The sequence below is a fragment of the Bacillus sp. FH genome (assembly GCF_052216825.1).
GTDB classification, from domain to species: domain Bacteria; phylum Bacillota; class Bacilli; order Bacillales; family Bacillaceae_G; genus Bacillus_A; species Bacillus_A paranthracis.
The window spans coordinates 2,198,865-2,256,535 of the sequence record NZ_JBQOUU010000001.1; the positions used below are offsets into that span (position 1 = coordinate 2,198,865).

At 35.4% G+C, this 57,671-nt stretch carries 57 protein-coding genes, 1 pseudogene, 1 riboswitch and 2 other annotated features (2 of these 61 cut by a window edge); of the genes and pseudogenes, 23 read left to right on the forward strand and 35 right to left on the reverse strand.

Going from position 1 to position 57,671, the window contains the following annotated elements; all coding sequences use genetic code 11:
- The 3 genes from ACTT1L_RS11765 to ACTT1L_RS11775 form a co-directional block, all read right to left on the reverse strand.
- Positions 1 to 154 carry the beginning of a DUF3169 family protein gene (locus tag ACTT1L_RS11765; RefSeq protein ID WP_061131953.1) on the reverse strand. 554 nt of this gene lie to the left of the window's left edge, so the window shows 154 of its 708 coding nt (coding positions 1-154); the start codon lies at positions 152 to 154; the stop codon falls past the left edge of the window.
- A complete protein-coding gene (locus tag ACTT1L_RS11770; RefSeq protein ID WP_000776168.1) occupies positions 144 to 365 on the reverse strand; it encodes a helix-turn-helix transcriptional regulator in 222 nt (73 codons plus the stop codon). The genes ACTT1L_RS11765 and ACTT1L_RS11770 overlap by 11 nt, the downstream gene beginning before the upstream one ends.
- Positions 366 to 563: 198 nt before the next feature.
- A complete protein-coding gene (locus tag ACTT1L_RS11775; RefSeq protein ID WP_000454757.1) occupies positions 564 to 1,178 on the reverse strand; it encodes a DedA family protein in 615 nt (204 codons plus the stop codon).
- Between the two features lie 404 nt (positions 1,179 to 1,582).
- On the opposite strand from ACTT1L_RS11775, the gene ACTT1L_RS11780 reads away from it, so the two are divergent.
- From ACTT1L_RS11780 to ACTT1L_RS11805, 6 genes and pseudogenes are all read left to right on the forward strand, one after another.
- Complete coding sequence (locus ACTT1L_RS11780) at positions 1,583 to 2,026, forward strand: DUF3978 domain-containing protein (RefSeq protein WP_000388752.1); 444 nt, start codon at positions 1,583 to 1,585, stop codon at positions 2,024 to 2,026.
- 30 nt (positions 2,027 to 2,056) lie between these two features.
- Positions 2,057 to 2,518 (forward strand): L,D-transpeptidase, encoded by a 462-nt coding sequence (locus ACTT1L_RS11785; RefSeq protein WP_000734937.1) that lies wholly within the window; start codon positions 2,057 to 2,059, stop codon positions 2,516 to 2,518.
- A gap of 364 nt (positions 2,519 to 2,882) precedes the next feature.
- Positions 2,883 to 3,548: a response regulator transcription factor gene (locus ACTT1L_RS11790; RefSeq protein ID WP_000148833.1), complete on the forward strand. Its 666-nt coding sequence runs from the start codon at positions 2,883 to 2,885 to the stop codon at positions 3,546 to 3,548.
- A pseudogene (locus ACTT1L_RS11795) lies at positions 3,526 to 4,967 on the forward strand (sensor histidine kinase). The gene ACTT1L_RS11790 and the pseudogene ACTT1L_RS11795 overlap by 23 nt, the downstream one beginning before the upstream one ends.
- A 139-nt stretch (positions 4,968 to 5,106) precedes the next feature.
- Positions 5,107 to 6,009, forward strand: a complete 903-nt coding sequence (locus tag ACTT1L_RS11800) for an EamA family transporter (protein ID WP_000410516.1) — start codon at positions 5,107 to 5,109, stop codon at positions 6,007 to 6,009.
- Between the two features lie 72 nt (positions 6,010 to 6,081).
- Positions 6,082 to 6,336: a hypothetical protein gene (locus ACTT1L_RS11805; protein ID WP_000154156.1), complete on the forward strand. Its 255-nt coding sequence runs from the start codon at positions 6,082 to 6,084 to the stop codon at positions 6,334 to 6,336.
- Positions 6,337 to 6,377: 41 nt separating this feature from the next.
- On the opposite strand, the gene metG is transcribed toward ACTT1L_RS11805, so the two are convergent.
- The gene (gene metG, locus ACTT1L_RS11810; protein WP_442821921.1) at positions 6,378 to 8,012 is read right to left on the reverse strand and encodes a methionine--tRNA ligase; all 1,635 of its coding nucleotides are present in this window, start codon (positions 8,010 to 8,012) and stop codon (positions 6,378 to 6,380) included.
- Positions 8,013 to 8,062: 50 nt separating this feature from the next.
- Positions 8,063 to 8,333: a binding site (T-box leader), on the reverse strand.
- A gap of 114 nt (positions 8,334 to 8,447) precedes the next feature.
- Here metG and ACTT1L_RS11815 point away from each other — a divergent pair.
- The 4 genes from ACTT1L_RS11815 to ACTT1L_RS11830 all read left to right on the forward strand — a co-directional run bounded on the left by ACTT1L_RS11815 (position 8,448) and on the right by ACTT1L_RS11830 (position 13,726).
- The gene (locus tag ACTT1L_RS11815) at positions 8,448 to 9,266 is read left to right on the forward strand and encodes a class I SAM-dependent methyltransferase (protein WP_309422176.1); all 819 of its coding nucleotides are present in this window, start codon (positions 8,448 to 8,450) and stop codon (positions 9,264 to 9,266) included.
- Between the two features lie 413 nt (positions 9,267 to 9,679).
- Positions 9,680 to 11,374, forward strand: a complete 1,695-nt coding sequence (locus ACTT1L_RS11820; RefSeq protein ID WP_071742134.1) for a methyl-accepting chemotaxis protein — start codon at positions 9,680 to 9,682, stop codon at positions 11,372 to 11,374.
- Positions 11,375 to 11,598: 224 nt separating this feature from the next.
- On the forward strand, positions 11,599 to 13,290 hold the full coding sequence (locus ACTT1L_RS11825; RefSeq protein ID WP_061131780.1) for a methyl-accepting chemotaxis protein: 1,692 nt from the start codon (positions 11,599 to 11,601) through the stop codon (positions 13,288 to 13,290).
- 118 nt (positions 13,291 to 13,408) lie between these two features.
- Positions 13,409 to 13,726, forward strand: a complete 318-nt coding sequence (locus ACTT1L_RS11830; RefSeq protein WP_000082521.1) for a metal-sulfur cluster assembly factor — start codon at positions 13,409 to 13,411, stop codon at positions 13,724 to 13,726.
- A gap of 41 nt (positions 13,727 to 13,767) precedes the next feature.
- Here the strand turns inward: ACTT1L_RS11830 and nprB are convergent, their stop codons facing one another.
- The 6 genes from nprB to ACTT1L_RS11860 form a co-directional block, all read right to left on the reverse strand.
- Positions 13,768 to 15,417, reverse strand: a complete 1,650-nt coding sequence (gene nprB / locus ACTT1L_RS11835) for a neutral protease NprB (protein ID WP_048557413.1) — start codon at positions 15,415 to 15,417, stop codon at positions 13,768 to 13,770.
- Positions 15,418 to 15,573: 156 nt separating this feature from the next.
- The gene (locus tag ACTT1L_RS11840) at positions 15,574 to 16,272 is read right to left on the reverse strand and encodes a pirin family protein (RefSeq protein ID WP_000488945.1); all 699 of its coding nucleotides are present in this window, start codon (positions 16,270 to 16,272) and stop codon (positions 15,574 to 15,576) included.
- Between the two features lie 50 nt (positions 16,273 to 16,322).
- Positions 16,323 to 16,733: a MarR family winged helix-turn-helix transcriptional regulator gene (locus tag ACTT1L_RS11845; protein WP_000845457.1), complete on the reverse strand. Its 411-nt coding sequence runs from the start codon at positions 16,731 to 16,733 to the stop codon at positions 16,323 to 16,325.
- A gap of 112 nt (positions 16,734 to 16,845) precedes the next feature.
- A complete protein-coding gene (locus tag ACTT1L_RS11850; protein WP_000422825.1) occupies positions 16,846 to 17,280 on the reverse strand; it encodes a DUF3920 family protein in 435 nt (144 codons plus the stop codon).
- Positions 17,281 to 17,457: 177 nt separating this feature from the next.
- The gene (locus tag ACTT1L_RS11855) at positions 17,458 to 18,657 is read right to left on the reverse strand and encodes a cation:proton antiporter (protein WP_000380208.1); all 1,200 of its coding nucleotides are present in this window, start codon (positions 18,655 to 18,657) and stop codon (positions 17,458 to 17,460) included.
- A complete protein-coding gene (locus tag ACTT1L_RS11860) occupies positions 18,658 to 19,155 on the reverse strand; it encodes a cation:proton antiporter regulatory subunit (protein WP_001026068.1) in 498 nt (165 codons plus the stop codon).
- Between the two features lie 407 nt (positions 19,156 to 19,562).
- On the opposite strand from ACTT1L_RS11860, the gene ACTT1L_RS11865 reads away from it, so the two are divergent.
- From ACTT1L_RS11865 to ACTT1L_RS11880, 4 genes are all read left to right on the forward strand, one after another.
- Positions 19,563 to 20,996 (forward strand): alanine/glycine:cation symporter family protein, encoded by a 1,434-nt coding sequence (locus tag ACTT1L_RS11865; protein ID WP_000227570.1) that lies wholly within the window; start codon positions 19,563 to 19,565, stop codon positions 20,994 to 20,996.
- 212 nt (positions 20,997 to 21,208) lie between these two features.
- Positions 21,209 to 21,649, forward strand: coding sequence for a Dps family protein (locus ACTT1L_RS11870; RefSeq protein ID WP_001041890.1), 441 nt, complete (start codon positions 21,209 to 21,211; stop codon positions 21,647 to 21,649).
- A gap of 91 nt (positions 21,650 to 21,740) precedes the next feature.
- Positions 21,741 to 22,310, forward strand: coding sequence for a hypothetical protein (locus ACTT1L_RS11875; protein ID WP_442821922.1), 570 nt, complete (start codon positions 21,741 to 21,743; stop codon positions 22,308 to 22,310).
- A gap of 58 nt (positions 22,311 to 22,368) precedes the next feature.
- A complete protein-coding gene (locus ACTT1L_RS11880) occupies positions 22,369 to 22,566 on the forward strand; it encodes a hypothetical protein (RefSeq protein ID WP_000656322.1) in 198 nt (65 codons plus the stop codon).
- 17 nt (positions 22,567 to 22,583) lie between these two features.
- Here the strand turns inward: ACTT1L_RS11880 and ACTT1L_RS11885 are convergent, their stop codons facing one another.
- Both ACTT1L_RS11885 and ACTT1L_RS11890 read right to left on the reverse strand, forming a co-directional pair.
- Complete coding sequence (locus ACTT1L_RS11885; protein WP_103102640.1) at positions 22,584 to 22,865, reverse strand: hypothetical protein; 282 nt, start codon at positions 22,863 to 22,865, stop codon at positions 22,584 to 22,586.
- 118 nt (positions 22,866 to 22,983) lie between these two features.
- Positions 22,984 to 23,547 carry a TIGR00730 family Rossman fold protein gene (locus tag ACTT1L_RS11890; protein ID WP_002163472.1) on the reverse strand — a complete coding sequence of 188 codons (564 nt, stop codon included), beginning with the start codon at positions 23,545 to 23,547 and terminating at the stop codon, positions 22,984 to 22,986.
- A gap of 88 nt (positions 23,548 to 23,635) precedes the next feature.
- Between ACTT1L_RS11890 and ACTT1L_RS11895 the strand changes: the two genes are divergently transcribed.
- Both ACTT1L_RS11895 and ACTT1L_RS11900 read left to right on the forward strand, forming a co-directional pair.
- Complete coding sequence (locus tag ACTT1L_RS11895) at positions 23,636 to 23,959, forward strand: MazG nucleotide pyrophosphohydrolase domain-containing protein (protein WP_000355737.1); 324 nt, start codon at positions 23,636 to 23,638, stop codon at positions 23,957 to 23,959.
- A gap of 53 nt (positions 23,960 to 24,012) precedes the next feature.
- The gene (locus ACTT1L_RS11900) at positions 24,013 to 24,519 is read left to right on the forward strand and encodes a ferritin (protein WP_000949389.1); all 507 of its coding nucleotides are present in this window, start codon (positions 24,013 to 24,015) and stop codon (positions 24,517 to 24,519) included.
- A gap of 25 nt (positions 24,520 to 24,544) precedes the next feature.
- Here ACTT1L_RS11900 and ACTT1L_RS11905 read toward each other — a convergent pair whose 3' ends face one another.
- The 5 genes from ACTT1L_RS11905 to ACTT1L_RS11925 all read right to left on the reverse strand — a co-directional run bounded on the left by ACTT1L_RS11905 (position 24,545) and on the right by ACTT1L_RS11925 (position 31,087).
- Positions 24,545 to 24,778, reverse strand: a complete 234-nt coding sequence (locus tag ACTT1L_RS11905; protein WP_000664136.1) for a hypothetical protein — start codon at positions 24,776 to 24,778, stop codon at positions 24,545 to 24,547.
- Positions 24,779 to 24,870: 92 nt separating this feature from the next.
- Entirely contained in the window at positions 24,871 to 26,052 is a 1,182-nt protein-coding gene (locus ACTT1L_RS11910) for a NupC/NupG family nucleoside CNT transporter (protein WP_000706846.1), read from the reverse strand.
- Positions 26,053 to 26,404: 352 nt separating this feature from the next.
- Positions 26,405 to 27,586 carry a NupC/NupG family nucleoside CNT transporter gene (locus tag ACTT1L_RS11915; RefSeq protein WP_048557410.1) on the reverse strand — a complete coding sequence of 394 codons (1,182 nt, stop codon included), beginning with the start codon at positions 27,584 to 27,586 and terminating at the stop codon, positions 26,405 to 26,407.
- Positions 27,587 to 27,881: 295 nt separating this feature from the next.
- A complete protein-coding gene (locus ACTT1L_RS11920) occupies positions 27,882 to 29,321 on the reverse strand; it encodes an alanine/glycine:cation symporter family protein (RefSeq protein ID WP_000346386.1) in 1,440 nt (479 codons plus the stop codon).
- Between the two features lie 335 nt (positions 29,322 to 29,656).
- Positions 29,657 to 31,087: an alanine/glycine:cation symporter family protein gene (locus ACTT1L_RS11925; RefSeq protein WP_001022943.1), complete on the reverse strand. Its 1,431-nt coding sequence runs from the start codon at positions 31,085 to 31,087 to the stop codon at positions 29,657 to 29,659.
- Positions 31,088 to 31,369: 282 nt separating this feature from the next.
- Here ACTT1L_RS11925 and ACTT1L_RS11930 point away from each other — a divergent pair, with 282 nt between their 5' ends.
- Positions 31,370 to 32,008 (forward strand): NAD(P)-dependent oxidoreductase, encoded by a 639-nt coding sequence (locus ACTT1L_RS11930; protein WP_442821923.1) that lies wholly within the window; start codon positions 31,370 to 31,372, stop codon positions 32,006 to 32,008.
- A gap of 42 nt (positions 32,009 to 32,050) precedes the next feature.
- On the opposite strand, the gene ACTT1L_RS11935 is transcribed toward ACTT1L_RS11930, so the two are convergent.
- From ACTT1L_RS11935 to ACTT1L_RS11950, 4 genes are all read right to left on the reverse strand, one after another.
- Positions 32,051 to 35,263, reverse strand: a complete 3,213-nt coding sequence (locus ACTT1L_RS11935) for a M60 family metallopeptidase (protein WP_442821924.1) — start codon at positions 35,261 to 35,263, stop codon at positions 32,051 to 32,053.
- Between the two features lie 563 nt (positions 35,264 to 35,826).
- Entirely contained in the window at positions 35,827 to 36,747 is a 921-nt protein-coding gene (locus ACTT1L_RS11940) for a thioester domain-containing protein (protein WP_001022550.1), read from the reverse strand.
- Between the two features lie 108 nt (positions 36,748 to 36,855).
- Positions 36,856 to 37,695 carry an aldo/keto reductase gene (locus ACTT1L_RS11945; RefSeq protein ID WP_000793541.1) on the reverse strand — a complete coding sequence of 280 codons (840 nt, stop codon included), beginning with the start codon at positions 37,693 to 37,695 and terminating at the stop codon, positions 36,856 to 36,858.
- A 16-nt stretch (positions 37,696 to 37,711) separates the two neighbouring features.
- Positions 37,712 to 38,875 (reverse strand): MFS transporter, encoded by a 1,164-nt coding sequence (locus ACTT1L_RS11950; RefSeq protein ID WP_163262942.1) that lies wholly within the window; start codon positions 38,873 to 38,875, stop codon positions 37,712 to 37,714.
- 373 nt (positions 38,876 to 39,248) lie between these two features.
- Here ACTT1L_RS11950 and ACTT1L_RS11955 point away from each other — a divergent pair, with 373 nt between their 5' ends.
- From ACTT1L_RS11955 to ACTT1L_RS11965, 3 genes are all read left to right on the forward strand, one after another.
- Positions 39,249 to 39,593: a winged helix-turn-helix transcriptional regulator gene (locus ACTT1L_RS11955; RefSeq protein WP_000816344.1), complete on the forward strand. Its 345-nt coding sequence runs from the start codon at positions 39,249 to 39,251 to the stop codon at positions 39,591 to 39,593.
- Between the two features lie 434 nt (positions 39,594 to 40,027).
- Entirely contained in the window at positions 40,028 to 40,468 is a 441-nt protein-coding gene (locus ACTT1L_RS11960; RefSeq protein WP_001115309.1) for a DUF1641 domain-containing protein, read from the forward strand.
- Between the two features lie 44 nt (positions 40,469 to 40,512).
- Entirely contained in the window at positions 40,513 to 41,691 is a 1,179-nt protein-coding gene (locus ACTT1L_RS11965; RefSeq protein WP_000043204.1) for an NAD(P)/FAD-dependent oxidoreductase, read from the forward strand.
- A 459-nt stretch (positions 41,692 to 42,150) separates the two neighbouring features.
- On the opposite strand, the gene tyrS is transcribed toward ACTT1L_RS11965, so the two are convergent.
- The 5 genes from tyrS to ACTT1L_RS11990 all read right to left on the reverse strand — a co-directional run bounded on the left by tyrS (position 42,151) and on the right by ACTT1L_RS11990 (position 48,228).
- Positions 42,151 to 43,410 carry a tyrosine--tRNA ligase gene (gene tyrS, locus ACTT1L_RS11970; protein WP_001021076.1) on the reverse strand — a complete coding sequence of 420 codons (1,260 nt, stop codon included), beginning with the start codon at positions 43,408 to 43,410 and terminating at the stop codon, positions 42,151 to 42,153.
- 51 nt (positions 43,411 to 43,461) lie between these two features.
- Positions 43,462 to 43,677, reverse strand: a binding site (T-box leader).
- Positions 43,678 to 43,773: 96 nt separating this feature from the next.
- On the reverse strand, positions 43,774 to 44,691 hold the full coding sequence (gene murB / locus ACTT1L_RS11975) for a UDP-N-acetylmuramate dehydrogenase (RefSeq protein ID WP_061131789.1): 918 nt from the start codon (positions 44,689 to 44,691) through the stop codon (positions 43,774 to 43,776).
- Between the two features lie 388 nt (positions 44,692 to 45,079).
- Positions 45,080 to 45,475, reverse strand: a complete 396-nt coding sequence (locus ACTT1L_RS11980) for an SET domain-containing protein (RefSeq protein ID WP_000573649.1) — start codon at positions 45,473 to 45,475, stop codon at positions 45,080 to 45,082.
- A gap of 166 nt (positions 45,476 to 45,641) precedes the next feature.
- Complete coding sequence (locus tag ACTT1L_RS11985) at positions 45,642 to 47,144, reverse strand: DUF4077 domain-containing protein (protein ID WP_000455055.1); 1,503 nt, start codon at positions 47,142 to 47,144, stop codon at positions 45,642 to 45,644.
- A gap of 25 nt (positions 47,145 to 47,169) precedes the next feature.
- Positions 47,170 to 48,228: an endonuclease/exonuclease/phosphatase family protein gene (locus tag ACTT1L_RS11990; protein WP_071742129.1), complete on the reverse strand. Its 1,059-nt coding sequence runs from the start codon at positions 48,226 to 48,228 to the stop codon at positions 47,170 to 47,172.
- Positions 48,229 to 48,445: 217 nt separating this feature from the next.
- A riboswitch (Fluoride riboswitch) is annotated at positions 48,446 to 48,505 on the forward strand.
- A gap of 54 nt (positions 48,506 to 48,559) precedes the next feature.
- On the opposite strand from ACTT1L_RS11990, the gene crcB (ACTT1L_RS11995) reads away from it, so the two are divergent.
- On the forward strand, positions 48,560 to 48,964 hold the full coding sequence (gene crcB, locus ACTT1L_RS11995) for a fluoride efflux transporter CrcB (protein WP_000639336.1): 405 nt from the start codon (positions 48,560 to 48,562) through the stop codon (positions 48,962 to 48,964).
- A complete protein-coding gene (gene crcB, locus ACTT1L_RS12000; protein WP_061131791.1) occupies positions 48,961 to 49,317 on the forward strand; it encodes a fluoride efflux transporter CrcB in 357 nt (118 codons plus the stop codon). Before crcB (ACTT1L_RS11995) ends, crcB (ACTT1L_RS12000) begins: the two co-directional genes overlap by 4 nt.
- 32 nt (positions 49,318 to 49,349) lie before the next feature.
- Here the strand turns inward: crcB (ACTT1L_RS12000) and ACTT1L_RS12005 are convergent, their stop codons facing one another.
- The 4 genes from ACTT1L_RS12005 to ACTT1L_RS12020 all read right to left on the reverse strand — a co-directional run bounded on the left by ACTT1L_RS12005 (position 49,350) and on the right by ACTT1L_RS12020 (position 51,761).
- A complete protein-coding gene (locus ACTT1L_RS12005) occupies positions 49,350 to 49,589 on the reverse strand; it encodes a DUF3947 family protein (protein WP_033671843.1) in 240 nt (79 codons plus the stop codon).
- Between the two features lie 103 nt (positions 49,590 to 49,692).
- Positions 49,693 to 50,208 (reverse strand): spermidine N1-acetyltransferase, encoded by a 516-nt coding sequence (gene speG / locus ACTT1L_RS12010; RefSeq protein ID WP_001071086.1) that lies wholly within the window; start codon positions 50,206 to 50,208, stop codon positions 49,693 to 49,695.
- 142 nt (positions 50,209 to 50,350) lie between these two features.
- The gene (gene psiE / locus ACTT1L_RS12015) at positions 50,351 to 50,752 is read right to left on the reverse strand and encodes a phosphate-starvation-inducible protein PsiE (RefSeq protein ID WP_071742128.1); all 402 of its coding nucleotides are present in this window, start codon (positions 50,750 to 50,752) and stop codon (positions 50,351 to 50,353) included.
- Between the two features lie 49 nt (positions 50,753 to 50,801).
- On the reverse strand, positions 50,802 to 51,761 hold the full coding sequence (locus ACTT1L_RS12020; RefSeq protein WP_071742127.1) for a nuclease-related domain-containing protein: 960 nt from the start codon (positions 51,759 to 51,761) through the stop codon (positions 50,802 to 50,804).
- Between the two features lie 422 nt (positions 51,762 to 52,183).
- Between ACTT1L_RS12020 and ACTT1L_RS12025 the strand changes: the two genes are divergently transcribed.
- Positions 52,184 to 53,149, forward strand: coding sequence for a DUF4822 domain-containing protein (locus tag ACTT1L_RS12025; RefSeq protein ID WP_163072317.1), 966 nt, complete (start codon positions 52,184 to 52,186; stop codon positions 53,147 to 53,149).
- Positions 53,150 to 53,366: 217 nt separating this feature from the next.
- On the opposite strand, the gene ACTT1L_RS12030 is transcribed toward ACTT1L_RS12025, so the two are convergent.
- From ACTT1L_RS12030 to ACTT1L_RS12050, 5 genes are all read right to left on the reverse strand, one after another.
- Positions 53,367 to 54,119, reverse strand: a complete 753-nt coding sequence (locus ACTT1L_RS12030; protein WP_000590068.1) for a siderophore ABC transporter ATP-binding protein — start codon at positions 54,117 to 54,119, stop codon at positions 53,367 to 53,369.
- Complete coding sequence (locus ACTT1L_RS12035) at positions 54,116 to 55,180, reverse strand: iron chelate uptake ABC transporter family permease subunit (RefSeq protein WP_086707175.1); 1,065 nt, start codon at positions 55,178 to 55,180, stop codon at positions 54,116 to 54,118. Before ACTT1L_RS12035 ends, ACTT1L_RS12030 begins: the two co-directional genes overlap by 4 nt.
- Positions 55,177 to 56,193, reverse strand: a complete 1,017-nt coding sequence (locus ACTT1L_RS12040; RefSeq protein WP_086707177.1) for an ABC transporter permease — start codon at positions 56,191 to 56,193, stop codon at positions 55,177 to 55,179. Before ACTT1L_RS12040 ends, ACTT1L_RS12035 begins: the two co-directional genes overlap by 4 nt.
- Before the next feature lie 19 nt (positions 56,194 to 56,212).
- Positions 56,213 to 57,226 carry a siderophore ABC transporter substrate-binding protein gene (locus ACTT1L_RS12045; RefSeq protein ID WP_000753431.1) on the reverse strand — a complete coding sequence of 338 codons (1,014 nt, stop codon included), beginning with the start codon at positions 57,224 to 57,226 and terminating at the stop codon, positions 56,213 to 56,215.
- Between the two features lie 346 nt (positions 57,227 to 57,572).
- Positions 57,573 to 57,671: the final stretch of a response regulator transcription factor gene (locus ACTT1L_RS12050; protein WP_001250243.1), read on the reverse strand. 579 nt of this gene lie beyond the right edge of the window; 99 of the gene's 678 nt are visible here — the last part of the coding sequence; its start codon lies beyond the right edge, outside the window — the gene reads right to left on this strand; its stop codon occupies positions 57,573 to 57,575.

Below are 57,671 nucleotides of genomic sequence, written 5' to 3' on the forward strand. Positions count from 1 at the left end.
AAATGGTGCATATACCTATAAATGTATTGGATGATAATTTTCTCGGTTCATCCGAGAGTAAATCTAAAGCTATATAAGATGTTAAAAAACCACCCATCATACTTAATGCCATTTTCCCCACAAAATCAAATTGTTTTTTTCGTTTACTCTTCATCATCCTCTTCCCCCTCCACTAACGTAAATATTTCCTCCACCGGTACATTGAAAATTTGTGCGATTTTTAACGACAATACGATAGATGGTGCATAATCCCCGCGCTCAATTAAACTAATCGTTTGCCGCGATGATCCAATCGCTTTCCCTAAATCCCCTTGTGATAAACGATGCTTTGCTCGCAATTCCCTCACTCGATTTTGAAGCTTCATGTCTTCCCTCTTTTTCATTTATTTAAATAAAATTGTAAATAATATCCTTATTATTGTCAATTATAATTGTCATTTTGACGTTAATAATTGACAAGATAATCTATAAATTTTTAAACAGGTAAACAAAAACTTATTAAAATAAAAAAGGCAGTGCATCTGCACTGCCTTCCTAAATTCTGACATAGAATGGATTCCATATTAACTTGCGTTTTGTAATAATGCTCGTTTTAACTGTTTACGGAAACGAACTCCTAACGTAATTGCTACAATCGCAATCACTCCAAAAATAATTTTACCGATATGACCTTCTAGCGCTCCAAAAATATCATGTAAATTGCCACCTAGCCAGTAACCACCGATTAAGAAGAATGATACCCAAAATAGAGCACCTGAGTAAATTGTAATTGCAAAACGGCGGAACGGTAAGTTAATAATTCCCGCAAAGTATCCTGTAAAGTGACGTACACCAGGAATAAAGAAACCGATAAAAATCAAGAAGTATCCATACTTATCAAACCACATTCTTGTTAAGTCGATTTTTCTTTGTGTTAAAAATACGTATTTCCCATACTTTTGAACAAAGGGCATTCCTAATTTATTTCCTAAAAAGTATTGGATCGTCATTCCTACACTTGTCCCAATGAAGGATAGGATAATTAAAATCGGTAAACTTAAATCACCCTTATGTGCTAAAAATCCCGCATATGCTAACGTTGGCTCTCCCGGAAACGGAAGTGCAATATATTCTAACAGCAAGCCGACAAGTACAACATAGTACCCGTATTGCTGAAATAATTCATGAATCCATTCCATGTCATCTCTCCTTTCAATCACGTGCAACTTCTTACTAATATTGTATAAAAAAATTGTCGAAATAACTATCACAATAGCTTACATTTTTATTACATTTTTGTAAGGCTCTCACTAAACTTTTCCGTTCTTTATTTACTTTCATTTTCAGACAACTTAACAAGTATATAACGTGAGAAACCAGGGCCTTAATATGCATTTTTTATCCATTTTTTAACACTTAAAAATCGTTATATTTTGTTCTTAATAAAAAACCACTACAAACTCATACGAACTTCATATTAGCTTCATATACGTATTGTAAGATTATATCGGAATTTGTTTAAAAATTTAACCAATATATGACTAAACATTAATTTGAATAAATATTAATCGCTTTTCGAAATTGAAAAAAGGGTGAATACGAAATGGAAGCTTATAAAATGCACGATTTTATTAATACAAATGTTGAATCTCACCAAAATGAAACCGTTTTTAATTTACACATATGTGAAACAAATGAATTTGACGTAAGTTTAACAAAGTCTACAACACTGTCTTTTATCGTTTCAAAAAAGAACATTAAGATTGTTACGAAAAAATGGATTAATTCAAATCAAGAAAGCATGATTGGCAAAAGCTACATCATTCCAACGAAAGCTTTTCACTACTTCTTACCAATTATTTCTGAAACGGAAGATGAATTAAATATTCAAGTTCAAAGTTTTGGACTACATGGCGAACTTTTATTAAATGAAAGATTACTTATTGATAAAAACAACAAACACAATGCCAAAATTACTACTTTCTTTGAAACATTAGATGAAAATGTAAATAAAGTATTACGAGGATTGCAAATTCATTGTATGTAAGACTATTACAATAGTAAAAAGGAGAATATAATGAAAAAACTATTATTAGGCGCACTATTATCATTAGGATTTTTAACTATTCCATTCACAAATGCTGAGGCAGCTACAACGAAAGATCAACTGATTGTAAACACACAGTTAAATAAAATGGATTATTATCAAAACGGAAAATTCATAAAAAGTTTTACTGTCGCTACTGGAAAAGCATCTACTCCTACACCTAAAGGTACTTTCCAAATCGTAAATAAAATTAAAAATCGTCCTTATTACACAGGCAAAATTAAAGGCGGCGATCCACGTAATCCGCTTGGTGACCGTTGGCTCGGACTAAACATGGCAGGAACTTACGGAACAACTTATGCGATTCATGGTACGAACAATAATCAGGCAATTGGTAAGTGGACAACACTAGGTTGTATTCGTATGTATAACAATGATATACACTGGTTATTTGAGCGTATTCCCCAGCAAGCTACTGTCACTGTAAAATAACCTCAAAGCGCGATTTACATGTAGCCAAGAATTTTATGTCTTGGCTTATTTTATTTCTTCATTTACAGTAGCAAAACAACTGTATTTACATATATAATAGGAATAGATTGTGTTAGGTAACATCCAAACATTGATAAACATGGATATTAAAATTATACAGTTATAATATTTTATAAATTTTACAATACATACTATAATAGAATTACTGTAATTCTTAAATATTCAGTTTCACTAAACAACTCCCCTTGCTACTTTCATGATTATTCTATGGCGGGGGCTTATTATATGTATAAACAATCTGAGTCATCGAAAAAATGATGAATTCGAATATTGCAGTAAAAAGCGTTATTTAGGAGGTGTTACTATGACGCATATACTGGTGATTGAAGACAACCCAGATATACAAGAACTAATTCGTGAATTTCTAATGGCACAAAACTTTACTGTTGATGTCGTTGGTGCTGGGACAGAAGGTATACTTCTTTTCCAAAAAAATTCATACGATCTTGTCCTCCTTGATGTGATGTTACCAGATATAGATGGCTATAGTATTTGTAAAATTATGCGAGGACAATCTGATGTACCAATCATTATGTTAACAGGCTTACATAATGAAGAAAGTGAAATTAAAGGATTTGAATTAGGTATTGATGACTATATTACGAAACCGTTCCATTACACCGTATTTATTAAACGTGTAGAAGCTGTATTAAGAAGGGCAGCAACGAAGGAAGCCGAAGCTGCGACTATACTACAATTCCATGAATTGATGTTAAATTCTACAGCATACGCCGCTTATGTTCATGGTAATCAAATTGAATTGACAACAAAAGAATTTGAAATTATTTATACTTTACTGCAAAATCGAGGAAAAGTATTATCAAGAAGTGATTTGTTGAATAAGGTATGGGGCTATGAACATTATGGTGATGTAAGAGTTATAGATACACATATTAAAAACTTACGAAAAAAATTAGGAATTCCTTATATTAAAACGGTGAAAGGCATTGGCTACAAAATCGAATCGTAGCAAAGACAACATCACCAAAAATATTTTCATCAAAACCTTATTATTTTGTATTCTTTTATCACTTTGTCTTTATCAAGTTATTTACTTCTTAGCTTCAAACTACGATAAAGAACGTTTTGCGAAAGAAAATGGAACGCATACTACAGAACAAGCGGATTCAGATAAACAAAACGACCAAAGTAAAATGAATCAAAATAAAGCTGTATCACAGGGGGACATGTTTAATTTCCAATCTGCTATTATAGATTATAATTTCTCTCTACAGCTATCAATCACCTTTTGCAGCCTAGCCAAACTGCAAAAGCAAAAGAACATACTCAAAATATTTCGGGGAAAAATAGCGCTTCTGCTCCATCTACAGAAATGGAAAAGCAAGTCGCTACTAATGATGCCTTACATAAACAAAATGCAGCAAGTAAAGCAAATGATGCACAAGATAATCCAAAATTAACAGATGTACTGCAGCAATTAGCTCCACATATCGGCGCAACAATGCTTGCATTATCTCTGCTCGGATCTTTAATTTATGCAAAACTAATTGCTAAACCTTTTCAATATATGAGTGATGCTTTAAAAGATATTATGAATCTTGATTTCTCAGATAAAAAGCTACTCAACAAAAATACGGATCAAACAGATTTTAATTTACAAGTAGCTGCTTCACAAGTACCAAATATAGTGAAGAATTTACATGCAAGCAATCAAGATTTAAGAAATGAACTCAAAAAGGAACAACAATTAGAACAATCTCGTAAAGAATTTATGTCTATGGTTTCCCATGAATTAAAAACACCAATCGCAGCCGTTATGGGACAACTAGATGGCATGATTCACGGAATTGGAGCTTATAAAGATAGAGATAAATATTTAAAACGTTCCTATGAAATGATGCAAGACATTAACATATTAACGGAAAAAATGTCGGAATTATCCAAAATACAAAACCCTCAATTTAAACCTGATTTAAAAGTTATCTCATTAACTAATATTATTGAGGATGTTATGAAGAAAGTAGATTATTTCGTATCTGTAAAGCAGTTAAATGTTCAATCTAACATTAAACAAGATGTACAAGTTTTAGCTGATCCTAAATTTATTCAAACTGCCATTTTTAACATTATTTCAAATGCAATTCATTATACAATTGACCATCAGCATGTATATATAAAGCTTTATGAAAAGCCAAACGGTTACGCATTAGAAGTATTAAATACAGGTTCACAAATAGATGAGGATAAACTTGCTCATTTATTTGAGCCATTCTATCGCGCAAACCCTGACAAACACGGCTTAGTACAAGGTAGTGGTCTTGGGTTATACATTGTAAAACAAATACTAGATAAACATCAATTTCCTTATGGTATACAAAACACGCCTCAAGGTGTAAAATGTTCTATTGTATTCCCAAAAGCAATGTAAAAACCTACTACAATTGCATATCCCAAATTCATACTTCGTATGAGTGGCGGAATTTTGTAGAGTATATGACTCTGTTTCGTTCGCCCGTTATCCTTATTTGGATAGCGGGCGTTTTTTATTATGTAAAAGGAGGATTTTCATGGAGAAATTTAAGTATTCATTACTCGTTTTATTCGGAGCTTGTAGCTACGGCGTACTTTCAACTATTTTCAAACTCGGATTCATTAATGGATTTTCAGCACATCAACTATTAGGAGGACAATATGTCTTCGGATGGATTGGTCTTCTTCTGCTCGTTCTTTTCGTTTCACGTCATAAAGTAACAAAAAAGCAATTCTTTTCCTTACTAACAGTTGGCACAACGATGAGTATGACCGGTATCTTCTACGCTATTTCTGTAGAAGAACTACCAGCATCTATCGCTGTCGTCCTACTTTTCCAGTTCACATGGATTGGTGTCGTTATTGAAGCAATTGCAAACCGAACATTTCCAAGCCGTGAGAAAGTTATATCTATCATTATTTTATTTGCTGGAACATTGTTTGCAGGCGGTGTCTTTGAAGGTCTCGGACAAAACTTTTCCACGAAAGGTATGATCTTTGGTCTATTAGCCGCTGTCTCTTTTTCATTCTATGTTTTCGCCAGTGGGCGTGTTGCTACAGAAGTTCCGCCTTATACGAAAAGCTTTCTTATGACAACAAGCGCTACGCTTATCGTATGCCTATTCTTCCCGCCAACCTTTTTAACAGATGGTGCCCTGCAAGCTGGCCTATGGAAATATGCTTTCTTCCTCGGATTATTCGGCGTTGTCGTACCTGTCATTTGTTTTTCGATTGGCGTACCGAAAGTAGGAACAGGACTTGGTACAATACTAGGTGCAGCTGAATTACCAACAGCCATTATTGCTTCTATTACACTTGTACATGAAGTCGTAACGTTCATGCAGTGGATTGGGATTATCGTTATATTACTTGGGATTTTCACTCCTCAACTTCTTACAGCTAGGAAAGAAAAAAAACGTAATCGCGTGTATAGTGCTTAAAAATATTAACTTGCTTATAAATGGAAATAAAGTTACAATGTGGTATAATTTCAAATCTATTTGGAGGTATAAATGACTATTTTAAGCGTAGCCTTTTTTGCCATTATGTGTATCTTCTTCCTAATAAGATATATGAAAGAAAAGAAATTTTACGATGTGCTCGTCATTCCTATTTGCATATATTCTGGAGCAGTCAAAACCCCTTTGGTGGAGTACTTAAACTTTAATACCACATTCAAAATAACATATGATATTGCAGCTATTATTCTCGTAATCCTTGCTGTGCTGTTCTTCTTAAAGGATAAGAAGGAGAATCCTACTGCATAACAAAAGACCTTTCATTTACTTGAAAGGTCTTTTTCTCTATCTCACTTTACCGCTCCATATAATTTCTCTACCTCATGCTCAATTTGTTTCACATCAATCCGTTCAAATAGTGGCTGCACGCTATCAATTCTACTTGGCAACGTATGTTGAGGCTCCCAATTCCGGTTCACAATCGATAATGTGTTTCTAACTCTTTCACTTGAAAATGGTAAAAATGGTTCAAGAAGATTTACAAAATTAGCGATGAGATACACACAATTATAAATCGTTTCTTCGCATGAAACTGGATCATCCTCCCTTTGTTTCCAAGGCTGCCTCTCATCAAAGTATTTATTTGCAAAACGTACTGCATCAAATATTGATTCTAGCGCCACCTTGAATTTAGTTTGCTCAATCCCCTCTCCTACATGTTTATATAATCCTTCTACTTTATCTTTCAGCTCTACATCAATACTTCCTTTCGGCACGATACCACCATAATATTTTTCAATAAACTTTAATGTCCGGTTCACAAAGTTCCCGTATGCACCTAATAATTCACTATTATGACTGTAAATAAATTCACGCCATGAAAAATCAGTATCGCGATTTTCTGGTGCGTTGACGGTTAAAAAGTAACGAATAGAATCTGGATCATAGCGTTCTAATATGTCAGGCACCCATACCGCCCAGTTTTTACTTGTAGATAATTTTCTTTTTTCCACTGTTAAATATTCATTCGAAACGATATGACGCGGGATTGCTCCTTCCCCTATTCCAAGTAATACCGCTGGCCAAATGACGGAATGAAACGGAATATTATCCTTTCCGTGCACATAATATGTTTTCGCTTCGCTATCCCAAAACTCTTGATCATCTTCCCCTGTTTTTTCAGCCCAATGTTTACTCGCTGAATAATAGCCTGTCACTGCTTCAATCCATACGTAAATTTTCTTATCTTCATACCCTTCTACTGGAATTGGTACCCCAATTGGTAAATCACGTGATACAGCCCTATCTAGTAATCCTTCCTTTACATATCTCTCTGTTAGTTGAATCGCATTGTCGCGCCATCTTTCTGTTTGTTTGGCGTTTTCTACAGCCGTTTTGATTTGCTCCTGAAATGTATGCAATGCAAAATAGAAATGCTCTGTTTCCTGTACGGATGGTGTACTACCACATAACTTACATTTCTTTTCTAACAAATCGAGTGGATCTAAAATAGCTGAACACGCATCGCATTGATCTCCTCTTGCTGCTTCATGGCAATGCGGACATATCCCTTCCACATAACGATCAGGTAAAAATTGTGTACACGTTTCGCAATATGCTTGTTCCACTGTTTTTTTATAAATATGTCCCTCTTCTAATAAACGTAAAAAAACATTTTGAACCGTTTCATGATGGTGCTCACTATCTGTACGTGTATAGCAATCATACGTAAAACCAAGGCTACGGAAACATCGCTGAAACTCTTCATGATACTGATCAGCAATTTCCTTCGCCGTCACACCTTCTTGTTTTGCCCGAATTGCAATTGGTGTTCCATTACAATCACTTCCCGAAACATACAACACATTCTCACCTTTTGCCCGATAATAACGTGCTAAAATATCTCCAGGTAACAAACTCGCAATATGTCCAAGATGTAACGAACCATTTGCATACGGCCAAGCGCCTCCAATAAAAATACTCATCTTACATTCCTCCTTTAAAATATAAAAAGCCCCGCCCTTATCTAAAAAAAGATAAGGGCGGGGCTGTATAAACAGTCGCGGTACCACCTTATTTCGCCAATTACTCACATAATTAGCCTTAACAAGTACGGAGCTATATGCTCTTATACTGTGGTTTTGATAACGAGTACCAACTCTCGTCGCCGCCTACTATTATCATTTGATAAGTTCAGGACGAAGCTCAAAGGCCATTGTTCAAATGAATATTCTTGCTTCTTCTCAGCTACCGAAGCTCTCTGGAAAGAATGTGTTCATCCTACTTTTCCTTTTCAACGCTTTTACGTATAACAAGTATTGTACGACTTAATTACAGAAAAATCAAACTTTTATCTAGAAAGAAAAGGAAATTCCATCCCCCTGCCGAATACCTATACGTTCACAAAAGGAGTGATATAATTGAATCAAAAACAACTAAGCACACGTAATGAAAAAAGCTGGAATGCAGCTGCTTATGAAGCTTGGACGAATCGTCACGGGGCACCAGCTGATTATGCGAAAAAAATCATAGAAGACCCTATGCGTGAGGTAGATCACTATTTACCTTACATACAATCTCCGAAAGGAAAACGTATTATTAATTTACTCGGGTCAAAAGGAAATAAAGCTGTTGCTCTCGCTCTTTTAGGAGCTGACGTAACAGTTGTTGATATTTCAGCAAGTAATGCAAAATATGCAAATGAACTTGCGGACGCAGCCGGTGTCTCTATCGAATATGTCGTTTCTGATGTATTACATGTGCAGCTCTCCGAATCATTTGATATCGTATTGCTGGAACTCGGTGTACTCCATTATTTTTTAGATTTAAAACCGCTCTTTCAAAAAATTGCTACTTTACTTAAAGAAGATGGAATGCTGATCCTTCGTGACTATCACCCTGTTTATACTAAATTATTAGGAGTCGACCACCCATCATTTCAGGCCAATGGAAATTATTTTGATAAAGAATTAATTGAAGAGGATGTTGCTTATAGCATCCTTCTTACAGAAGCGCAGAAAGAATCGTTACCTAAAACAACCATCCGCCGCTGGACGCTAGGAGAAATTGTTACAACACTTGCAGAAGAACATTTTAAAATTGAAAAACTAGTTGAAGAACACGGGCCTCATCAAAGATGGGTCTTCCCTTCTACTGCACCGGAAGGAATGGAAGAGCGTGTACCGGGTCTCTATACATTAATTGCGACATCATGCAAAAAAGGATCCCTTCACGGATAGGATCCTTTTTGCATGCTCACGCATATAAGTTGAGGTTGGAGATTACCATAATTCTGTAGAATAGGACACAAGATATTTCAACATTTCGTCTCTGACTTACGTCGTCAAAAAGGGGTATGACCAACATAACGAAGAGTAATGTCTTTAGTTGATACTGATAATCGTTATCAACTAATTAGAAGTATACATGATGTTATTTCAAATTACAATAGCATTTCTTATTTTTATTTATGAATTTTTTGATATGCAAATGTATACATTTTAAGAACATTTACTTATATGAATCTGCCATATTCCATTATCTGCTATAATTTTTATTGAACAGATTAATAACTTCATAATGATGTTTTTATTAATTCTGCTCTAAATATTTATAAATTATAATAAACAGTTTTTAAAAGGCAGGGGTAACGATGAAATATGTTAGTATTCGAAAAAAACTACTGTTCACACTCTTAAGCATTTCTTCTTTATTTAGCATTGCTCTTATTGTTATTCTTTCATTCGCTATGAGCCAAGCGAGCGAAATTGAAACGTTAAAAAATGATGTTTCCAAAAGAGCAACCATTTTAAAAGAACGTGGCGATTGGTTCCAAGCACAAGTTGCTGGTTTACAAGAATATTTACTATCACATGATCAAAAAGGATTGGATAAATTCAACCGAGAAGGAAAAAAACTAGCTGATACGAGAGAAAAAGTAACCAGTGATAAAAAACTTTCGGAAGGAATGAAAGAAGCCATTTTAATGGGCGGAAAATGGCGAAGCGTCATAGATAATGAAGTCCTCCCTCTCGCTCGCGAAGGAAAATGGGACGAAGCATCTAAAATCGCTTTAGCTCAAACTGATTACGTAAACGACCTTTTAAGTCGTTTTACGAAATATGCAAATGAAGAAAATGATAAACGTGACGCATTAATTGCCGACGTGGAGTCTTCTTCATCGCTTATTCAATATATTATTTTCTTCTCACTTATTACATGTACAGTAACGTCTATTTTATTAGCATGGTGGTTCTCTGGTAAGCTCGTTAAACCGATACGACAAATTGATGAGAAATTAAAAGAATTAGCTTCGCAAGATGGTGATTTAACTGCTAGATTGCATGTAACGAGTAAAGATGAAATTGGTGATATCGCCAATTCCTTTAATCAAATGCTCGCTAATTTACAACGTATAATAAAACAAGTGCAACAAACATCAACAAGTGTAAAAGAAGCATCTGAAAATGTGTTTATCGAAACAACTGCTTCTATGGAAAATACCGCCAAAACTGAAGAGACTATGAATGCTCTTGAGCATAATATTCGTTCACAAGTTTCCAGCATCGAAGAAAGTTCAACTGCAATGGACGATATGGCAACAAGTGTTCAGCGTATTGCAGAATCCGCCTCTTCTGTTGCTAGCCTAGCTGTTACTACTTCAGAAAAAGCTGATAGTGGGAATAAAGTCATTGAGAAATCTATTACACAAATGCATACCATTAATGAAGCTGTGAACGCTACATCACAAGTAGTAGAACGACTTATTACACATACAAATCATATTGATACTGCACTTCAATCTATTTCTAATATCGCGGAACAAACGAATTTACTCGCTTTAAATGCTTCCATTGAAGCGGCTCGTGCTGGTGAACATGGAAAAGGCTTCGCTGTTGTTGCCGATGAAGTACGAAAGCTTGCTGAACAATCTCAGCTAGCAGCAACTGATATTAACCATTTACTTCATCAAATTCAAGCAGATACAAAAATAGCAAATGAAATGATGACGCAAGGTCAATCAGAGGCTTCTGAAGGCATTACAGTCATTCGTACTGCTGGATCTTCATTCTCAGAAATTGTTAACCACATTAACAAAGTTTCTACACAAATGCAGGAGGTGTCTGCAACTGCTGAAGAAATGGCCGCAAGTTCTGAAGAAATGAACGCAGCTTTAAATAACATCGCTTCTATTTCAAATGAGGTTGCCGCCGAAACATCACAAACAGCAACTTCAGCTGGTGACCAAGTAAACAAAATGAGTGTCGTTGCTAAAAAAGCATCTGAAATGAAAACGACTGTGCAAGAACTTGAAGTTCTCGTTTCTCATTTCAAGACAAACGTTTAAAGCAAAATTTTCATTTATACTTCTATGAGCTCCAAGGTTTTAAAAAGAGAGATTTACAGTCTCTCTTTTTCACTTTAAAACATTTCTTTCTATCTCCCATTCCGTCTGCTATAATTCCTAAAGGAAAGAAGAAAGCTTTGTTCCATCTGGAGTAAAGCTTTCTTTCAATTTTTTAAATTTATTAATTCTAATACTAAGATTTCACAAAGGAGGCTTTTTATCATATGAATTTTATTAGCATTCGAAAAAAACTAATGTTTATGATGGGAACGATTTGCGCTTTATTTGGCATCGCCTTAGCTTTTATTTTATTTTTTACCATGGATCAATCTCGTCAAACTGAAGCATTACAAAAAGAAATCTCTCCTCTTGCAACACAATTAAAAGAGCGCGGAGATGCTTATCAAGTACAGCTCTCTGCTTTAAGAGGTTATTTATTACAACATGATCAGGTCGAATTAGACAAATTTAACTCGATGAGTAAACTTCTTGAAGATAAGAAAGAGCAACTTCTTTCAAATCCTAACCTTTCTGAATCTGTAAAAAATACAATGGAATCAGGATCCACTTGGAGAAAATTCATTGAAGAGAAAGTTTTCCCTCTTGCAAAAGAACAAAAGTGGGAAGAGGCACTACAAGTAGCTTATGCAGAAAATAATACTGTATATAAAGTAATTGGTGACTTCACAAATTACAGTAATGAACAGGCTAAATTACGTGATCAATCTATTAAAAAAATTGATCAATCTTCACTACAAATTGAATATGTTGTCTTCTTATCACTTATTATTTGCATTATCGTAGCTATCACTCTTGCATGGTGGTTCTCTGGTAAACTTGTAAAACCAATTCAACAAATTGATAGTAAACTAAAAGAATTATCATCTCAAGAAGGTGACTTAACAGCCCGCCTACAAGTAAACAGTAATGATGAAATTGGTACGATCGCAACATCATTTAATAAAATGTTAGAAAACCTACAACATATCATTAATCGTGTTCAAAAAACATCTGTAGAAGTACAAAACGCTTCTGAAAACATGCTAGAAAAGACGAATATATCACGCGAGGCAACGATAAAAGTTCAAAGCACAATGTCCAACTTAAATGAGAGTATTCAATCACAAGCCGCTAGCATGGAAGAAAGCTCAACTGCAATGGACGATATGGCAGTAAGTGTTCAGCGCATTGCTGAATCTGCCACATCTGTAACTGAACTTGCTGTAGCTACATCTGAACAAGCTAACGATGGAAATACTGTTATTCAAAAATCTGTTTCACAAATGACAACGATACACGACGCTGTAAATGCTACGTCAGAAGTGGTCGAACGTCTAATCACCCACACGAAGTATATTGATACAGCTGTACAATCTATTTCTAATATCGCGGAACAAACAAACTTACTTGCTTTAAATGCATCTATCGAAGCAGCTCGTGCTGGCGAACAAGGAAAAGGCTTCGCTGTCGTAGCTGACGAAGTTAGAAAACTTGCTGAACAATCTAAAACTGCTGCAACAGATATTAACCAATTACTACATCAAATTCAACAAGACACTGAAACTGCGAGCTCTATGATGTCACAAGGCCGTTCGGAAGCATCTGAAGGCATTCATGTCATTCGTGAAGCTGGAAATTCCTTCACAACAATTGTAGAACAAGTAAACAAAGTATCTACTCAAATGCAAGACATCTCAGCAACTGCTGAAGAAATGGCTGCAAGTGCTGAAGAAATGAACGCTTCACTGAATAACATCGCTTCTATTTCGACTGAAGTATCTAGTGAAACAGCGGCAACAGCACAATCTGCTGAGAAAAAAGTCGTTACGATGAATGAGATGACACAAACAGCTAAACAAATGAAACAAACAGTTGAAGAATTAGATCAACTCGTATCACATTTTAAAACTGAATAGCCATTCCAAAAATATTCCTCTTCCAAGAGGAATATTTTTTTGAGCTCATTTCCTGCACTTTATACATATATCCGTTATAATGAGAATCGATATCATTAATATGTAGGGGGTGCTACACATGTCACAACAAGCATTTGAAGAAAAGTTATATGCAAACTTAGAAGCTGTTATTGACCCTGAACTCGGTGTTGATATTATTAATCTTGGATTAGTTTATGACGTTACAGCAGATGAAAATAATAATGCTGTCATTACGATGACTATGACTTCTATCGGTTGTCCAATGGCTGGGCAAATTGTATCAGACGTAAAAAAAGTATTATCAACGAACGTACCTGAAGTCAATGAAATAGAAGTAAATGTCGTATGGAATCCGCCCTGGTCTAAAGAACGCATGTCACGTATGGCGAAAATCGCATTAGGTATTCGCGACTAAATACAGAAAGACCTGACATCCTAGTCAGGTCTTTTCTCTTATTATTTTACGCCTACTGCATCATAAGCTTTCGTTACAGCTTGTACAGCTTTAGAGTTTTTACCATATAAATCTTCAGCTGACTGAAGTGCTGCTTGGCGCATCATCTTAAAGTCAGAGTTTGCAGTTAAATATTTCGTAAGAGCACGGTAATAAATTTTTTCTGTCGCTTCACGGCCTACTCCTGTTACTTTCACGCCGTAATGCTCCCCGCCTTCAGATACTAAGTATGCAGCTTTATTGTTAATACTACTGTTAATATGAACGCCGCCGTTATCAGCTGTTCCAGTGTAGCGTTTATTATAATGATCTGGGTAACCTTCACCTGGTTTTAATGGATTTGGAATAGACGCTGGATCTTTCAGAGAACGAAGTGCATCACCAGGTTTTCCAGGTGTATAAATGTCAGCACCTAAATCCCAGCTCTTCTTCTCAACCATGACACCCATAATATCAGATAACGATTCATTTAACGCACCTGACTCATTTTTATAAACAAGATTTGCTGTATGTTCCGTTACAGCATGCGTTAATTCGTGACCGATAACATCTAGTCCAGCAGATAATGGAATGAATGTTTTTCCATCGCCATCACCATACATCATTTGTACACCATTCCAAGCTGCGTTATTCCAGCTTTCTCCAACGTGAACAGTCGAAATAAGCTTCGCGCCTTTATCATCGAAAGAGTTACGATTAAATGTCTTTTTGTAGTAATCATATACTTTTCCTGCGTTTACATGCGCATCAACTGCAGCTTTATCTTCGAAGAACTTAGATTTACTTTCAACTTCTTCTCCTGTATATCCAAGCCATTGTGAGAATAAATTAAACAAGTTTTCATCCATATTTTCTGCATCAAACGTATGGATACCTTGTCCTCGTTTACCATCAAACAAGTTGAATTGTCCTGTTTTCTCATCTTGAGCAATTTCAAATGATTGTCTAGCTCCTAGTACTCCGTAACCAAATCCTGTAATGTGATCTACAGCGTTATATTTCTCAATCACATTTCCATTCGTTGCATCAACAAAGTAATGCCAATACCCTGGAGCTGGCTTTGAAATCGACGCTTTCACTAAGTATGCAAGATAGTAATTCCCATCTTTTTCATACACATATAAATCTTTTTTCACACCGTCATAATTCTTTACTTTACCAACTTCTTTTTCAATATCTGCCTTTGCAATTGTTTCTGCTTGCTCTGCACTAATCTTTGCAAACTCAGGAATATTTTTATCCTCTAAATTCGGAATAACTTGTCCGAAGAATGCTTTTACATTATTTTCTTTATCTAGTGTAACTGTTTGATCTGAACCGTACACAGGAATGTTATTATGTTTCTCAACTAGCTTCACGTGTGTTGTACCGGATTCAGCATCTTTTTCTTCCCCAACGACATTAAAGTGCTTATCAATATTTCCTGCTAATTTGAACATATCTTTCTTACTCTCTAAATATTGAAAGACCGTTTCTTTTTTATCTAGTCCTTCCGGTGCTTTCCATTCTTCACCTATGTATGCAGGCGTTTTAAATTCTTGATGGTATTGAATTTTTTGTTCTTCCGCTTTCGTTGTCGTTGCTCCAAATGTTCCAAATCCCCCGGCGATAACAGTTAACGCTAATGCTGATGAAATGACTTGCTTTTTCACTATAACATTCCCCATTCCCTAAAGATTTTTGACACTTTTATACAGTTCTTGGTTTTCAAGTGGATACCTTTACCTAAAATTTGAGAAAGTTTTTTCTGACAATTCTACTCAAAAAAAGAGGACACCCTATCGGACGTCCTCTTTTTTATAAACATTTTATTGCTTTTTCAATTCAATTGCTAAATAGTGTGATTGCTCTTTCGCTTCAATATGAATATCTTCTTCAATCGCTTCTGCTGCATCACGCATAACAAGTGTCTCACCATTGATTACACTACTACCTTCAATTTGTACAACATACAATTGACGGCCTTCTTTCACTGGAAAATGAATTTCTTTTCCTGCTTCTAACGATAAAGAATATAAATTCGCATCTTGATGAATTTGAATTGGTGCCCCGCCTTCTACTTGAGATACCATATGAAACCATTCATTTTCACGCTTGCTCCAATCAAATGTAAACTCACCATAGTTTGGCTTATGATCCTCACGGTCTGGTAAAATCCAAATTTGTAATAAACGTAATGTTTCATTTCCTAAATTATGCTCACTATGAAATACACCTGTGCCAGCACTCATATATTGAACATGTCCACGCTCAATTGTTCCGCGGTTCCCCATGCTATCTTCATGTGTTAAAGCACCGTCTACAACGTACGAAATGATTTCCATATCGCGGTGTGGATGCATATCAAAACCAGTTTGCGGTGCTACTAAGTCATCATTAATTACACGTAATGCACCAAAGTTCATGTTATTAGGATTATAATAATTGGCAAAGGAAAAATGAAAATGTGTATTTAACCAACCGTGATTTGCTCTTCCCATATTTTTATGATCAACTTTTCTAAACATACCGTTCACCTCATATTATCTCGAATTCAAGATTTATTTTAAAATTTTTCTCACTGTAACTTTTTTAGTAATTGTAATAATTGATGTTGTTCTTCTACATTTAAATTTTGAAACTGCTCCGCTTGGAATGTTTCTTGAGGCGGGACGATTTCTTCATATAAAGCTCTTCCCTTTTCTGTTAATGAAATATATTTTGTAGTACCTTCTTGTTCACGACGAATCCACTCAAGCTGCTCCATTTTATTTAAAAGCTGCGTAATATTTCCTTTCGTAACAAATAGCTTATTTCCAAGCTCTTGCTGCGTTAAACGATCATGCCCTCCAACTTGAGCTAGTACGTCAAACTGAGCGGCAGATACATTCCATTCTTTCAAATGCTGATTCGTCTCACGAATACTTTTGTTATAAAAACGTGATAAACGAAACCATAGGAGTAAACCTAGTCTATCTTCTGTTTTCATTTCATCACCTCGCTCGTTTCATACCATTAGTTTAGAACTAAACTTCATAAAAGTCAATTACTTATTTTTAGTAAGAAACAAAGAAAGCACAGCGTCATTTCTCCACTATGCTTTACATTAGCTTTCTATTTTTATATTCATCTAACTTCCTCTCCGCGAACTTTCTCGCATCTTTCTCAATCCATCTATCTTCGTACAATTCACTTCCCACATATAATACTTCACTCTTATGCTGCATTGCATGACGAAATTCATGCAGTAGTGTTTTAAGGACTTGCTCATACTCTTCCCACATACAAACAAAAATTAATTGTTTTTCTTTATGATAAAAACCACCTACCGGGAATAAAAATTCCTCTTCTTCTTCTCCTAATGATAAAAGGACATGATTCGCATCACACGTATCACAAAAAATAACCGGTGTTTTACATACTTCAATCAGTGAAAATAAATCGTCTCTAAGCCTTTTGACATCCCAAGGAAGCTCCGAATCCAACACATACCAATTCTCCACCTGTTGATATACATTTTGAAACTGGAGTTCCATTTCTCTTTATTCCCCTTTCCAAGCATCCTTTTTCTATATGTATGCCACAATATGGTAAATATTAAACGTATTCTTTCATCCTTGAAAAAATGCCAATTAAAAAGGAATCTATATCGACATAGATTCCTTTTCCGCAATCAATTTTTCATACATATCTTTTACTTTTATTTTTTTAATTTAGTTAGTCTTCGTATCCCACTTAAAGACTTTATTTAAAAATTTATATACATTCTTTGACTCTTTCGTCAGAAGTGGACCTAAGATAGATAGTATAAGCACGTATAGTGCTGAAAATGGCTTCAAGACTGACATTAAACCACCGGCGATACCGATATTGGCCATAATGATGGAGAATTCTCCTCTTGAAACAATTGTTAATCCAATATTTGTTGACGCTTTATGAGATAATCCAGCTTGTCGTCCTGCAATCATCCCTGCTATAAAGTTTCCTATGATTGTAAGAAGGACAGCACCTAACGTTAACCATATCGCTCCGCCCAGTGAGAACGGATCAATGCTTAATCCGAAACTGAAGAAGAAAATAGCTCCGAAAAAGTCTCTAAATGGAACAACGAGATGTTCAATTCTGTCACTATGCTCTGTCTCAGAGAAAACTAATCCTAAAAGAAGTGCTCCAATTGCTTCAGCAACGTGAATTGTTTCCGAGAATCCTGCAATAAAGAATAATGAAGCAAATACTACAATAATGAAAATTTCATCTGAACTAATATTGAGCAATTTATTTAATAACGGCGTCGCCTTTCTAGCTACAATAAAGAATAGAAGCATATATCCTAAAGCAATTCCAATTGAAGTAAGGGCACCTAAGAATGAAGCGTGATCCCCTAGAACTAATCCAGAAACGACTGATAAATATACAGCCAGGAATATATCTTCGAACATGATAATTCCTAAAATTAATTCGGTCTCATTATTACCAGTTCTTCTTAAATCCACTAACACCTTTGCAACGATAGCGCTAGAAGAAATCGTAATAATCCCCGCAATAATTAAGATTTCTAGTAAAGGGAATCCCATTATAAATCCGTATAATAACCCAAGTGAAAAGTTAATTAAAATATAGATCGTTCCACCAATCGCAATAGAACGTCCAGATTTAATTAGTTTTTTCATTGAAAACTCTAGTCCTAGATAGAACAGAAGAAACAGAACGCCAATCCGTCCAAGGAAGGAAATGACATTTGCACTTTCAATAAATTTGAAATCGATCACACCTATTGTCGGCGCATGTGGTCCCACTAGCATCCCAAGAACAATTAGAAACGGAATGACTGAGAATTTAAACTTTCCAGCAATTACTGCCGCAATTGCAACTAATACTAACGCTGTACCAACTTCAAAAATTAACGTATCCATCTAGTCAGTCCCCCTATTCGAAAGTAACTCATTAATAATTTTTTTAATTTCTTCTCTCTCGCCTGAAACTACAAGCATATCGCCTTCTTCAATTACCGTGTCTGGTCCTGGATTAAATAGCTTTTTCATATTCTTTTTCATAACTGCAATAATCGTTACGCTATATGTTTTTCTTATTTCCAGATCGCCGATTGTTTTTCCGATTGCTGGCGCAGCATTCTCTACTTTAAACCACTCAATCGCTAAACCTTCAAAGACCATTTCAACATTTTCTAATGCTCTAGGTTTATACACCATTCCACCTAATATTGCTGCAATTTGTCTTGCCTCTGAGTCGCGTAATGAAATACTTGAGATACTTTCTTCATGGTCTGAATCAAAATGATACATTTCTCTACGTCCGTCATCATGAATAACAATTACCATCTTTTCATTACCTTTCGTAACGATTTGAAATTTATAGCCAATACCCGGAAGTTCACTTTCTCTAATATTCATCTTTAGCTCCTCCTCGAATTTTATTTAAATTTTCTGTTTTTCTATCTTTTGTTCATCCAATCCATTTTAGAAATTCTAACCATTCAGGATACCTGTGATTTGGAAATCTTTTATTGTAATAATAAGTGGCTCCTAAAAAGATACTAAAAGATGTAATGATAAAACATATATTACTTCTCATTTTCAAACTCTCAAGGCTTACTTTCCATAAAGATTCTTCTTTCAAATCATCCCCTCTTTCTCGCTTTACATTTAGTTTTTTAAAATGTAAATAATTCTAAAAATATTATCATGTAACATAATCATAACACAAAATATATTTAAGTAACATGATTTTTTAGAAAAATTGATTCTCGTATATTTTTTGCATATAATTTTCTTATTACGGAAAAAAGGAAGTGTATTATATGGTTGATATCTTTAGCAGATTCCTTGAGGTAACGAATAATATTTTATGGTCATATATTCTTATTGCAATGCTAATCGGCTTCGGTCTTTATTTCTCTTTTAAATTAAAATTTGTCCAAATTACTCATTTCGGTGAGATGGTCGGTTTAATTAGTAAAGGATTTAATCGAAAAGAAAAAAAGAAAGATAGCATCTCCCCGTTCCAAGCATTTTGCTTAAGTGCAGCTGCACGTATCGGTATCGGAAACTTAGCTGGTGTAGCATTAGCTATCTCAATGGGCGGACCTGGCGCAGTATTTTGGATGTGGTTTATCGCTATCCTTGGAGCAGCTACTAGTTTCGTAGAATGTACGCTCGCGCAAATTTATAAAGTAAAAGATGGAAGCAGATTCCGTGGTGGCCCAGCATATTATATGGAAAAAGGATTAAACAAACGCTGGATGGGTGTTTGGTTCTCACTTCTTATTACAGTTGCGTACGGATTAATTTTCAACTCTGTACAAGCAAACACAGTAACAATAGCATTTGAAAATGCTTTTGGACTAGAGCGAACGATCGTAGGAGCTCTATTAGCTTTATTAGTTGCAGTTATTATTTTCGGTGGTATTAAGAGCATTTCACGTATTACGGAAATGATTGTTCCGCCAATGGCAATCATTTATATTGGTGTGGCTATTTTTGTTGTTATTAACAACTTTACTATGTTACCAAGCATTTTTATGGAAATATTTAATGGCGCATTCGGTTTAGACCAAGCCATCGCTGGTGGTATTGGAGCAGCAATTAAGTTCGGAATTCAGCGCGGTCTATTCGCAACAGAAGCAGGTATGGGTAGCTCCCCTAACGCAGCCGCAACATCAGATGTATCTCACCCTGTCAAACAAGGACTTGTTCAAGCGTTAGGTGTTTTCGTAGACACATTCTTAGTATGTACATCAACAGCATTTATCGTATTATGCTCTGGACTTTACAAAGGAACAAATTTACAGGGTATTGAATTAACACAAAATGCATTAAGTTCACAAATCGGACCATGGGCAAGCACTTTCTTAGCAATTATTATTTTCCTATTCGCGTTCAGTTCTTTACTAGGAAACTACTATTATGGTGAAACAAACATCGCATTTATTAAAGAAAGCAAAACTTGGTTAATGATTTATCGCGTTGCAGTTGTCGGAATGGTATTCTTCGGATCAATCGCTGCCCTTCAAACAGTTTGGAGCTTAGCTGATTTATTCATGGGACTAATGGTATTGACAAACTTAATTGCCATCTCATTCCTAAGCAAATTCGCCTACGCAGCATTAGTAGACTATATGAAGCAAAAGAAACAAGGAAAAGATCCTGTTTTCGTTGCAAGCTCTATCCCTGGCTTACAAAATACAGAGTGCTGGGATGGACAGGATGTAGAAGAGAATAAAAAAGCTGTATAACAACTAAACGGTGAAGCGGCTCGTTCAGAACAAGAGCTATATATCAAACAAAATCCCTATTACTCTACAGTAATAGGGATTTTTATTTACACAGTTCATAATTTGTTCAAATTAATTCCAGCAAAAGGGTTGATTTATATGAATTCCTAGATTATAATAATTATAAATTAGTAATTGATATCACATAACAACTCAAAAGGAGATTGATCATAATGAACAAACAAGTAATCGAAGTATTAAACAAACAAGTAGCAGACTGGAGTGTTTTATTCACAAAACTACACAACTTCCATTGGTACGTAAAAGGACCTCAATTCTTCACATTACATGAGAAATTCGAAGAACTTTACACAGAATCAGCTACTCACATCGATGAAATTGCAGAACGTATTTTAGCAATTGGCGGCAAACCAGTAGCAACAATGAAAGAGTACCTAGAAATATCTTCTATTCAAGAAGCAGCATACGGAGAAACTGCAGAAGGGATGGTCGAAGCAATCATGAAAGACTACGAAATGATGCTAGTCGAACTGAAAAAAGGCATGGAAATCGCTCAAAACTCTGACGACGAAATGACATCTGACCTACTACTAGGCATCTACACAGAACTAGAAAAACACGCTTGGATGCTACGTGCATTCTTGAATCAATAATAGACTTTAAAGCGGAGGTGACTTGCTCAGAACAGGAGGGCATTGGAGCTCCTGACGAAGAGGCGTTTTTTGCCTCACAGGAAGGCGCGAAATGACCGACTGTTCTAGTCACCGGAGCTGGATATCATTAAAAGCGGAAGCGGCTCGTTCAGAACAGGAAGGTGTTGGAACTCCTGATTACGAGGCGCTTTTTGCCTCGAATGAAGGCGTGAAACAACCGACTGTTCTAGCCGCTGGAGCTGGATATCACCTAAAAGCGGAAGCGGCTCGTTCAGAACAGGAGGGTGTTGGAACTCCTGATTACGAGGCGCTTTTTGCCTCGAATGAAGGCGTGAAACAACCGACTGTTCTAGCCGCTGGAGCTGGATATCACCTAAAAGCGGAAGCGGCTCGTTCAGAGTCGCTTTTTTCTATGGAATGGTCGCTTTTGTTGGTACATGAAATTTATATCAACGATTTTCTAATTATATCGGCGATTCCATTCAATATATCAGCGATTTTCCAATTATATCGGCGATTCCATCCAATATATCAGCGATTTTCTCAATATATCGACTTACCGACAAATCACGACAATATCAGCGCTCCTCTCCCCTACTTTCATCAATATATTACAATCTCTTTTATGTTAAGATATAGGAAACACCCTTTAGTAAACTAGATCCAAAAAAGCTTTTCCATATTCATCATTTACTACTTAAATGGCGGGAGTGGTTCAGTTGAAAGACTACTTAATTAGAGCATTTTTTGCATTAATAACAGTTGGGATTGTCTTACTTATAGCTAATATTTTCAACATACGTATCGAGGTGAAAGACTACGCTTTCCTCGTTGTAGTAGCAATTGGTGGCGGCTGGGGTGGCTGGTACTTGTATAAAAAACAAAGTAATCAAAATGATAAAGGCATTCCAAAGTAATACGGAATGCCTCCTTTTTATTTCCGCCTATAATAAATAATGAAATTCAAACCGCTAATACAAACTATCCCAATAAACATATCAAACGAAACCGAATCTCCACCTAAATTATACTCATCAACAATAAACCCAGACATAAACAACGCGATCGCGGAAACACCGATACATAGTATCGAAATAAACCAAAGCGAAAACTCATTAATCAGCTCTTTCTTCTGTATTGAAACAATTAGCATAACAAGAATAGATGCTGCTAAAATACTTTTAAAAACAGGACGTAAATACACAAACTCCTCCATCTATTTCTCCTTTTCCCAAAACATTATACCTCAAAATTAACATATTTAACCAAATTAAAAACACATGTCTTTTGAAGATAAAATGACATGTGTTTCCAAAAATCTCTATACAATTGTATTATAATAGTTGCTTCCACTTCGTTCCTAAAACAGGACGCTCGTAATTCTGTATTTCATGAATTAATTTATCGGCTGTCTCAGCTGAAACGATTAACTCTTTATTTGATGGATTCATGAATCCTTCTTCTGCTGCACGTTCAACCATTTGCAGAATTGGTCCATAAAAATCTTTTATGTTCAATAAACCAACTGGCTTATTATGTATACCAATTTGTGACCAACATACTGCTTCAAATAGCTCTTCAAACGTTCCATATCCGCCTGGTAGTGCAATAAAAGCATCCGCAAGCTCTGCCATTTTCGCTTTACGTTCATGCATCGTTTCTACTTCAATTAATTCTGTTAACCCTGTATGAACGATCTCTCCTCGGAATAGACCGCGCGGCATAACACCTGTTACACGACCACCTAAGCGAAGAACTTCGTTTGCTACTTCTCCCATTAATCCAACGCAAGAACCACCGTATACAAGCTCATAATCATTCTCAACAAACATTTTACCTAATTCAATTGCCTGCTCTTTGAACTCTGGTCTCTCCCCTAAATTGGAACCTGCAAACACACAAATCTTTCTCATCCTTACACCCCAAAACTATATATTGTTATGATACAATGAACATTGTACAACATATTGAGGGGATGAGAAAGAAATGGATATTGTCGCATTTGAAAGATGGGTTGAGGAATTTTACGAAAAACGAAGCTGGTCACAGTATAATGCCTTTATTCGGTTAAATTTCTTAACAGAGGAAGTTGGGGAAGTTTCACGCGTTGTTCGCGCAATCGAAATCGGTCGGGATCGTCCTGATGAAAACGTGAAAACAGAAGAAGAGCTAAAACAAGAACTAAAAGAAGAACTTGGTGATGTACTATCTAATCTTATTATTCTTTCGCAAAAATATGATTTGGACTTACAAGACATTATGGACGCACACGTCACAAAGCTTTCGAAAAGGTTCGAGACATCTAAATGAGAATATTATCAATTATGGTATAATATTCTTGTCACAATACTAAGGGGGATTTTATGTTATCAAAAAAATTGCACGACGCACTAAACGATCAAATGAACTTTGAATTTTACTCTGCCCACGCTTATATGGCAATGGCTGCTTACTGTACGGCGGAGAGCTATGATGGATTCGCTAACTTTTTCCTTGTACAAGCTGAAGAAGAACGTTTCCACGCAATGAAGCTTTACAACTACATTAATGACCGCGGTGAGCGCGCTATTATTACTGGATTTGATAATCCAAATAACGAATATGACTCTGTACTGAATGCTTTTGAAGTAGCACTTGAGCACGAGCGTGAAGTAACGAAACGTATTTACAACCTATCTGATATCGCCTGGGATGAGCGTGAACACGCAACAATTACATTCTTAAAATGGTTCGTCGATGAGCAAGTAGAAGAAGAAGCTTCATTCGATAGCATCATCCAAAAATTAAAACGTATTACAAGCGATTCAAACGCATTATTTATGCTAGATGCTGAATTAGAGAAACGTACATTTACGCCTCCAGCTGAGTAGTATTTCAATCACCTTAATGAATGGATTAAGGTGATTTTTTTATTTCTTCTCTAAGTTGAATAACCCTCGCCACATCCTTTTTATAGAGCCCAGAAACCTTTTCAACAAAGTCACTATGAGTAAAAGTTCCATCTCCTTCTTCTACTATGCTCAAATATCCATGTATCAATTTCAAAAACGCTCTAGCATCTTCTCCAGTTAAACGATTAATGTTATCTATAACCTCATCAAATTCCTTTAAACTATTCTGTTCTTTCACCCTAATTCCCCCTCTCCACACTATTTATCATACCAAAATAAAAAAGCCGTTCATCCCTCTAGGCGAGAGATAAACGACCTCTTTACTATTTATTAAAGCATAACCCCAACGATAACCGCTGATAATATACTTACTAACGTTGCACCGTATACAAGTTTTAATCCGAATGATGATACAACGTTTGCTTGTTTGCCATCGATACTCTTCGTTGCACCTGCGATAATTCCGATTGATGAGAAGTTCGCAAATGATACAAGGAAGATAGATAAAATACCTACTGTACGAGCTGATAAATCACCAGCTACTTTACCAAGGTCAAGCATTGCAACGAATTCGTTCGTTACTAATTTCGTTGCCATAATTTGTCCTGCTGTTAGCATCTCTGATGTTGGGATACCCATTACGAATGCTAATGGTGAGAAAATGTATCCTAAAATGCTTTGGAATGTGATTCCGAAAATTGAATCGAACACACCATTAATTGCTGTAATTAATGCTACGAAACCAATTAACATCGCCGCTACTGTTACAGCGATAGAGAAACCAAGCATAATATATTCGCCTAACATTTCAAAGAATGTTTGCTTTTTATCTTCTTGTAATTCTAAAATGTCGTCTTCTTCTTTCACGTCATATGGATTAATAATATGAACGATAATGAATCCACTAAATAAGTTTAATACAAGTGCCGTTACTACATATTTTGGATCAATCATTTTCATATAAGAACCGACAATTGACATCGATACTGTAGACATGGAAGATGCACAAAGTGTGTATAAACGATTTTTCGGTAATTTGCTTAATTGATCTTTTACTGTAATGAATACTTCCCCTTGACCAACAATCGCAGCTGCTACTGCATTATATGATTCTAGTTTTCCTAAACCGTTCACTTTACTTAATAGGAAACCGACTGCACGAATGATAATCGGTAAAATTTTAATATGTTGTAAGATCCCAATTAATACTGCTAAGAAAATGATTGGTAATAATACCGTTAAGAAGAATGGTGCTTGTCCATCATTTGCTAGACCACCAAATACGAAATTAACCCCTGCTTCCGCAAATTTTAAAATAGCGCCAAACCCATCTGCAATCCCTTTTACTAATACAAATCCGACTTTTGTATTCAGTAAGAAATATGCAAGTACCAATTGAATGACAAGCATAAGTGCAATTGGTTTATATTTAATTTTCTTACGATCTGAACTGATAAGGAAACCTAGTACAAATACTACAAGTAAACCGACTAGAAACATTACTATTTTCATATGTGAATCCTCCACTTCTCCCACGAGTTATTGGTCGTATAACGTATAACGAATGACGTCTGACCATTGATGTTAAAAAAATTTAAAACCCCTAAATACTATTCAACTGTTATCTAAAATCAGTAAGCGTTTACATAAATTGCAATTTATTAAAGGTAGCCTCTTCTCTCCTACCATACTTGAAAGTCTGAAATTGATACCACCTACAAATCAAATTGTAAGCGTTATCTAACTGAAAAGCAATATAAATTTAAAAAGATTTTTATATGTTAATATATTCCTAATTAATTGGTTTTTCTATGCAAATTTACCATAAAAAAATAGCCCTAGCTATGAGCTAGGACCATCTTTTTTATAACATAACACCAACGATAATCGCTGATAAAATACTTACTAATGTCGCACCGTACACAAGGCGTAGACCGAATGATGATACAACATTTGATTGATTTTCATCGATACCTTTCGTTGCACCTGCGATAATTCCGATTGATGAGAAGTTCGCAAATGATACAAGGAATACAGAAAGAATACCAACTGTACGAGCCGATAAATCACCAGCTACTTTTCCAAGATCAAGCATCGCAACAAATTCGTTTGATACTAATTTCGTTGCCATAATTTGTCCCGCTGTTACCATCTCTGCTTGCGGAATACCCATTACGAATGCTAATGGTGAGAAAATGTATCCTAAAATAGCTTGGAATGTAATACCGAACATAGAATCAAACAAGCTATTGATTGCTGTAATTAATGCTACGAAACCAAGTAACATCGCTGCTACCGTAATCGCGATTGTGAAACCAAGCATAATATATTCGCTTAGCATTTCAAAGAATGACTGTTTTTTCTTATTTTCTAATTTCAGTGTATCTTCTTCTTCTGTAATATCGTACGGGTTAATAATATGAATAATAATGAAACCACTAAATAAATTTAATACAAGTGCTGTTACTACATATTTTGGTTCGATCATTTTCATGTAAGAACCGACGATTGACATCGATACTGTCGACATAGAAGATGCACATAATGTATATAAACGGTGTTTTGGGATTTTACTTAATTGATCTTTTACTGTAATAAATACTTCCGCTTGCCCAACAATGGCAGCTGCTACTGCGTTATATGATTCTAATTTTCCTAGACCATTTACTTTACTTAACAACGTACCAATAGCACGAATAAATATCGGTAAAATTTTAAAGTGTTGCAGAATTCCAATTAAAACGGCAAAGAATACGATTGGTAATAACGCTGTTAAGAAGAATGAAACCTCTCCTTTATTAACAAGGCCACCAAATACGAAAACGATTCCAGCTTCTGCATATCCAAGAAGCGCGCCAAATCCATCTGAAATTCCTTTTACTAAAATATAACCAACTTGTGTATTTAATAAGAAATAAGATAATGCTAGCTGAATAATAAGCATAATTACGATTGGTTTATACTTAATCTTCTTTCGATCGGAGCTTATAAGAAAACCGAGTACAAATACAACGAGTAATCCTACAAGAAACATAACAAACTTCATTAATAAAATCCTCCATTTAACTCTTCATTAACGTTGAACGTCTGACCACTAAAACAAGAAATAATCCGAACTTTCCATTTCCCCTCCAAAATCTTCAATCAGATAGGAAAAATCATAAAACCTCTTGTTTCAAAGGCATTTTCCATTCTAACATAAATTACAACTCATATCCGCACTTTTCTTTAAAAAATTACATTTTATTATAAAACACTCATTAATGTTCGTCTTTTACTACCGACAAATATCTGGATAAAACAAAAAAATGAGCATCAAGTTTCACTTGATGCTCACCTCATTATACCGCTTTTTCTTTCTCTGCTACTTGCTCTTCCCAGCACTCTGTATTTTTCAGGCCTGGAATTGAATTCGCATAGAAGACTGGATCTTTTCCTTGTTTCTTTTGCTTTACGTAATCTGATAACGCTGCAAAAGCATACTTAGAAAGGAATACGATTGCAACTAAGTTAATAACAGCCATAATACCCATGAATAAATCTGCTAAATCCCAAACGATTTGAATTGTTGCGACAGACCCTAACATAACCATACCAAGTACAGCAATGCGGTAAGCTGTTAATAGCACTTTACTTCCATTTAAGAACTCAATATTTGTTTCACCATAGTAGTAGTTACCTACTAATGAACTAAATGCAAACAAGAAGATTGCAACTGCTACAAATATAGAAGCCCATGGACCGATATGTTGACTTAACGCTTGTTGCGTTAATTGAATACCATTTAAATCAGCTGCATTATGCACATCTGATAAAAGAATGATAAATGCTGTACAACTACAAATTAATAATGTATCTGTAAATACCCCTAAAGTTTGAATGAAACCTTGTTTAACTGGGTGCGTTACGTTTGCAGTCGCAGCCGCGTTCGGCGCACTACCCATACCAGCTTCATTTGAGAATAATCCACGTTTTACCCCTAATAAAATCGCAGCACCTAATCCCCCGCCTACTACTTCTTTAATTCCGAAAGCATGTAAGAAAATTTCTTTAAATACATACGGAATTGCCGTAATGTTTGTTACAACAACGAATAATGCTACTGCTACATAAATAATCGCCATTACTGGAACAATCATTTCAACCGCGCGTGCAATTCGCTTTACTCCGCCAAAAATAATAACTGCAAGTAAACCAGCCATTACAAGACCTACTAATCTACTATCTGTTTTGAATGCCCCATCAAAAGCAGCTGCTACAGTATTAGATTGTACAGCGTTAAAAATTAATCCGAAACTTACTGTTATTAATACAGAGAAAATAGCTCCAAGCCAGCGCTTATTTAAACCCTTTTCCATATAATACGCTGGGCCACCACGGAACGTATTCCCATCTTTCACTTTATAAATTTGCGCTAATGTGCTCTCGACAAATGCAGAAGCACCCCCAATTACCGCGATTAACCACATCCAAAATACTGCGCCTGGACCACCTGCTGAAATTGCAATAGCTACACCAGCTAAGTTACCAGTACCTACACGAGAAGCTGTACTCATACAAAAAGCCTGGAATGATGATACACCACTCTTCTCTTTTTGTGCTTTCCTCGTTTTCGAACTCGCCCCATCCCCAAGCAATCGAATCATTTCACCGAAGTAACGAACTTGGACAAATTTCACACGAAATGAAAAGTAAAGTCCTAACCCAATTAACATCGCAATAATGATATATGACCAAAGGACATTATTTATATCCCCAATTACCTTAGCTAAAAAATCCATAATTGCATTGCCCCCTCTTCCTAACAATAAGAAAATTATATTCTAAAAACTCTTAGTAATCAAGAACTTTATGTTAGGTTTTCTAACATAAGAAAGTTAACTTACTTAACACATGTGTTTTTTTACGCAAAATTATAACTAGTACGCGCATTTATCCAATACTAAATCACTCATCCTATGTGACCAGCCATACCTTTAAGACAGTACGTTCCCTACAAATAATATGAGAAATGAACAAACAAAAATTATATTAACAATTACCTCTCATCCTTTTCATCCTTTACTACAACAAAAAAAGGCGAGCATCGAATTCAACTCGATGCTCGCCTTTTCATTTACACTGCTTTTTCTTTATCCGTTACCGCTGACTTATCCCAACACTCTGTATTCGTTAAACCAGGAATAGAATCTGCACGGAAGACTGGATCTTTCCCTTGTTTCTTTTGTCTTACATAGTCTGCCAATGCCGCATACGCAAATCGGCCAAGAAGTGTAATCGCAATTAAGTTTGTGATTACCATTAGACCCATAAATAAGTCTGCCATATTCCATACAACTTGAAGCGTCGCAACAGAACCGAATAATACCATTCCCACTACCGCAATACGGTAAATTGTTAACCAAGTTTTACTTTGTTTAATGAATTCAATATTCGTTTCACCATAATAGTAGTTTCCTAAAAGTGAACTAAACGCAAATAAGAAAATAATAATCGCTAAGAAGCTACTTGCCCATGGGCCAATTTGTGAACTTAATGCATTTTGTGTTAGTTCAATACCTTCTAAATTCGTTGCTTTATATGCACCAGAACATAGTACGATAAACGCTGTTGATGTACATACTAAGAATGTATCTACTAATACGCCAATTGTTTGAATAAAACCTTGTTTTGCTGGATGCGTTACATCAGCTGTTGCTGCCGCGTTCGGCGCACTACCCATACCTGCTTCGTTCGCAAATAATCCGCGCTGAATACCATATTTCATCGCAGCACCGATACCACCACCTACAGCTGAATCTAAACCGAATGCACCTTTAAAGATTTCTGTAAACACATCTGGTATTAAATAGAAGTTTTTAATGACAACGAAAATAGCTACCGCAATATAAATAAGCGCCATTGGCGGAACAATCATTTCCGACATACGTGCGATACTTTTTACACCACCAAAAATAATAACTGCAACTAATACAGCTAATACAATCCCAACAATATAACGTTCTAAACCAAATGCATTTTTAAACGCTAATGTAACTGTATTTGCTTGTACTGAGTTGAAAATTAAACCGTAACTAACTGTAATAAGGATAGAAAACCAAATTCCCATCCAACGTTTATTTAAACCTTTTTCCATATAATAAGCAGGACCACCACGGAAGCCACTGCCGTCTTTTACTTTATAAATTTGGGCAAGCGTACTTTCTACAAAACTTGAAGACGCCCCAATAATCGCAATAACCCACATCCAAAATACTGCTCCAGGTCCTCCCATAGAAATCGCTAAAGCTACCCCAGCTAAGTTACCGATACCAATACGGGCTGCTGAACTCATACAAAATGCTTGGAAAGAAGATACACTACCTTTTTTACGCGTCTTTCCAGTTAATCCATCACTCATTAATCGAATCATTTCCCCTAAATGAGTAATTTGTACGAATTTCAATTTAATAGAAAAATAAAGACCTAAACCAATTAACATTGCAATAAGAATATACGACCAAAGAATTGTATTCGTCGATGAAACGAATTGTTCCAAAATATTCATACAATTAACCCCTCCTTTTCTCCATAAAACGAATTATATTTAAAAAATATTTAAAAATCAACATTTTTCGACAATTTTCGATTTCCAAATGTTAGAGGTTTCATGACTCCTCTTTTTAGCAAATGTACATACTAAAACAAAAAACAAATTCCTAAACAACCCATTGACAAAAATACCAACCTGTAACTATAATGATTACAACAGGTTGTAACAAACCTAATTACAATACATTCATTCACTTTCAGATATACACTTTAACAAAACACTTTGGAGGGATTTATTATGAAAATCGGAATTATTGGAGCAACTGGTAAAGCAGGAAGTCGTATTTTAAAAGAAGCATTGGATCGCGGACATGAAGTAACTGCAATCGTAAGAAATGCTGCAAAAATTACAGAAGAAAACATAAAGGTTTTAGAGAAAGACGTATTCTCTCTTACATCTAACGACTTACAAGCATTCGACGTAGTTGTAAATGCATTCGGCGCTCCAGCAGGCGAAGAACACCTTCACGTAGATGCAGGAAACGTACTTATTGAAGCTATGAAAGGTGCACCAAATACAAAATTACTTGTAGTTGGCGGCGCTGGAAGCTTATTTGTAGACGAAGAGAAAACAACACGTGTATTTGAAACGCCAGGTTTCCCAAAAGAATACCTTGCAACAGCTCAAAACCAAGGTAAAAACTTAGAAATCCTGCAACAAACTAACGATATTACTTGGACATTCATCAGCCCTTCTGCACTATTCGCATTAGGAAAACGCACTGGTTCTTATACAGCTGGCAAAGACAATCTTCTTGTGAACGCAAAAGGTGATAGCTACGTAAGTTACGAAGACTTCGCAGTAGCAGCACTTGATGAAATCGAAAATCCAAAACACGTAAACGAACGCTTCACAGTTGTTTCTGAGGCTGAATAATAAAGAAAAGCTCGTAAAACATAATGTTTTACGAGCTTTTTATTATTGTACTTGTTCTAAACCATTTGGAGTAATCTTGAAGGAAATCTCTTTAAATTTCTTCGCAGCTCCTTTTCCAAGTAACTCACCAGTTTTATACCAACTTAAACGATCAGATTCTGCATGATACACTTTTATCGTATCCCCATACTGGAATGGCGTACCGTTTACTTGCTCAGCAAAATTCTTTGAAGTTTCTTGTCCTTCTGCTGTTACATGTTTTTTCTCTTTTCCATTTCCATCATAAATTGTAAGACCTATATACTGTTCATTTACAAAACGGTAATGGATCGTATCATTTGTAAATGTTGCATGTAATTTCTTTTCATCATGGTTTAATGTAACAATCGAACGCGTTACATTGGACACACCTTGATATACTATACTATCTCCATATGTAACTTCTACAGGAACTTCTGTCACTTTCTTATTTCCAAAGCGATCTTTCGTTTCTACTTTCGCTGTTTGTTTACTAATCTTCGATGTATCCAGCATCCCTACAAAACCGACTACTTCTCCACCTTTTACTTCAACAAACTTCTTCGCATCTAATGTTTCACTGTTTGTTCCGATTACCACTTTTTGTGGCAACGCTTTTACTTCTTGCTGAGTATCCATTCTCTCGAAACCTTTTTCTGTCACTTTGAAGAATAGTTCTTTCGTTCCTTGTTTCTCACCTTGACCAATAAGATTGTTATTTTGATACCATTTCAAACGATCTGGTTCCGCATGAAATACTTTCACTACATCTCCATACTCGAACTGCATACCATTCACTTGCTTCGCAAAGTCCTTTGAAGTTTCTTGCCCTTCTGCTGTTACATGTTTTTTCTCTTTTCCTTCTCCATCGTATAACGTCATTCCCATGTATAGCTCTTTATTAAAATATTTATGGATTTGACTATCCATATCAGTCGCATGGAATTTCTTATCATCATGCTTTAAAGTTACGATTGAAGCAATGTCATTGTTATATCCCACATATGCGATACTATCTCCATACGTCACTTCTAATGGTACTTCTGTCACTTTCTTATTTCCAAAACGATCTTTCGTTTCTACTTTTACTTTTTGTTCACCGATTTTTGTTGTATTTGGTTTTTCTACAAATCCAATTACTTCTCCATCTTTCACTTGAACAAAGTTTTTTGCGTCTAATGTTTCACTGTTTGTTCCGATTACTACTTTTTGTGGCAACGCCTTTACTTCTTGCTGGGCCCCCATTCGCTCAAAGCCCTTTTCTGTTACTTTAAATAATAATTCTTTCTCTACCTTTGCCTTACCTTGACCGATAAAGTCATTATTTTGATACCAATTAAAGCGATCTGATTCAGCGTGATACACTTTCACTACATCACCATACTCGAACTCTAACCCATTAATTGATTTCGCGAATTCTTCCGCATTTTCAACACCTTTTACTGTTGCTTTCTTTTTCTCATTTCCATTTTGGCCTAGTAATGAGAATTCAAAATACGTGTCTTCTTTAAAATAATAGTGTACTGGATTTGAATCGGCCATCGCACTAAACTTTTTCTGATCATGTTGCAGTGTTACGATGGATTTAATATTAGTATCATAATTAAGCCCTTTAAATACTAAACTATCACCATAACCAATATTCACTACAACAGGAATGAAATTCTTATTCCCTTTTTCATCCATAATCTCTACTTTTACAGTTTTTTCTCCAACTTCGGGCTTATCTTGCATAATTACGCCCGTTGTTTTGACACCCTTCCCTAAATTCTGTACGAGTTCTTTTGCCTTTTTCTCATCATATGTAGTACCAATTTCTACATTTTGGATTTTTGTATCATTCGGCTCACCGTATGGAACCTCATATAATCCAGTTTGTTTTTCACGAATTGGATTGCTGTCTGTAGATAACCATATTTCTTTTTCTAATTTCGGTAAATTTAATTTCTCTATCTTGTCTCTAGTATCATCCTTTGGAGTTAATCCCCATTTTTCAAAGAAAGGAGTTAAATTTTGACCAGCCAGCTTTGATGTCATGTAAATAAACAACTGCTTTTTCTCTTCATCAGATTTAGGCATTTCTGTATTTTGTAACATACGATACATCTGATGTAGTTTCGGATAAAATTGATCTCCATATGCTAAGTGCAATTGCCAAAACATAACTAATTTCTCGAATTCATCCATCTTCTCTTGTGCATCTGTTTGACCTAAATAAGCAAAAGCTGCCTTGTAGCGCTCCTCTTCTTCCAGCCTCGTTTGATGACCAAACTTAGTTTGAACTGCTAAAGAGTAAATATTAACGGTTACCTCTCCCAGGTCTTCCCACTCCCAAGGTGCCTGCTGATGTAAATGCCCAACTTCATGCCAAGGCCCCCATCCATCAGTTTTTAACTCTTTACTGTCTAATACATACTTCATCGCATTCTTAACATAAGAAGTGCGGTAATAGTATGCATTCATCCAATCGCCCTCTTCTGGATATCTATTTTCAACAAATTGAACATAGTGTTTTGGCGCTTTCGCCACTCCTACACTCTCTTCAGATAATCCCGAAATCTTATTTTCTATGCGAATGATTTGATCATGCAGCTTCAATAATTCTGTTGGATCTGTATTTTTCATATAATCTTGTACAGCATCATAGCTTGATGTGATTAGGCTTCTTTCTCCTCTTAATTCCACTGCATATGGATTCTCATACTTTTTCAGCATTTCATCCCAATCTTTTTTCGTATGCTTTCCTAATATGAATAATGGAAAATGACTTCCACCATTAGTAACTTCAGCTGTGATATCACCTTGATTGTTCGGGTTATAGAAATACAGTATCCCGCCCACTGGAGATGATATTACATTTTCACCAGGTGTTAAATCAAATTCCTTAGGGTCTTCTTCATCATACGCATGTGTTCCTATAAAAGCTTTAATAGACTTATCACCTTTTATTTTAATTTTCATTTCTTCATTTGGCTTTGCATAAATCCCAGTTGGTTCATTTGCCGCTAGTTCCCAGTCCACCTTTAAACGATCTCGTTCCTCAGTGACATCACCTTTTCCAGGCACATAAAACGTCCTCTGCTCCAAACGACTCTCTTTGCTCTCTTCCAACTTTCCACCTTTAACCTCTTCCAAAGGCGCTGCATATCCTTTTGATGCTTCAAAAGCTACTGGTGATAATAATGTGGATATGCATATACCAGCTACTAATACCCTACTCTTTTTCTTCTTCGACATAATCTGTGTCCCCTGTTCCTTTATTTAGAAAAACCATCCTATATATTTATTTAATGAAAAATCCTATTATTTTTATAAAAACATGTAATAAATAGACGAATACCTCGCGCACCTGTATCTATTACTACCGCATTTCCCTCCATGTATTCGCTTTCTTACTTTGTAAAATTTTTATGTAATATGTCCTCCTCACTTCTCTCTATTTGTGATGAGTTCTATTCGTACATAAAAAGAGAATAGCAAAAGATATCATTATAGTATTGTCATCTATACATCTAAAAATAAAAATAGCAATAGAATCTTACATTTTCTTCATATATGACCATCTATAGGTAGTTTTTCCAACTGAATTGTACATGCTTTCTACTTTGTTTGATAGCCTTTTCAATTAGAATAATGTTACAATTTTGTGAATTTAATCAGTTAATCTTAACGTTCGGATTTTATTATATTTGAATATCTTTCACAACATAAAAACAATGTTTTATTTGGTTAATAATTATCTTAATATAATTTCATGTTTCATAGATAAAAAGCATTGGTGTTAACCAATGCTTTTTATCTTACCTTTTATATTGATTTGGTTTATGCGGTTCGTTTGGAGTATGTGGTTTATTATTATCATGACCATTTCCTTTTTTCCAACTCACTGATAACTCCGGACTTGTTTCTTCTTCACTGCGCTCAAGTAATACAACTGCATTTTGAATTGTTGGTGTACCTTTATGCGCAATGCCTTGTAGCTTCGTTAATTTCCCGATTACTTTAAAGCTAAATCCACCAGCTGGTGTTTGTTTCGGAACTAAAATGCGGAACTTTTCTCCTACATTAAATTCCGTTTTTGCTTCGCCTTTTTCATTTACAAATTTCGCTCCCGCTGGTGCACCTGTTGCTTGCACTTTATACGTTCCACTTTTTGCATTTGTTTCTACTGTATATAAGCCTGTTTCAAAGAAATCATTTTTCAATACTGCTTCTTGTTCTTCTGTAGGAGTTACACTCATTGTAATTTCTTGTAACTCTTCACTAGCACTTGCTTTTGCAACGATATCTTTCGTTACCTTTTCTACATTTTTATTGCGGAAATCTAAATCATTAATATCGATTTGTTTTAACGCATTCCATACTGCAAGCTGCGTTGCATAATGAGCTTCTCTCCAATCAGAAACACCTAATTCTTGCGGGCTCTTTTGTGGATATCCATTTAATAATACACGGTATACGTTAATATCCACTTTCCCCATTTCCGGTAAATCTTGACCGCTTGGAGATTTTAAATCTACATTTAAGCAAAAAGCAATTTTGCCATCTGCCGTTTTAATAAGCTCTGTTCGGATTGGTTTCTTCTTAGACTTACTGTAACTCCAATCCATTTGATACTTTGTATGGTCCATGACTTCTGCGAATGCTTTTTGAAGCGGGAATAACACAAATAAAACACTTAAAAACATAACTAAAAGTTTGAACGATTGCTTTATATTCATGTTTACAGCCCCTTATAACAAACTTGATACTAAGTAGTATTTATTTAGAAACTATTTTTATGCAAAAAAAAAGAGTGCTTTTACGCACTCTTCTTTCTTACCCTAATCTTAGAAATCGAAGTTATCAGGATCTGGACCAACGCGGTGATTTTGGTTTAACGCATCGATTTTTTCCATATCTTCTTTCGTTAATTCAAAGTTAAATACATCAGCATTTGCAATGATACGGTGTTCTTTCGTTGATTTTGGAATTGTAATTACTCCATTTTGAAGATCCCAACGTAAAATAACTTGCGCTGTTGTTTTGCCGTGTTTCTCAGCAATCTCTTGTAATGTTTCGTTATCTAATAATTGACCTTGCATTAATGGTGACCATGCTTCCATTTGAATACCTTGTTCTTTACAGAAAGCTTGTAGTTCTTTTTGTGTTAAACGAGGGTGGTATTCTACTTGGTTAATCATTGGTTTAATTTCTGCATCTTTCATTACATCTTGTAAGTGATGGATTTGGAAGTTACTTACACCAATTGCACGTACGCGCTTTTCTTTATAAAGTGTTTCTAACGCTCTCCACGTATCTTTATATTTTCCTTCTGAAGGCCAGTGAACAAGATATAAATCTAAATAATCTAGTCCTAATTTTTTTAGACTCTCTTCGTATGCAGCGATTGTTGTTTCATATCCTTGGTCTGCGTTCCACACTTTTGAAGTGATGAATAAATCTTCTCTTGAAATACCAGTTGCTTCGATACCTGCACGGATTCCTTCACCTACAGCTTTTTCATTTCCGTAAATTGCAGCTGTATCGATGCTGCGGTATCCTGCTTTAATCGCTGATTTTACAGCTTCTACAAGTTCTGGTCCTTCTTCTACTTTAAATACACCTAAACCGAACCAAGGCATTTCTACACCGTTATTTAATACTGCTTTACTTTGTAAGTTTTTCATTTTATTTTCTCTCCTTTTATTTTACTTGATCTCTTTTTTCTAATGTCATGCTCCACGCTGTTAAAATCACAGCGGCTACTACCATAAGACCGCCTACCCAAGCAGTATGGATTAATCCTAACGAATTCGTTACAAGGCCACCTATATAAGAACCTAAAGCGATTCCTCCGTTAAATGCGGCAATATTAATTGCTGAAGCAACATCAACCGCACTCGGAACAAAGCGCTCTGCCAATATAACTACATATACTTGTAGCCCCGGAACATTCATAAATGCGAATAGTCCCATGAAAATAATTGTGATTAATCCAGCTACTTTAAATGGCGCTGTAAATGTTAAAACAAATAATATAATCGCTTGAATTAAGAACATGTAAAATAGCGCTCGAATCGGATTATGATTCGATAATTTTCCGCCAACCATATTCCCTATCGCAATTGCAATTCCATACACTAATAAAATGATCGTAACGGTACTCGCTTCAAATCCTGTTACTTCTTGTAATAGGGGTGATAAATACGTAAATGTTACGAATGTACCGCCGTATCCAAGTGCAGTAATAATGAAAACAAGTAACAGTCTTCCATTTTTAATTAATTTGAATTGATCACGAAACGATACAGGTACACCATTTTTTAAATTAGATGGGACGAGTATACTGTTTGCGATAAAAGCAATAATTCCAATTACGACAATCGCCATAAATGACGCTCTCCAGCCAAATTGTTGACCGATAAACGTTCCAATTGGTACACCTGTAATAGTCGCAACTGTTAATCCAGTAAACATAATCGCAATGGCGCTAGCACGTTTATTCTCTGGGACGATTGCGGCCGCAATTGTAGATCCTATCGACATAAACACACCATGTGCAAACGCAGATACAACCCTTGCGATAATTAATATAGTGAAACTTGTTGCTACTGCCGCGATCCCATTACCAATAATGAAAATAACCATAATCCACATTAATAATGTCTTTCTCGACATACTAGCCGTTAGCGCTGTTAAAACAGGAGCCCCTACTGCCGCTCCTAACGCATATAGGGAAACAGTTAAACCAGCTGTTGTAACAGAAACATTTAAATCTTTTGAAATAGATGGTAATAAACCGACACTAATAAACTCGGTCGTACCAATCCCGAACGCACTAATTGCTAGTGCTAATAAAGCAAACATACTTCTTCGATTCGTCTGAACTTCCGAAGATGGTACTGTATATGAACTCAATTGAATTCCTCCTTATTACAAGAAATCCAATCATAATAGTGCGATAAAAAGGCCCTTTTATCTTCTAAAAAATATATTTAATCTCTACAAATGCTATTATGAATGGTTTCATTCTTTTTTTGAAGAACGCACTTTAAAGTACGATAGGCACCAAAAAGTAACATAGTCACTTTTGAGTACCGTACTACTCATTTGCCTCTTACATGTGCTATTATGAAACATATTTAACATGATAAAAAGTACGTACTTTAAAGTGCTATAGGTACTAAAAAGTAACATTTGTATGATTTAACTTATTTTACTCACAATGGGAGGGTTTCATATGAAGCAATACAATATTCCTGTAGAGGCAACTTTAGAAGTTATCGGCGGCAAATGGAAAGTTGTTATCCTTTGTCACTTAACGAAAGGTACAAAGAGAACGAGTGAATTAAAACGCTCAATGCCTGGTATTACACAAAAAATGTTAACACAACAATTACGTGAATTAGAAGACGACGGCGTTATTCAAAGAAAAGTATACAACCAAGTCCCGCCAAAAGTAGAATATTCTCTTACTGATTACGGTTGGTCTTTAGAATCCATTCTTGATTCTCTTTGTTCTTGGGGCGAATGCCATCTTGAAAAAGAAGGTAAGACATCGATGCTAATTGCGGAAGGTGAATAATAGGAAAAAGGAAAAAACGAACATGAATTTGTTCATTTTTTCCTTTTTTTCTTATTATATATGTACATTTCTAATTGAAACAAAATATTTTATACGCTTTCATACCTTGTCAGTACTACGTTATACGCTCGATATGAAATAATTAGGAATCATTTTTATGTTAACATAGGTGTATATAGTATATAATATAGGATATATATTATATACACTTTCCGGTAACGGAGCTTTTCCATTATGCGGACAAGCCATATATCGGACAGTTCATAAATAATAAGTAAGACGTTATGGTTTTAGATTTATGTTTGCAGCTTACTGCTGTCATAAATTTAAAGGCATTTTATTGTGTTTTGTGAAACTTTGTATAAAGTTTCGTAACCGTTTACTATCTTACTTATCAAAAATAAGAGTATTGCTATCGTAAAGGAGAATTGGAGATGCCAGAAACTATGACTCAAACAAAGCCAGAACAAGAAACTGTACAAATTTCTGCTAGCCAAGGACAACTTGATGTACTTGATCAGTTGTTAAAACCTGAGGTACAAGAATCATTAACAACACTAGTAGAACAGCTTCCAAAATTAACTGAGCTTGTTAACATTTTAACTAAGTCTTATGACTTCGCTCAAACTGTTGCTACTGATGAAGTATTAAAAAGCGACACTGTTGGTGCAATCACAGAGCTTGTAGAACCTGTAAAAGATACAGTGAAAAGCATGGCTGCCACTGCAATCGAAGCGAAAGATCGTGCTGACGAAAGCAACGAAGTTATCGGCCTATTCGGTCTTTTAAAATTACTAAAAGATCCACAAGCACAAAAAATGTTCCGCTTTGTGAACGCATATCTTCAAATTAGTGCAGAACGTAACAATAAATAAGTTAACTTATAACAACAATTAGTAAAGACGGGGGATATCATACTATGTCAAAACAAATTGTCATCTTAGGCGCTGGTTATGGCGGTCTTCTTGCCGCTTTAAACGTACGTAAATATTACAGCAAATCAGAAGCACAAGTTACAGTGATTAACCAATACCCAACACACCAAATCATCACTGAACTACACCGCCTTGCAGCTGGTAACGTGTCTGAGCAAGCAGTTGCAATGCCACTTACAAAGCTTTTCAAAGGTAAAGATATCGATCTAAAAATCGCAACAGTTGAGTCATTCTCAGTTGATAGCAAAGAAATCAAACTAGCTGGCGGCACTACTTTATCTTACGATGCACTTGTAGTTGCTTTAGGAAGTAAAACTGCTTACTTCGGTATTCCAGGACTAGAAGAAAACAGCATGGTATTAAAATCTGCTGCTGATGCAAACAAAATCTACAAACACGTTGAAGATCGTATTCGTGAATACGCGAAAACGAAAAACGAAGCTGATGCTACAATCGTAATCGGTGGTGGCGGATTAACTGGCGTTGAGCTAGTTGGTGAGCTTGCTGACATTATGCCTAAACTTGCAAAAAGCCACGGCGTAAATCCAAAAGAAGTGAAACTTCTTCTTGTTGAAGCAGGTCCAAAAATCCTTCCAGTATTACCAGACCACTTAATCGAACGTGCAACTACTAGCCTAGAAGCACGCGGCGTTACATTCTTAACTGGTCTTCCTGTAACAAACGTTGCTGGCAATGAAATTGACTTAAAAGACGGTCAAAAACTTGTTGCTAACACATTCGTTTGGACGGGCGGCGTTCAAGGTAACCCACTAATCGGTGAATCAGGTCTTGAAGTAAACCGTGGTCGTGCAACAGTTGATGCATACCTACAATCTACTTCTCACAAAAACGTATTCGTTGCTGGAGACAGCGCTGTTGTCTTCGCTCCAGACGGACGTCCATACCCACCAACTGCACAAATCGCTTGGCAAATGGGTGAGTTAATTGGATACAACTTATACGCAGCACTAGAAGGCAAAGCATTCGAAGAGTTCGCACCTGTAAACTCTGGAACACTTGCTAGTCTAGGACGTAAAGATGCTGTTGCTACAATCGGAGCAAGCAATACTCCACTTAAAGGCTTACCAGCATCATTAATGAAAGAAGCAAGTAACGTTCGTTACTTATCACACATTAAAGGTCTATTCAGCTTAGCTTACTAATCTGAATATAAGCCCGAATCATGCCCTGCATGGTTCGGGCTATTTTTATCCCACTTTAATGGGCAGTAAGACCCCCACCTCAAAATTCAGCGAAAGCAAAGCAGTTAGGTGGGGGATCAACTGCCCATAAAAGTCCGATTGGTTCAACTAATAATCAGTGGGGATGAGGAAACCCCCCACTGATTAAAGTTTCACTTTATCCGAAATTTTCTCTAACTTATTTATTCGGCAAAAAAATTATATACCCTTTAAATTTATCTAAATATACTGACTTTTTATAATGAAAGCTGTCCCGTTCGGAACAGCTCTTATTGTCGCTTTTTGTCGGTAAATCGATATATCGGGGAAATCGCTGATATATTCGGATTTGCGCTGATATATTTTGAAAATCGCCGATATGTTTCGAGTTACGGTCGATATATTCAAAAAATCGCCGATATAATTTTTAAACCTTCTTCATTATCCTAACTTCACAAGGCTGTAGTTCTTCTTCCCTTTACGAATAATAATAAATCGTCCATCAAATGAATTCTCTACCGTAACATCCGTACCTACATCCGTTACTTTTTCGCCATTCATAGAGATAGCTCCGTTATTAATATCTTCACGCGCTTGTCGTCTAGATGGTTCAATTCCTAGATCAACTAGCCATTCTACGATGTTTTTCGTCTCTTTTGAAGACTGGAATGTTGGCATTTCTTTAAAGCCTTGCTCAATTTCATCAGCTGTTAACGATTTAATATCTCCGCTAAATAACGCTGCTGTAATTTTCACAGCTTGTAGCAATGCTTCCTCTCCATGAACGAATTTCGTCATTTCTTCCGCTAATACTTTTTGCGCTTCACGTTTATGAGGCTCTGTTTCTACCTTCACTGCCAATTCATCGATGCGCTCTTTCGTTAAGAATGTAAAGTATTTCAAGTATTTAACGACATCACGATCATCTGTATTCACCCAGAACTGGTAAAACTCAAATGGTGTTGTTTTTTCAGGATCAAGCCAAACTGCACCACCTGCTGATTTACCAAACTTCGTACCATCTGATTTCAATAATAACGGAATCGTCAATCCAAATACTTTTGCTTCGTGCCCTTCTAACTTACGAATTAAATCTAAGCCACTCGTAATATTTCCCCATTGGTCACTACCGCCAATTTGCAGTTGAACATCCTCTTTCGTGTATAAATGATGGAAGTCCATCGCTTGTAAGATTTGGTACGTAAATTCTGTGAAAGAAATTCCTGTATCTAAACGACTTGCTACGATGTCCTTTGCTAACATGCTATTAATGCTAAAGTTTTTCCCGTAATCACGTAAAAACTCAATAATATTTATTTCATGTGTCCAGTCGTAGTTATTTACCATCTTTACTTCGCTATTTCCGCCAAAATCAAATAGCTTTTTCATTTGCGCTGTTAATGCATCTACATTATGCTGAACTACTTCTAACGTTTGAAGTTGGCGTTCTGATTGACGTCCACTCGGATCACCAATTGTTCCTGTTGCTCCGCCAATTAAAATAACTGGATGATGGCCAGCTAACTGGAATCTTTTCATCATCATAAACGGAATCAAATGTCCGATATGCATACTATCACCAGTCGGATCAACTCCGCAGTATAGCGAAATCTTTTTCTCTTCTACTAGCTTACGTAAACCTTCTTCGTCAGTCTGTTGATTAATGGCGCCGCGCCATTCTAATTCATCAATAATGTTCATCTTTTGTCATCCCCTTTATTTTTTAAAAACAAAAAATCCCTATGTCTATGACATAGGGACGATGATTCACCGTGTTACCACCCAGTTTGTATAAATAGTATAGCTACTCATACCACTCTTAGCAATAATATCGATTGCCAATCCGCTTAGCATTACCTAAGATACTCCAGAGTGTAATTCGCAAATTTGTTTGTGCTAGGTTCCAGCATCCCCTAGCTCTCTCGTTAACAGTGACAAACTGCTACTGGGCTCTTTCAACGTATGTTATTTGTTAAATTATTAGCCATTATATTGAATTGAAAACAAATTGTCAACAATACCCAAATATTATTTTAAAATAATTCGCAGTTTCATACGTATATGTTATTCTTTATCTTCTCCAATAATCCTTACTTCACGCTCTAACTTCACGCCAAATTTCTCTTCAACTGTTTTTTGTACGAAGTGAATTAAATCAATGTAATCTTGTGCTGTTCCGTTATCAACATTCACCATAAATCCAGCATGTTTTAGAGAAACTTCCACTCCACCAATTCGCTTACCTTGTAACCCTGAGTCTTGAATCAATTTACCAGCAAAGTTATTTGGTGGGCGTTTAAATACACTACCACATGAAGGATATTCTAGAGGCTGTTTTGACTCACGTTTAAACGTTAAATCATCCATTTTTGCTTTAATTTCTTCATGTACACCTTCTTCAAGTTCAAATCTCGCTTCAAGAATAATGTAATGGTTGTTCGCAAATACACTCTTACGATATCCAAATTCAAATGCTTCTTTCGTCAAAGTACGTAGCTCTCCATCACCTGTCATTACGACAGCTTCTGTTAATACATACGAAATTTCACCGCCGTATGCACCTGCATTCATATATAATGCTCCGCCAACTGAACCTGGAATACCACAAGCAAACTCAAGCCCTGTTAAGTTATGTTCTAATGCAATACGTGATACATCAATAATTGCTGCACCGCACTGTGCTACAATCGTCGTTCCTGTTACAGTAACACCTTTAATATGAATTAAACTTACTGTAATCCCGCGAATTCCACCATCTTTAATAATAACATTCGATCCATTTCCTAAAAACGTAACTGGAATATTATATTTGTTCGCATATTTAATAACTTCTTGAATTTCATCATAATTTGTCGGCGCAACGAACACATCTGCTTTTCCACCAACTTTAATATGCGTATGATTCTTTAACATTTCATCTTGTTTCACATGACCTTCAGGCAATACCGTACTTAAATATTCATAAACCTCTTGCATATTCATTTTACGATTCCTCTATTTCTATATTCTTTTTATCCCGTTATACGGGCCCATAATATCCCCACATACATGAACGAACTTAAAGTGGTGGATACAGTGTACCCAAAATCAATTCGAGACACCTATTAACCTCTTAATTTATAAGAGGTGCCACTCATATTAAAATATATATTGCATAATAAAGCAACCCAAATGGGCTACTAAACTTGACATGTCATCAGAAAGACAACAATTTGTAAAATATATTACTTTTTCAAAACACTACCCTTCAGTATCTTACTATACCACACGAAAATAAAGTGGTATTTTTTTGTAATCTTTACTTTATTTTCATCAACAAAAAAGATGCTTTTACATAGGTAAAGGCATCTTTTTCATTACTTATTTTAAATTACTTTTCGTTCTCTTCTTTTTCTTTATCAAACCATAACAGTTCATCGTTATCCACTTCACCATTATAATTGATTAAGATTTCTTCTCCTGCTTTTATATCTTTATAAGCATAGAAGTTAAATGTATGATTCTCAAAGACAATATCATACGTCGCATTCGGTGTATATGAATGATTGAATAACATGCCGTATCCTAAAAGGATTGCCGTATGATTAATCCCATACTCAAATGCGTAGTCAGCAAGTAATGTTTTCTCAATGTGTTCATGCTGTTCATTCGGATAAGAGATAACTGGCGCTGCGTGTATCAACTCACCTTTTTTAATATCACGAGTTGCAAATACACCTCTATTAAATTCTCCATCACTAAGTTCAGAAGTCTTAACTTCGATCATATACGTCACCTATTTAATTCTTTCTTTGAAGTATTTTAATTCCGCTATTAGCTGAATTTCATCTTCTTAAGCTTGGCAGAAAACGAGCAGAAAAGCAATTAAAATCCGAGCAAGTCTTCGTTTAAATGAAAAAAGGGCACAAACGTTGTGCCCTTTTTAAGTGATATTACTTTTCTAAAATATCTTCTAACAATTTCACTTGCTCGCTAACAGTATGTAATGTCTTCACAGATGTATCATTTCGATGTTTTTCTTCTTCCACACTTGCTAACACTTCTTCTGTAGCCGCAGAAGTTTGCTGGATTACATTGGAAGCATGTGTAACATCCTTTACGATATTCGTCGTTTTAACTTGGAAACTTTCTTGATGACCGACGATTTCTCTCATTACATCATTAATTTCATCAATAAATTTCCCTAAATCCGTTACATTTGTTAAAACACTTACTAGCATTTCATTACATTCTTCTTGTACTCTTTCTGATTTCTCTACTTGCACTTCTACCTTACTTGCTTGATTACTAAAATCCTTCAAAATCCCTTGAATTCTTCCCGCAGAACGATTCGATTCTTCGGCAAGCTTTAATACTTCATTCGCTACAATCGCAAATCCTTTTCCATGCTCACCTGCTCTTGCGGCTTCAATATTTGCATTTAAAGCTAGTAAACTCGTCTGACTTGAAATATTCGTTATTACATCTACAATCTCATTAATTTGCTTCGACTGCATCATTAAATCTCTAAATATAACTCCTGATTGTGAAACAACATCATTTAAACTTTTCATATTTGCTTCAAAGTTTCTTAAAGTATGTACACTACCCTTTGAAATTTCTAAGCTTTCATCAATACGAATCGATGCATTTCTTACTTGAGAAATGATTTGTTCAATATTTCCCTCCATATCATTCAATACTTCTACCGAACGATGCATCATCTCTGATTGTGATTGCGTACCAACCGCTACCTCTTCAAAAGCGAAATTAATTTCACTCATTGACTCCATCGATGTATTCATATTTTGTCTTAAATAATTGAAATTACGATCTAGTTTTACAACCGTTTCCTCAATAAGTCTTTGCGTTTCTTCTAATTCCTGAGCTTTTCTCATTACTTCTTGCTTCTCATCACTTAAACGAGCTAGCAAGTTAGAACCAATTTTCGTGACGCCCCACATAGCGATTGTTACGATTGCTAACAAGCTTGCGAAGTTTGCAGCTTCAGATGCAGCTGTATAAGCAAAAAATTGCTCTGGCCAATAACTACAAAGAATAAATGTGATTACAACTGCCACTCCGCCTAGAATTACAACGAGACGTTCACTTAAATAAATAAGTGAAACGGCTAGTGTAAAATAGACCATTTGAAATACAGCTGGGCTTTCATTAAAAGCTTGTACCATAATGAAAGACATCATAAGTAACATAAATGTCATGATATATTTATACGTCGTTTCCATGCTTTTTATAAAAGTAAGAAGTGTTCCAAATACAACGACAGAAATGCCACAAACCCAAAACGCGATTGCTCTCTCTGTAAAAATATATCCGTAATACCCAATTGCGATGATTCCAAGGAAGAAACTACAAATCGTAATAAACAGCAATAAATGATTTTTCTGTGATTCTTTCTCAAGGTTAGAAAAACAAGTTTTCTTTAACCATTCCATATATAGTCCCACCTTCTGCACTTAATTACTTCAGCTTAAATACCGCACTCACTGGGTTATGATCACTATTTTCAAACTTTAAATCTTTTCCTTGCACATTTACAATCTCAACATTCGGTGAAACGATAAAGCCATCAATAATCGTGACGAAGTTTTCACCTTCTACATATTTCTTCACATCGTCTCTCACCGTCATAACAGAAGGATCTACCGCCCATTTAAAGCCACCATCAGTAAAGTCCTTCGGTAACTCTACTAGCCACTCAGGACGCTCCTTCACAAACTTTGGATCACTTAATTGAACATCAGAAACTAATTGATTCCAATCTCCGCCCATTATTACGTAATCACCATTTTTATAATGCTTGTTCATATATTCTTTTAAAAACTCTACTTGCTGTTTTCTAATTTTCCCGCCTTCATCGTACGCAGACAAATGTAAGTTTACGAGTCTAACATGCTTTCCATTATTAACAGGGATTGTATGTTCAACAATCGCCCGATCTAAATCAAATAAACGCTTCGGCCAAGGCTCCATTCCAGGAAGCTGGAATCTCTTCGCTTCTTGAACAGTGTATTTAGAAAACGTACTTAACCCAGCCTCCGCATATCCCATTGGATTTGTTATTGGCACTGGAACCCATTTCGTATCGTAGTTCTTGCCAAATGACGAAACATAATCAGGTAATCCTTTTTTCAAAAATTCATGTTCATTCACATCAAATGATCGAAGTGATTTTATATCAACTTCTTGTAGTAGCGCAAAATCACTATTCTCATTTTGTAAAAACGAAAGCATATTCTTTAGGTTAACTTTCGTTTGCTCTTTACTACTTGAACCAGATCCCTTTCCCCCATCCATAAAGAAATCTTGCTCCTTATCTAATCCAGCATATCCAATATTAAATGTTGTAACTTTAAATTCATTTCCTGTCGCTAATACGCGCTCTTTATTATTTTCCACCTTCAAACTTACACTATCCGCAGGCTGTTCTTTAGTAAGTGTCATATACCCTAAAAAACCACCTACAACTCCCAATCCTACTAAAATACATATAAGTACTATTTTTAATAATTTCTTCAAATAAACGCCCCTTTTCTAAAACACATAACTTAATTATCTTTATTTTCAGTTAACTAAAACTGAATGACAGACATAAGAAATATTTTATCATATCAAAAACCTTATATCACTATATTTAGTTTATAAACAATAACTCTTGCTCTTACATTATCAAAAATACAAAATCCCCTAACTCCTTCACTGGAAATCAAGCGCAATGTTTAGTACACTATATGTAATAATCATAGGCGATGGAGTTCGCCATAAACGCTGCTTAGCTAATGACTCCTACCAGTATAACTACTGGTAGGAGTCTATTTTTTTGAGCAAGCTATTTAAAGAGGTGAGAAAATTGATTTATATTATCGTCGGCATTGCCGGTATATTAGGGGCCCTTTCTCGTTATTATTTAGGTCTTACGATTCATGAATCTTGGCATTATACATTTCCACTAGCTACATTACTGATTAACTTAGTCGGCTGCTTCTTATTAGCGTGGCTGACTACGTATATCGCTAAGCTCAACATCTTATCTTCAGATGTAATCACAGGCATCGGGACAGGATTCATTGGTTCTTTTACGACGTTTTCAACATTTAGTGTAGAAACTATTCAATTGATCAATCATTCCGAGTGGAGCATAGCCTTCTTATATGTATCATGCAGCATACTTGGTGGCCTCATTATGTCTGGACTTGGCTATACACTAGGTAATTTCTTACTTAAGAAACATCTTACGGAAGGTGATCACTTATGATGGAAGCTTTATTAGTCGCAACAGGGGGATTTTGCGGTGCGATTACGCGATTTGCAATTAGCAATTGGTTTAAAAAAAGAAATAAAACTTCCTTTCCAATTGCTACATTTCTCATTAATATAACAGGAGCGTTTTTACTCGGATATATAATTGGCAACGGAGTCACTACAGGTTGGCAATTATTATTAGGTACTGGATTTATGGGTGCATTCACAACATTTTCAACTTTTAAACTAGAATCTGTTCAGCTTCTCAATCGTAAAAGCTTTAGCATATTCCTTTTATATTTAAGCGCTACTTACATAGTTGGTATCCTCTTCGCATTCCTTGGAATGCAGCTAGGCGGAATATAAAAAAGAAAGCGACTCTTATCAGTCGCTTTCTTTCATAAGAAATAAGTCCCACCATATGGAATGGAAAAGAAACTAGCTGGATACACATCATAATTCACACTTTGCATCGGAAATTGTGAGTATGGCATATACTGTCCTTGCATCATTTGTGCCAAATATGCTTGTTGCTGCATTTGAATCGCTTGATTCATAGCATGAATGGTCTCCTGCGCCCCAGCGAGCGTAATAGCTGCTCCCACTTGTCTACCACTATAAAAATAATGATTCATTATGATTCAACTCACTTATTATTTTTCTTCCATATCGTATGTTTCTATTTCATGGTGAGTGTTTTATTTCAATTAACGAGTTCCCTACTATAGCTCTTCCAAACGGTTATTTTGTGCCAAAGTATGCCTTTTGGAACATACACATTCTTATCGCATTATGATAGTTACCGTCAACGAAAAACTCGTCTAACAGTTCACCTTCCACCATAAATCCAACCTTTTTATAAACATGTACAGCTTTTTCATTTTCCTTATCCACCACTAAATAAATCTTATGCATATTTAATACAGAAAAAGCATAATCCATCGCTAAACGCGTCGCTTCCGCTGCATAACCATATCCTTGATAATTTGGATCAATAATAATTTGGAATTCTGTTCTACGGTGAATATAATCGATTTCCACTAACTCGACTAATCCAACCATTTCATTGTCTTTTTCAACGATAAATCGGCGTTCGCTTTGATCATGTATATGTTTATCGTATAAGTCTTGTAGCTCCACAAATGCCTCATACGGCTCTTCAAACCAATACGACATAATATGTGCATTATTATTAAGTTCATGTACAAACTTTAAATCTTCTCGCTCTAATGGACGCAATTTCAATTCCTGATTCATTTCTATAACCTCCAAGTAAAAGAAACCTCTTCACTTAATTTCTCAATTTTTTTCAATTTCAAACGCCCTAATTTTATTGTAAACCTTTAAGTAACTTGAAGGTCAAGATGTAAAAAAGTAGTGCAAACTTATGTCTGCACTACTACTCTTTTCTCAAATCTCTCATATTTGATATGTATAAAGCAATAACTAAAACAAGAATCGCTCCTGCGTATAATAACGTCTCCATCGGTTCCTCATGAGACACAATAATCAATCGAATTAACGCCGTGATTCCGATATAAATGAAATAACGTAACGGGAAATGATAATTCGATTTAAAATACTTAATGATTAATGCTATGAACTCGAAGTATAAGAAATAGACAATGATACTTTCAACTAATTTATATGACGTATACTTCTTCGCTGAAAATATGTATTGAATAAAAGTAATCGTCTCATTAATTAAAAAGATAGATAAGACAATGGATAATATAATTAGCGCTATATTTAATATCCACTGTAAAACACTCGCGATAAAATAATCGATATTAAATTTCATTTTCTCATTAAACTCCCCTTCATATAAGTACTTATTCATTATAGCAAAATTATAATTGAAGGTGAGTTAAATCATATTTTCGTCCTTTATTAGCGCCGGTGTGTGGGATGTTCATTGTTTGGAGGAGTCTTTTGACAGTCGCACTCGATTGAACGTTAAGAAATTTCTTCAACTGCATATTTGTACAAGTGTCACCAATAAGAAGTACGTAATCTTTTAAAGCAAATTCATGCGCCACTTTAGAGATAGCTTTACAGTTCGAACAATACCAGCCTTTTTTCAATTTAAACATTGGTAGTACAGAACATACCTCACATTGTACACCGTGTAACAACTCTTCTTTTTTAATTTTAAATTGTTCAAGAATATTTTGCCGTAATGGAGCATGGTTGGCTACTATTTGACGAATAAGAATATCTACATTTTTTATAGCTTTTTTCTTATATTTACTCTCAAACCATTTGATTTTATTAGGTAAATTTGCACTGTGGATAATTGTATTAAGGAGATTATCATCTGAAGCTTTAATAATAGTTCGGGGGTTACTAATCACAACAAGTGATTCAATTGGAAAACGAGAAAATCCATTTAGACTTAACCATTTCCTAAGCTGTTCCTCTTGTCTTTTCACTTGTAGAATTGGATCTGGAAAGCCTTCTGAATTTCCCTCTGATATTCTAATAAGTTGATTAAACTTTGAATCAAATAGTAACGTACCTGCTATATTTTTTATTTCGAGGAAAAGAAGAAAATATGCTGAAATGATAATCGTATCAATTTGAAAATGGTAATTTTGATCAAACAACCTTATATCGTGCAAAATACGATATTTTTCCTCCGAGAGAAAACTTAGCGGATAATTAATAGCTTGTTCACCTTTATAACCAGCCTTATGCTTCGCTAAACTTTCTACAATCATATCTCGTTTCGGATGATGAGCTGGTAATCGCCTAAATAACGCTTCTAATTGCCGTAAATAAATCGGCATTTGCCGTTCTTTCACAATCATCTTTAGCCCTCCCCAAAATATATCGACGATTTTTCAAATATATCGACGATAACTCACAATATATCAACGATTTTTTCATTATATCGACGATTCGACATAGAATATCGACTTACCGACAAAAAACGACACAACATACACACATAAAATCCTATACACAGTATAGCATCACATCTAAAATCGCACTGTAAACATAATATGAATCCGCCCATTTAATTACGCCGTTTTCAAAATGAGAGATTTACATTCACCTCACGTAAAAGACCTTTTTATAAGTATGAAAAAATTTTAGGAATTAGTTTATCTTTTTTTAATGTTTTATTTAGAGGCAGTTTATACTCGAGTATTAACATAATAAACGTAGTAACTATTACTATAATCACAAACCGTACAACTTACATTTATAAAATGAGGAGACGATAAAAATGAACAAAAAAACGAAAGCACTATCATCTATATTGCTCGGACTCACAATCGCACTAACCGGGTGCGTTGGTACGAAAGCCGAAGAAAATCATAGTAAACCGAAACAAGAACAAGCTGCTAAAGAAACAAAAAAGGAAAATAAGTTAACGAAAGGCCAAAAAATGGCTAACATTCTTAGCGACACAAATTGGCAAGGTACACGAGTATTAGATAAAGATAAAAATGACTTAACAAAAGAAAATGCAAACTTCATTGGTCTTGCAAAATATGATGCAAAGTCTGGAAGGTATGAATTTTTTGATGCTAAAACAGGTGCAAGTCGTGGCGATAAAGGAACTTTCTTTATCACAAATGATGGGAAGAAGAGAATATTAATTTCAGAATCAATGAAATATCAAGCTGTTGTTGATATGACAAAGCTAAATAAGAATGTATTTACTTATAAACGAATGGGGAAAGATGCTAACGGTAAAGATGTAGAAGTTTTCGTTGAACATGTTCCATATAAAGAAAAAGAGCTTTCTTTCACTGATCCGGACAAGCAGCTGAACACAACTACAGGCGATATCGTTAAAAACGTTGATGGAGATAAGATTTTAGGCGGAACCCTTTGGCACGGAACAAAAGTATTAGATGAAGCTGGTAATGATGTAACACAGTTTAATTCAAATTTTATAAGTCTAGCAAAATTCGATGACAAATCTAATAAATATGAATTCTTCAATAGCGAAACAGGCCAAAGCCGCGGTGACTATGGCTACTTCGATGTTGTGCATGAAAATAAAATAAGAGCTCATGTTTCAATTGGAAATAATAAATATGGTGCGGCTCTTGAACTTACTGAACTAAATAATAAGAAATTTACTTATAAAAGAACTGGTAAAGACCAAGCAGGGAAAGACATCACTGTATTTGTTGAACATGAACCTTATACAGGTGATATGAAGCCACAATTTAGTTTTTAATTTGTTTGATTAAAACTCCACTTTTTATATTCGAAATATGAATTAGCATAAGCTGATCGTTTTTGTCAGCTTATGCTTTTTTACATGTAACAACCACTACAGCTCTTCAATTACTTTCGTTAGCTTTTGAAGCGCTGATAAAAGATTTGTTAATTCTTCAGATAAAAAAACTGCTGCCTACAAAATATAGACAGCAGCTACAGTATACATTTTATAACTAATAAACAGCAATCGGCCCATAAGGACCTTTAATAATTTCTATTCTTGTTTCAAAAATATCTGTCAAAAGTGTTGAGTCCATAACTTCTTCTACTGTTCCAAAAGCAGCAATTTGTCCATCTTTCATCGCACAAATTTTGTCAGAGTATTTAGCTGCAAAATTTATGTCATGCATAACAGTCAAAATTGTTCTTCCAAATTCATTAGCCGCACGTCTCAAATGCTCCATCATTTGAACAGAACGAGCAACATCAAGATTATTGAGCGGCTCGTCCAAAAGTACATATTCAGTCTCTTGGCACAATACCATCGCTACATATGCCCTTTGTCTTTGACCACCAGAAAGCTCATCTAAATATCTATTCTCTAAATTAGTTAAATCTAGGAAGTCGATATATTTAGAAATAATAACTTCATCCTCTTTCGTTAATCTTCCCTTTGAATAAGGAAAGCGCCCAAATCCAACTAATTGTCTAACAGTAAGCCTCGTTACAAAATGATTTTCTTGTCGCAATATAGTCAAAACTTTTGCTAAGTCTTTTGATTTGGATTCAGAAACATCCATATTTGCTACTTGGATTTGACCTTCATCCATATCTAAAAGTCTTCCTATCATCAAAAGTGTCGTTGACTTTCCAGCGCCATTTGGTCCGATTAAAGAAGTAAAGCCTGCTTTTGGTATTTCAATATCCAAAGGCCCTATTTTTACCTTATCCGTATAGAACTTTTTAACATTATCAATTTTTATCATAAAGCCCTCTTCCTTAAAACTATAGTTAAGAATATAATTCCACCAAATAATTCAATAATAACTGAAACTACACCTTGAGCATGGAATACATGATACATTAAAAAGTATGCGCTCGTCATTATTAAAAATCCGATTGCAAAAGCCATTGGGAAAATATATCTATGATCATAAGTTGACGCCGCCTGATAACTCAAAGTTGCTACTAAAAATCCGTAGAACGTAAGTGGCCCAATTAGAGCTGTTGAAATGGACATTAAAATAGCTACTAATACAAGCGTATAAATTACACTAGGTTGATATTTAACTCCAAAGGAAGTAGCAACATCCTTTCCTAATGACAAAACGTTCAAATTCTTAGAATGAGCGAAAATTAATACTGCCACAATTATGATCATAGGAATTACAATAGGAAAATAAGCAGGATCTGCATGATTAACAGAACCAAATAATCTAGCTTGTAAAATATCAAATTCTGAAGGCGCAAGTAGTTTTCTCATGAAAGTTGACACAGAATTTAGTCCAGTGCCAATGATAATCCCGACTAAAAGCATAAGTTGTAAATTCCCGTATTTACCGGAAAGTAGCCATCCATAAAGTATCAAACTCATGAGGACCATAACAACGACTTGAAATAAAAATGATCCAATTCCATTAAAATTGATCAATGCACTAACACCAAAGAAGAATACTGTACTCGTTTGAATTGCTGAATAAAGTGATTCGAAACCTAAAAGTGACGGAGTAATAATCTTATTATTCGTAATGGATTGGAAAGCAACTGTCGACAAGCTATGGCAAACAGCTGCAATAATCATTGCAACAATAGCTACTATCCTTCTCTTAACAACTGGGATAAAAGAAGGTGAATCTATCGGAACTGGATTGTTATACACTAAAAGTCCATATGAAGAAAGAAGGCCTAAACCAATCAATGTGATTAGTAAAATCCAATAACGTCTTGCTTCTTTCTTAGAACGAAAAGCGCTAGCTGATCTACTTTCATTATGAAGGCTAGAATCGATTTCGACATTTTCTTTATTTTTATATTCTAATGTGATCATCGTAGCCTCCTTGGTTTTCTTTGTCTCAATAAAATAGTAATAAACACAACTGCTCCCACTGTTGCAAGTATTAAAGAAACAGGTAGTTCAAACGGCTTTATAATTGTTCGAGAAATGATGTCACAAGCAGTTATTGTCCCCATTCCGATCACACAAACCCAAGGTAAATTACTCCTAAGATCATCACCTCTAAACATAGAAACAATATTTGGCACAATTAACCCTAAGAAAGGTAAGTGCCCAATAACAGCTGCAACAATTCCAACTGCAACAGAGATAAGAGCGGTCCCAAAAAGAACAATTCTATTGTAATTAACGCCAAGGCTTGTTGCGACATCTTCTCCTAATCCAGCTAAAGTCAATCTATTCGCGTACATAAAAATAAGCAAAGTAATGATAACTATCAGCCATAAATATTCATATCTTCCGACCTGAATGTTAGCAAATGAACCTACAAACCAAGTTTCAATACTTTGCGTCATTTGAAAAAGAAGTCCCATAAAAGTAGACACTGCAGAAATAACTGCTCCAAGCATCAATCCAATAATTGGGACAATTAAAGACGAACGAAGCTTAACTCTTCTTAAAAATAGAAAGAAAATCATAGTTCCTATAAAAGAAAAAATGATTGCACCAGTCATTCTTTGAACTAACGTCGGGGAAGGAAACAATAAATACACAAAAAGCAGGCCTAAGCCTGACCATTCAATAGTCCCCGTTGTAGTAGGTTCAACAAAGCGATTCTGTGTAATGAGTTGCATGACAAGTCCTGCCATCGCCATCGCAGCTCCAGTAAGCATTAATGCAGCTGTTCTCGGAACGCGAGTGATGAAAAACATCTCTGTTCCGTCCTCTTGTCCACGTATATCATAAACTCCAGTAAACAGTGATATAATCCCTAAAATTACAACAATTATAATCGCTATTATAAAAGGTTTTGTCCATAATTTATTGTGATTATAAAACTGGGGTTGAGAAACATTCTCAACCCTAGAAATTATATTTTTTGACACTGTTTCGTACTCCTTTACACTACTTAGCTAAAGTTTTTGCCATATTTCCAAATAACTCTATATAAGTTTGAATTGATTCATTTGTGTAAGTATCTTCTGGTGCATAAATAACTTGTTTCTTAGAAACAGCAGTTGTGTTTTGAAGAGCAGGTGATTTAGAAATAACATCCTTAGCAGGTGTTGACTTAGCTGCATCAGATGTTGCAGCATCACGATCTAATACAAAAATCCAATCAGGATTTGTTTGTGCAATAGCTTCAACAGAAACGTCATCACCTTTATGACCTGCAGTAGAATTAGAAACTTCTAACGCTGGAGTCCAACCGAAAATTTCATACATTGGTCCCCAAACACGACCAGAGTGCGGCGCAGCAAAGCCAATATTACCACCAGTAACGATAACACTCATAACTTTATCTTTTCCGTTATAAGCAGATTTTGCTTTTTCAATAGATTTATCGAAATCAGCTACTAATTGTTTAGCTTCTTTATCTTTATTAAAGATTTTTCCTAAAGTAATTGTAGAATCCTTAAGTCCTTTTACTAAGTTTTCTCCAGGCTTAGTAGCTTTCTCAGAAACATCAAAATTAAGATCAATAACAGCTGCATTTGGCACTAATTTTTTGATTTCTTCGTAATGATCAGCAAATCTTTGACCAACAATTACAAGGTCAGGGTTTGCAGCGGCAATAATTTCAAGATTTGGTTCACGGTGATTCCCAATATTTTGAACTTTTTCATCCTTTTTATATGCTGAATCAGCAGGCATAATATCCTTTGGAGCAGCCGCTAATTTAATTCCCCAATCAGCTAAAGTTTCAAACGTTCTATTATCTAAAGCAACTACATTCTTTGGATTTACAGGAACAGTAACTTTTCCATGCGCATCAGTGATTTCAACCGTTTTTGGCTTATCACTACCATTATCTTTAGTAGCCTTCGAAGTTTCTTTACCTGAATCTGAGCAAGCTACTAACATTAAAGTGAAAATTGCTAGAATACTTACTAATTTTAAAAGCATAGTTTTTTTCATACGTATACTCCTTATTATGTAATTTATTTCGAAAATGATGACTTCCAAAGATTGAATTAGATAATAACTGCTATTCACCTAAATCAATATTGATAATCATTTTCATTTGGATATCCTGTAAATAAGTATAGTCATTAATTATGTGAAAATCTTGTGAATGGTGTGAGTTAATAAAATTAAAAATAAATTTGATACGGTCTCAACTAATGCGCAGCAGATCCATCCCCCACACCTTATAAAACATGGTTTTTACTGCAAAAAAATGACTATTTCCTGATAGCAATCTTCTTTTTATAGTTTCTGTCTTTTCATATTTCACAGAAACTACTTTATGATCTTATTTTTATCATTCAACCATTGAATAGCCTCTGCCATGTATTGTTTGAATATATCTATTTTTCTTCTCACACTTTAACTTTTTTCTTACATACCCAATATATAAGTC

Coding starts and splice junctions, on each gene's coding strand:
- ACTT1L_RS11770 (WP_000776168.1), bottom strand. CDS start 365: ATGAAGCTTCAAAATCGAGTGAGGGAATTGCGAGCAAAGCATCGTTTA.
- ACTT1L_RS11775 (WP_000454757.1), bottom strand. CDS start 1,178: ATGGAATGGATTCATGAATTATTTCAGCAATACGGGTACTATGTTGTA.
- ACTT1L_RS11780 (WP_000388752.1), top strand. CDS start 1,583: ATGGAAGCTTATAAAATGCACGATTTTATTAATACAAATGTTGAATCT.
- ACTT1L_RS11785 (WP_000734937.1), top strand. CDS start 2,057: ATGAAAAAACTATTATTAGGCGCACTATTATCATTAGGATTTTTAACT.
- ACTT1L_RS11790 (WP_000148833.1), top strand. CDS start 2,883: ATGACGCATATACTGGTGATTGAAGACAACCCAGATATACAAGAACTA.
- ACTT1L_RS11800 (WP_000410516.1), top strand. CDS start 5,107: ATGGAGAAATTTAAGTATTCATTACTCGTTTTATTCGGAGCTTGTAGC.
- ACTT1L_RS11805 (WP_000154156.1), top strand. CDS start 6,082: ATGACTATTTTAAGCGTAGCCTTTTTTGCCATTATGTGTATCTTCTTC.
- metG (WP_442821921.1), bottom strand. CDS start 8,012: ATGAGTATTTTTATTGGAGGCGCTTGGCCGTATGCAAATGGTTCGTTA.
- ACTT1L_RS11820 (WP_071742134.1), top strand. CDS start 9,680: ATGAAATATGTTAGTATTCGAAAAAAACTACTGTTCACACTCTTAAGC.
- ACTT1L_RS11825 (WP_061131780.1), top strand. CDS start 11,599: ATGAATTTTATTAGCATTCGAAAAAAACTAATGTTTATGATGGGAACG.
- ACTT1L_RS11830 (WP_000082521.1), top strand. CDS start 13,409: ATGTCACAACAAGCATTTGAAGAAAAGTTATATGCAAACTTAGAAGCT.
- ACTT1L_RS11840 (WP_000488945.1), bottom strand. CDS start 16,272: ATGTTTAGAAAAGTTGATCATAAAAATATGGGAAGAGCAAATCACGGT.
- ACTT1L_RS11845 (WP_000845457.1), bottom strand. CDS start 16,733: ATGAAAACAGAAGATAGACTAGGTTTACTCCTATGGTTTCGTTTATCA.
- ACTT1L_RS11850 (WP_000422825.1), bottom strand. CDS start 17,280: ATGGAACTCCAGTTTCAAAATGTATATCAACAGGTGGAGAATTGGTAT.
- ACTT1L_RS11855 (WP_000380208.1), bottom strand. CDS start 18,657: ATGGATACGTTAATTTTTGAAGTTGGTACAGCGTTAGTATTAGTTGCA.
- ACTT1L_RS11860 (WP_001026068.1), bottom strand. CDS start 19,155: ATGAATATTAGAGAAAGTGAACTTCCGGGTATTGGCTATAAATTTCAA.
- ACTT1L_RS11865 (WP_000227570.1), top strand. CDS start 19,563: ATGGTTGATATCTTTAGCAGATTCCTTGAGGTAACGAATAATATTTTA.
- ACTT1L_RS11870 (WP_001041890.1), top strand. CDS start 21,209: ATGAACAAACAAGTAATCGAAGTATTAAACAAACAAGTAGCAGACTGG.
- ACTT1L_RS11875 (WP_442821922.1), top strand. CDS start 21,741: ATGACCGACTGTTCTAGTCACCGGAGCTGGATATCATTAAAAGCGGAA.
- ACTT1L_RS11885 (WP_103102640.1), bottom strand. CDS start 22,865: ATGGAGGAGTTTGTGTATTTACGTCCTGTTTTTAAAAGTATTTTAGCA.
- ACTT1L_RS11895 (WP_000355737.1), top strand. CDS start 23,636: ATGGATATTGTCGCATTTGAAAGATGGGTTGAGGAATTTTACGAAAAA.
- ACTT1L_RS11900 (WP_000949389.1), top strand. CDS start 24,013: ATGTTATCAAAAAAATTGCACGACGCACTAAACGATCAAATGAACTTT.
- ACTT1L_RS11910 (WP_000706846.1), bottom strand. CDS start 26,052: ATGAAAATAGTAATGTTTCTAGTCGGTTTACTTGTAGTATTTGTACTA.
- ACTT1L_RS11915 (WP_048557410.1), bottom strand. CDS start 27,586: ATGAAGTTTGTTATGTTTCTTGTAGGATTACTCGTTGTATTTGTACTC.
- ACTT1L_RS11920 (WP_000346386.1), bottom strand. CDS start 29,321: ATGGATTTTTTAGCTAAGGTAATTGGGGATATAAATAATGTCCTTTGG.
- ACTT1L_RS11925 (WP_001022943.1), bottom strand. CDS start 31,087: ATGAATATTTTGGAACAATTCGTTTCATCGACGAATACAATTCTTTGG.
- ACTT1L_RS11930 (WP_442821923.1), top strand. CDS start 31,370: ATGAAAATCGGAATTATTGGAGCAACTGGTAAAGCAGGAAGTCGTATT.
- ACTT1L_RS11935 (WP_442821924.1), bottom strand. CDS start 35,263: ATGTCGAAGAAGAAAAAGAGTAGGGTATTAGTAGCTGGTATATGCATA.
- ACTT1L_RS11940 (WP_001022550.1), bottom strand. CDS start 36,747: ATGAATATAAAGCAATCGTTCAAACTTTTAGTTATGTTTTTAAGTGTT.
- ACTT1L_RS11945 (WP_000793541.1), bottom strand. CDS start 37,695: ATGAAAAACTTACAAAGTAAAGCAGTATTAAATAACGGTGTAGAAATG.
- ACTT1L_RS11950 (WP_163262942.1), bottom strand. CDS start 38,875: ATGTTTGCTTTATTAGCACTAGCAATTAGTGCGTTCGGGATTGGTACG.
- ACTT1L_RS11955 (WP_000816344.1), top strand. CDS start 39,249: ATGAAGCAATACAATATTCCTGTAGAGGCAACTTTAGAAGTTATCGGC.
- ACTT1L_RS11960 (WP_001115309.1), top strand. CDS start 40,028: ATGCCAGAAACTATGACTCAAACAAAGCCAGAACAAGAAACTGTACAA.
- ACTT1L_RS11965 (WP_000043204.1), top strand. CDS start 40,513: ATGTCAAAACAAATTGTCATCTTAGGCGCTGGTTATGGCGGTCTTCTT.
- tyrS (WP_001021076.1), bottom strand. CDS start 43,410: ATGAACATTATTGATGAATTAGAATGGCGCGGCGCCATTAATCAACAG.
- murB (WP_061131789.1), bottom strand. CDS start 44,691: ATGAATATGCAAGAGGTTTATGAATATTTAAGTACGGTATTGCCTGAA.
- ACTT1L_RS11980 (WP_000573649.1), bottom strand. CDS start 45,475: ATGATCGAAGTTAAGACTTCTGAACTTAGTGATGGAGAATTTAATAGA.
- ACTT1L_RS11985 (WP_000455055.1), bottom strand. CDS start 47,144: ATGGAATGGTTAAAGAAAACTTGTTTTTCTAACCTTGAGAAAGAATCA.
- crcB (WP_061131791.1), top strand. CDS start 48,961: ATGATGGAAGCTTTATTAGTCGCAACAGGGGGATTTTGCGGTGCGATT.
- speG (WP_001071086.1), bottom strand. CDS start 50,208: ATGAATCAGGAATTGAAATTGCGTCCATTAGAGCGAGAAGATTTAAAG.
- psiE (WP_071742128.1), bottom strand. CDS start 50,752: ATGAAATTTAATATCGATTATTTTATCGCGAGTGTTTTACAGTGGATA.
- ACTT1L_RS12020 (WP_071742127.1), bottom strand. CDS start 51,761: ATGATTGTGAAAGAACGGCAAATGCCGATTTATTTACGGCAATTAGAA.
- ACTT1L_RS12025 (WP_163072317.1), top strand. CDS start 52,184: ATGAACAAAAAAACGAAAGCACTATCATCTATATTGCTCGGACTCACA.
- ACTT1L_RS12030 (WP_000590068.1), bottom strand. CDS start 54,119: ATGATAAAAATTGATAATGTTAAAAAGTTCTATACGGATAAGGTAAAA.
- ACTT1L_RS12035 (WP_086707175.1), bottom strand. CDS start 55,180: ATGATCACATTAGAATATAAAAATAAAGAAAATGTCGAAATCGATTCT.
- ACTT1L_RS12045 (WP_000753431.1), bottom strand. CDS start 57,226: ATGAAAAAAACTATGCTTTTAAAATTAGTAAGTATTCTAGCAATTTTC.